The 56,454-nt window shown below is 57.7% G+C and carries 56 protein-coding genes (2 of these 56 running past the window's edge); 18 read left to right on the top strand and 38 right to left on the bottom strand.

Going from position 1 to position 56,454, the window contains the following annotated elements:
* From AC3B6F_RS07810 to AC3B6F_RS07800, 3 genes are all read right to left on the bottom strand, one after another.
* Nucleotides 1–97 carry the 5' end (the start) of a NifU family protein gene (locus tag AC3B6F_RS07810; protein ID WP_026017565.1) on the bottom strand. 467 nt of this gene lie to the left of the window's left edge, so only the first 97 of its 564 coding nucleotides appear in the window; its start codon is at nt 95–97; its stop codon lies off the left edge, out of view.
* A gap of 96 nt (nt 98–193) precedes the next feature.
* Nucleotides 194–1,546, bottom strand: a complete 1,353-nt coding sequence (locus AC3B6F_RS07805; RefSeq protein ID WP_489824009.1) for an ATP-binding protein — start codon at nt 1,544–1,546, stop codon at nt 194–196.
* A 20-nt stretch (nt 1,547–1,566) separates the two neighbouring features.
* On the bottom strand, nt 1,567–2,334 hold the full coding sequence (locus AC3B6F_RS07800; protein WP_023943939.1) for a response regulator: 768 nt from the start codon (nt 2,332–2,334) through the stop codon (nt 1,567–1,569).
* A 163-nt stretch (nt 2,335–2,497) separates the two neighbouring features.
* Here AC3B6F_RS07800 and fbaA point away from each other — a divergent pair, with 163 nt between their 5' ends.
* Nucleotides 2,498–3,571, top strand: a complete 1,074-nt coding sequence (gene fbaA / locus AC3B6F_RS07795; protein ID WP_062017820.1) for a class II fructose-bisphosphate aldolase — start codon at nt 2,498–2,500, stop codon at nt 3,569–3,571.
* Between the two features lie 42 nt (nt 3,572–3,613).
* On the opposite strand, the gene AC3B6F_RS07790 is transcribed toward fbaA, so the two are convergent.
* Entirely contained in the window at nt 3,614–5,191 is a 1,578-nt protein-coding gene (locus AC3B6F_RS07790) for an efflux transporter outer membrane subunit (RefSeq protein ID WP_489823910.1), read from the bottom strand.
* Nucleotides 5,192–5,289: 98 nt separating this feature from the next.
* Here AC3B6F_RS07790 and AC3B6F_RS07785 point away from each other — a divergent pair, with 98 nt between their 5' ends.
* On the top strand, nt 5,290–5,958 hold the full coding sequence (locus tag AC3B6F_RS07785) for a TetR/AcrR family transcriptional regulator C-terminal domain-containing protein (protein ID WP_489823909.1): 669 nt from the start codon (nt 5,290–5,292) through the stop codon (nt 5,956–5,958).
* Here the strand turns inward: AC3B6F_RS07785 and AC3B6F_RS07780 are convergent.
* The 4 genes from AC3B6F_RS07780 to AC3B6F_RS07765 form a co-directional block, all read right to left on the bottom strand.
* Nucleotides 5,952–7,526: a DHA2 family efflux MFS transporter permease subunit gene (locus tag AC3B6F_RS07780; protein WP_023943943.1), complete on the bottom strand. Its 1,575-nt coding sequence runs from the start codon at nt 7,524–7,526 to the stop codon at nt 5,952–5,954. The genes AC3B6F_RS07785 and AC3B6F_RS07780 overlap by 7 nt on opposite strands.
* Complete coding sequence (locus tag AC3B6F_RS07775; protein WP_062017814.1) at nt 7,523–8,620, bottom strand: HlyD family secretion protein; 1,098 nt, start codon at nt 8,618–8,620, stop codon at nt 7,523–7,525. The genes AC3B6F_RS07780 and AC3B6F_RS07775 overlap by 4 nt, the downstream gene beginning before the upstream one ends.
* 244 nt (nt 8,621–8,864) lie before the next feature.
* Nucleotides 8,865–10,307 carry a UdgX family uracil-DNA binding protein gene (locus tag AC3B6F_RS07770; protein ID WP_489823908.1) on the bottom strand — a complete coding sequence of 481 codons (1,443 nt, stop codon included), beginning with the start codon at nt 10,305–10,307 and terminating at the stop codon, nt 8,865–8,867.
* Nucleotides 10,307–11,539, bottom strand: a complete 1,233-nt coding sequence (locus AC3B6F_RS07765; protein ID WP_489823907.1) for a putative DNA modification/repair radical SAM protein — start codon at nt 11,537–11,539, stop codon at nt 10,307–10,309. Before AC3B6F_RS07765 ends, AC3B6F_RS07770 begins: the two co-directional genes overlap by 1 nt.
* A 177-nt stretch (nt 11,540–11,716) precedes the next feature.
* Between AC3B6F_RS07765 and AC3B6F_RS07760 the strand changes: the two genes are divergently transcribed.
* Nucleotides 11,717–13,192 (top strand): flagellin family protein, encoded by a 1,476-nt coding sequence (locus AC3B6F_RS07760; protein ID WP_023943947.1) that lies wholly within the window; start codon nt 11,717–11,719, stop codon nt 13,190–13,192.
* A 123-nt stretch (nt 13,193–13,315) separates the two neighbouring features.
* Nucleotides 13,316–13,729 (top strand): flagellar biosynthesis regulator FlaF, encoded by a 414-nt coding sequence (locus AC3B6F_RS07755; RefSeq protein ID WP_023943948.1) that lies wholly within the window; start codon nt 13,316–13,318, stop codon nt 13,727–13,729.
* Nucleotides 13,730–13,833: 104 nt separating this feature from the next.
* Here AC3B6F_RS07755 and AC3B6F_RS07750 read toward each other — a convergent pair whose 3' ends face one another.
* Genes AC3B6F_RS07750 through folD form a run of 3 tightly spaced genes read right to left on the bottom strand, consistent with a single transcriptional unit; the run spans nt 13,834 to nt 17,483 of the window.
* Nucleotides 13,834–15,795, bottom strand: a complete 1,962-nt coding sequence (locus AC3B6F_RS07750; RefSeq protein ID WP_023943949.1) for a M1 family metallopeptidase — start codon at nt 15,793–15,795, stop codon at nt 13,834–13,836.
* Between the two features lie 30 nt (nt 15,796–15,825).
* Nucleotides 15,826–16,575, bottom strand: a complete 750-nt coding sequence (locus AC3B6F_RS07745) for a 5,10-methylenetetrahydrofolate reductase (RefSeq protein WP_023943951.1) — start codon at nt 16,573–16,575, stop codon at nt 15,826–15,828.
* On the bottom strand, nt 16,575–17,483 hold the full coding sequence (folD, locus tag AC3B6F_RS07740) for a bifunctional methylenetetrahydrofolate dehydrogenase/methenyltetrahydrofolate cyclohydrolase FolD (protein WP_023943953.1): 909 nt from the start codon (nt 17,481–17,483) through the stop codon (nt 16,575–16,577). Before folD ends, AC3B6F_RS07745 begins: the two co-directional genes overlap by 1 nt.
* Here folD and AC3B6F_RS07735 point away from each other — a divergent pair.
* Nucleotides 17,482–18,630: a threonine aldolase family protein gene (locus AC3B6F_RS07735; RefSeq protein WP_489823906.1), complete on the top strand. Its 1,149-nt coding sequence runs from the start codon at nt 17,482–17,484 to the stop codon at nt 18,628–18,630. The two genes, folD and AC3B6F_RS07735, sit on opposite strands and share 2 nt — an antisense overlap.
* Nucleotides 18,631–18,672: 42 nt before the next feature.
* Here the strand turns inward: AC3B6F_RS07735 and AC3B6F_RS07730 are convergent, their stop codons facing one another.
* Nucleotides 18,673–19,698 carry an MYG1 family protein gene (locus AC3B6F_RS07730; protein ID WP_489823905.1) on the bottom strand — a complete coding sequence of 342 codons (1,026 nt, stop codon included), beginning with the start codon at nt 19,696–19,698 and terminating at the stop codon, nt 18,673–18,675.
* 200 nt (nt 19,699–19,898) lie between these two features.
* On the opposite strand from AC3B6F_RS07730, the gene hflX reads away from it, so the two are divergent.
* Entirely contained in the window at nt 19,899–21,260 is a 1,362-nt protein-coding gene (gene hflX / locus AC3B6F_RS07725) for a GTPase HflX (RefSeq protein ID WP_211568085.1), read from the top strand.
* 77 nt (nt 21,261–21,337) lie between these two features.
* Here the strand turns inward: hflX and pgm are convergent, their stop codons facing one another.
* From pgm to AC3B6F_RS07710, 3 genes are all read right to left on the bottom strand, one after another.
* Nucleotides 21,338–22,984, bottom strand: a complete 1,647-nt coding sequence (gene pgm / locus AC3B6F_RS07720) for a phosphoglucomutase (alpha-D-glucose-1,6-bisphosphate-dependent) (RefSeq protein WP_023943960.1) — start codon at nt 22,982–22,984, stop codon at nt 21,338–21,340.
* 193 nt (nt 22,985–23,177) lie between these two features.
* The gene (locus AC3B6F_RS07715) at nt 23,178–24,698 is read right to left on the bottom strand and encodes a Do family serine endopeptidase (protein WP_489823904.1); all 1,521 of its coding nucleotides are present in this window, start codon (nt 24,696–24,698) and stop codon (nt 23,178–23,180) included.
* Between the two features lie 112 nt (nt 24,699–24,810).
* Nucleotides 24,811–25,275 carry a nucleoside deaminase gene (locus AC3B6F_RS07710; protein ID WP_489823903.1) on the bottom strand — a complete coding sequence of 155 codons (465 nt, stop codon included), beginning with the start codon at nt 25,273–25,275 and terminating at the stop codon, nt 24,811–24,813.
* Nucleotides 25,276–25,281: 6 nt separating this feature from the next.
* Between AC3B6F_RS07710 and AC3B6F_RS07705 the strand changes: the two genes are divergently transcribed.
* The 5 genes from AC3B6F_RS07705 (at nt 25,282) to AC3B6F_RS07685 (ending at nt 30,948) form a co-directional block, all read left to right on the top strand.
* Nucleotides 25,282–26,022, top strand: coding sequence for a gamma-glutamyl-gamma-aminobutyrate hydrolase family protein (locus tag AC3B6F_RS07705; protein WP_489823902.1), 741 nt, complete (start codon nt 25,282–25,284; stop codon nt 26,020–26,022).
* Nucleotides 26,019–26,807: a pseudouridine synthase gene (locus tag AC3B6F_RS07700; RefSeq protein ID WP_489823901.1), complete on the top strand. Its 789-nt coding sequence runs from the start codon at nt 26,019–26,021 to the stop codon at nt 26,805–26,807. Before AC3B6F_RS07705 ends, AC3B6F_RS07700 begins: the two co-directional genes overlap by 4 nt.
* Before the next feature lie 3 nt (nt 26,808–26,810).
* Entirely contained in the window at nt 26,811–27,410 is a 600-nt protein-coding gene (gene rsmD, locus AC3B6F_RS07695) for a 16S rRNA (guanine(966)-N(2))-methyltransferase RsmD (protein WP_010503515.1), read from the top strand.
* Between the two features lie 117 nt (nt 27,411–27,527).
* Nucleotides 27,528–30,227: an FtsK/SpoIIIE family DNA translocase gene (locus AC3B6F_RS07690; RefSeq protein ID WP_489824008.1), complete on the top strand. Its 2,700-nt coding sequence runs from the start codon at nt 27,528–27,530 to the stop codon at nt 30,225–30,227.
* Entirely contained in the window at nt 30,217–30,948 is a 732-nt protein-coding gene (locus tag AC3B6F_RS07685; RefSeq protein WP_489824007.1) for an RluA family pseudouridine synthase, read from the top strand. Before AC3B6F_RS07690 ends, AC3B6F_RS07685 begins: the two co-directional genes overlap by 11 nt.
* Here the strand turns inward: AC3B6F_RS07685 and AC3B6F_RS07680 are convergent.
* The 13 genes from AC3B6F_RS07680 to AC3B6F_RS07620 all read right to left on the bottom strand — a co-directional run bounded on the left by AC3B6F_RS07680 (nt 30,939) and on the right by AC3B6F_RS07620 (nt 40,117).
* Complete coding sequence (locus tag AC3B6F_RS07680) at nt 30,939–31,679, bottom strand: DUF4097 family beta strand repeat-containing protein (protein WP_489823900.1); 741 nt, start codon at nt 31,677–31,679, stop codon at nt 30,939–30,941. The two genes, AC3B6F_RS07685 and AC3B6F_RS07680, sit on opposite strands and share 10 nt — an antisense overlap.
* Nucleotides 31,680–31,699: 20 nt before the next feature.
* Nucleotides 31,700–32,110: a hypothetical protein gene (locus tag AC3B6F_RS07675; RefSeq protein WP_489823899.1), complete on the bottom strand. Its 411-nt coding sequence runs from the start codon at nt 32,108–32,110 to the stop codon at nt 31,700–31,702.
* A 129-nt stretch (nt 32,111–32,239) separates the two neighbouring features.
* Nucleotides 32,240–32,650 carry a hypothetical protein gene (locus tag AC3B6F_RS07670; protein WP_211568077.1) on the bottom strand — a complete coding sequence of 137 codons (411 nt, stop codon included), beginning with the start codon at nt 32,648–32,650 and terminating at the stop codon, nt 32,240–32,242.
* Between the two features lie 87 nt (nt 32,651–32,737).
* Nucleotides 32,738–34,162 (bottom strand): sugar porter family MFS transporter, encoded by a 1,425-nt coding sequence (locus AC3B6F_RS07665; protein WP_231875979.1) that lies wholly within the window; start codon nt 34,160–34,162, stop codon nt 32,738–32,740.
* Complete coding sequence (locus AC3B6F_RS07660) at nt 34,119–34,658, bottom strand: asparaginase (protein WP_489823898.1); 540 nt, start codon at nt 34,656–34,658, stop codon at nt 34,119–34,121. Before AC3B6F_RS07660 ends, AC3B6F_RS07665 begins: the two co-directional genes overlap by 44 nt.
* A complete protein-coding gene (locus AC3B6F_RS07655; RefSeq protein WP_489823897.1) occupies nt 34,582–34,788 on the bottom strand; it encodes an asparaginase in 207 nt (68 codons plus the stop codon). Before AC3B6F_RS07655 ends, AC3B6F_RS07660 begins: the two co-directional genes overlap by 77 nt.
* Before the next feature lie 64 nt (nt 34,789–34,852).
* On the bottom strand, nt 34,853–35,320 hold the full coding sequence (locus AC3B6F_RS07650) for a hypothetical protein (protein ID WP_489823896.1): 468 nt from the start codon (nt 35,318–35,320) through the stop codon (nt 34,853–34,855).
* A 5-nt stretch (nt 35,321–35,325) separates the two neighbouring features.
* Nucleotides 35,326–35,865, bottom strand: a complete 540-nt coding sequence (locus AC3B6F_RS07645) for a Fur family transcriptional regulator (RefSeq protein ID WP_010503497.1) — start codon at nt 35,863–35,865, stop codon at nt 35,326–35,328.
* Between the two features lie 61 nt (nt 35,866–35,926).
* Nucleotides 35,927–37,798 carry a phosphoenolpyruvate--protein phosphotransferase gene (ptsP, locus tag AC3B6F_RS07640; RefSeq protein ID WP_489823895.1) on the bottom strand — a complete coding sequence of 624 codons (1,872 nt, stop codon included), beginning with the start codon at nt 37,796–37,798 and terminating at the stop codon, nt 35,927–35,929.
* Nucleotides 37,791–38,075, bottom strand: a complete 285-nt coding sequence (locus tag AC3B6F_RS07635; RefSeq protein WP_489823894.1) for an HPr family phosphocarrier protein — start codon at nt 38,073–38,075, stop codon at nt 37,791–37,793. The genes ptsP and AC3B6F_RS07635 overlap by 8 nt, the downstream gene beginning before the upstream one ends.
* Nucleotides 38,075–38,515 (bottom strand): PTS sugar transporter subunit IIA, encoded by a 441-nt coding sequence (locus AC3B6F_RS07630; RefSeq protein WP_010503494.1) that lies wholly within the window; start codon nt 38,513–38,515, stop codon nt 38,075–38,077. Before AC3B6F_RS07630 ends, AC3B6F_RS07635 begins: the two co-directional genes overlap by 1 nt.
* Entirely contained in the window at nt 38,512–39,480 is a 969-nt protein-coding gene (gene rapZ / locus AC3B6F_RS07625) for an RNase adapter RapZ (RefSeq protein ID WP_489823893.1), read from the bottom strand. The genes AC3B6F_RS07630 and rapZ overlap by 4 nt, the downstream gene beginning before the upstream one ends.
* 49 nt (nt 39,481–39,529) lie before the next feature.
* Nucleotides 39,530–40,117 carry an HPr kinase/phosphorylase gene (locus AC3B6F_RS07620; RefSeq protein WP_489823892.1) on the bottom strand — a complete coding sequence of 196 codons (588 nt, stop codon included), beginning with the start codon at nt 40,115–40,117 and terminating at the stop codon, nt 39,530–39,532.
* Here AC3B6F_RS07620 and AC3B6F_RS07615 point away from each other — a divergent pair, their 5' ends adjacent.
* The gene (locus AC3B6F_RS07615; RefSeq protein ID WP_489823891.1) at nt 40,118–40,468 is read left to right on the top strand and encodes an endoribonuclease L-PSP; all 351 of its coding nucleotides are present in this window, start codon (nt 40,118–40,120) and stop codon (nt 40,466–40,468) included.
* A 170-nt stretch (nt 40,469–40,638) separates the two neighbouring features.
* Complete coding sequence (locus AC3B6F_RS07610; protein ID WP_023944003.1) at nt 40,639–41,022, top strand: UrcA family protein; 384 nt, start codon at nt 40,639–40,641, stop codon at nt 41,020–41,022.
* A 154-nt stretch (nt 41,023–41,176) separates the two neighbouring features.
* On the opposite strand, the gene AC3B6F_RS07605 is transcribed toward AC3B6F_RS07610, so the two are convergent.
* Together AC3B6F_RS07605 and AC3B6F_RS07600 are read right to left on the bottom strand one after the other, a co-directional pair.
* A complete protein-coding gene (locus tag AC3B6F_RS07605; RefSeq protein WP_061929692.1) occupies nt 41,177–42,991 on the bottom strand; it encodes a stimulus-sensing domain-containing protein in 1,815 nt (604 codons plus the stop codon).
* Nucleotides 42,992–43,025: 34 nt separating this feature from the next.
* A complete protein-coding gene (locus AC3B6F_RS07600) occupies nt 43,026–43,796 on the bottom strand; it encodes a response regulator transcription factor (protein WP_023944006.1) in 771 nt (256 codons plus the stop codon).
* Nucleotides 43,797–43,980: 184 nt separating this feature from the next.
* On the opposite strand from AC3B6F_RS07600, the gene AC3B6F_RS07595 reads away from it, so the two are divergent.
* From AC3B6F_RS07595 to infC, 5 genes are all read left to right on the top strand, one after another.
* A complete protein-coding gene (locus AC3B6F_RS07595) occupies nt 43,981–44,610 on the top strand; it encodes a nucleotide exchange factor GrpE (protein ID WP_062504464.1) in 630 nt (209 codons plus the stop codon).
* Between the two features lie 93 nt (nt 44,611–44,703).
* Nucleotides 44,704–45,612 carry a glycosyltransferase family 9 protein gene (locus tag AC3B6F_RS07590; protein ID WP_489823890.1) on the top strand — a complete coding sequence of 303 codons (909 nt, stop codon included), beginning with the start codon at nt 44,704–44,706 and terminating at the stop codon, nt 45,610–45,612.
* The gene (locus AC3B6F_RS07585) at nt 45,609–46,694 is read left to right on the top strand and encodes a glycosyltransferase family protein (RefSeq protein WP_489823889.1); all 1,086 of its coding nucleotides are present in this window, start codon (nt 45,609–45,611) and stop codon (nt 46,692–46,694) included. The genes AC3B6F_RS07590 and AC3B6F_RS07585 overlap by 4 nt, the downstream gene beginning before the upstream one ends.
* A gap of 111 nt (nt 46,695–46,805) precedes the next feature.
* A complete protein-coding gene (gene thrS, locus AC3B6F_RS07580; protein ID WP_489823888.1) occupies nt 46,806–48,749 on the top strand; it encodes a threonine--tRNA ligase in 1,944 nt (647 codons plus the stop codon).
* 154 nt (nt 48,750–48,903) lie between these two features.
* A complete protein-coding gene (gene infC, locus AC3B6F_RS07575) occupies nt 48,904–49,425 on the top strand; it encodes a translation initiation factor IF-3 (protein ID WP_010503474.1) in 522 nt (173 codons plus the stop codon).
* 68 nt (nt 49,426–49,493) lie between these two features.
* Here the strand turns inward: infC and AC3B6F_RS07570 are convergent, their stop codons facing one another.
* From AC3B6F_RS07570 to AC3B6F_RS07535, 8 genes are all read right to left on the bottom strand, one after another.
* Nucleotides 49,494–51,044 (bottom strand): tetratricopeptide repeat protein, encoded by a 1,551-nt coding sequence (locus AC3B6F_RS07570; protein ID WP_489823887.1) that lies wholly within the window; start codon nt 51,042–51,044, stop codon nt 49,494–49,496.
* Nucleotides 51,045–51,222: 178 nt separating this feature from the next.
* Nucleotides 51,223–52,128: a hypothetical protein gene (locus AC3B6F_RS07565; RefSeq protein WP_489823886.1), complete on the bottom strand. Its 906-nt coding sequence runs from the start codon at nt 52,126–52,128 to the stop codon at nt 51,223–51,225.
* An 81-nt stretch (nt 52,129–52,209) separates the two neighbouring features.
* Nucleotides 52,210–52,566, bottom strand: coding sequence for a thiol-disulfide oxidoreductase DCC family protein (locus tag AC3B6F_RS07560; protein WP_489823885.1), 357 nt, complete (start codon nt 52,564–52,566; stop codon nt 52,210–52,212).
* Between the two features lies 1 nt (nt 52,567).
* Entirely contained in the window at nt 52,568–53,266 is a 699-nt protein-coding gene (locus tag AC3B6F_RS07555) for an SIMPL domain-containing protein (protein ID WP_489823884.1), read from the bottom strand.
* Complete coding sequence (locus AC3B6F_RS07550) at nt 53,263–53,619, bottom strand: hypothetical protein (protein WP_061929716.1); 357 nt, start codon at nt 53,617–53,619, stop codon at nt 53,263–53,265. Before AC3B6F_RS07550 ends, AC3B6F_RS07555 begins: the two co-directional genes overlap by 4 nt.
* A 58-nt stretch (nt 53,620–53,677) precedes the next feature.
* Nucleotides 53,678–55,090, bottom strand: coding sequence for a sensor histidine kinase (locus AC3B6F_RS07545; protein WP_489823883.1), 1,413 nt, complete (start codon nt 55,088–55,090; stop codon nt 53,678–53,680).
* A gap of 3 nt (nt 55,091–55,093) precedes the next feature.
* Nucleotides 55,094–55,774: a winged helix-turn-helix domain-containing protein gene (locus AC3B6F_RS07540; protein ID WP_010503464.1), complete on the bottom strand. Its 681-nt coding sequence runs from the start codon at nt 55,772–55,774 to the stop codon at nt 55,094–55,096.
* A 91-nt stretch (nt 55,775–55,865) separates the two neighbouring features.
* Nucleotides 55,866–56,454, bottom strand: the 3' portion of a protein-coding gene (locus tag AC3B6F_RS07535) for a S1C family serine protease (RefSeq protein ID WP_489823882.1). It continues 659 nt past the right edge of the window; only the last 589 of its 1,248 coding nucleotides appear in the window; the start codon falls outside the window, past its right edge; its stop codon occupies nt 55,866–55,868.

Genomic DNA, 56,454 nt, shown 5'->3' with positions numbered 1-56,454 from the left:
CTCCAAAATCGACCGTACGCGAATCTCCGGTTACGGGGCGTCCCGGAAGAAACTTCAGCGTAGCGGGATTCGGGGTATCTTCGGTTTCAATGAACATCGTCGTCATGTCCTCAGTGTCCAGTCCGTCCCTGACATGTGCCACTTCAGCCCTCGGCGCAAGGGTCTGGACCAATCCAGTCCCACTTCACGCCCCTCAAACCTGCGGTCGTGCGCTACCCGTCGGCTTCCGCGGCGGCGGCAGAACAATCGTCGCGCAGAGCCCACCGTACCCTTTCTCGGCATCACCCCGACCAAGACGCAAATAGCCGCCTTCCCGGGCGATTTCACGGGTCACAATGGCCAGTCCCAGCCCGATCCCGCCCGTCTGACGAGAGCGGGACCCTTCCAGACGGTAGAACGGCGTCAGAACACGCTCATATTCACTTTCGGGAATACCCGGACCATTGTCCTGAATGGCAATTTCTATGGAGTCATCGTCCCGCACCGTCAGCGTGGCCAGAACATTTCCCCCGTAATTCAGGGCGTTCTCAATCAGGTTGGACAGAACACGCTTGATTGCCAGGGGCCGGACTCGAACCAGCGCCCGATCCGGGCCTTCGTAGCGGGCATCTTTACCATGATCGGCATGGTCATCGACGAGCGTCGTTAGCGTAGCGACAATATTGATGGTCTTTGGTTTTTCTGGATCATCCGCACCTGCGAGATACGCGAGAATGCCATTCACCATCCCCTCCATCTCATCCAGATCCGACTCGATGGCGGCCTGCGCCTCCCCATCATTCAGAAAACCGCATCGAAGCCGAAGCCGTGTCAGAGGTGTTCGCAAATCGTGAGAAACGGCCGCCAGAGCCTGAGTCCGGTCATTGATGAGGCTCTGAATACGGCGCTGCATGGCGTTGAGGGCGCGCGCAACACCCCGGACTTCCCTCGGACCACGCTCCGCAAGCGGCACCCAGGTTTCATTGGAACCAATCTTGTCCGCAACGGATGCCAGAGCTCGCAAGGGCATACTCAGGCCACGAATGAGCATGGTCGCCGCGATTGCCACGGCACAGGCTGCAATCGCGGCGGAGGCCAGACCACGTGTGAAATGATGTCGTCCCAGCAGCCCCGGAACCCGGAAATGGATGTAACTTCCATCCGGAAGGCGCTCGGTTCCCAGCACGTCGGGTGATCCGCTTCCCAGCGTATAGAGATCAAGCTGGGCCTGAGCGAGGATGGGGTCATCCTTGATCAGCCGCTTCGTCAGGTCCAGCAGGACCTGCGGTCGATGTCCCGGCAGCCGCGGCATGGATGTCGCGGGCTGCCAGGCGACGCTCAGTTCGCTTCCCGAAAGCATAACCGCCAGAAAGGAGCGCTGCGTAACAGGTGCAGCAGCCAGCACACGCAAGTTGGTGCTCAGCCCTTCTCCAAGCTGTGCAATCCGCACGTCATCAACAATGTAGGTTTCAGCCTCGCCATAAAAAACGGCATTGGCGAGGAACACCAGTGTGACCGCTACGGTCAGGACGACGCAGACACGCCCGACCAGCCCCAACGGCCACAGCAGGATCCGATTCTGAATATTCAGACCCGTTCGACCTCAGCCACGAAGATATAGCCCAGCCCCCTTACCGTCCGGATAAGCTGGTCCGCATCAGAACCTAGCTTACGGCGCAGACGGCTGACGAGAACGTCGATACTGCGATCCGAGACATCACCCAGACGGGTACGGGACAGTTCCAGCAGACGATCACGGGCAATGACGCGCTGGGGATTGTCGAGGAAGCTGGTCAAAAGATCGTGTTCAGCTCCGGAGATATCGACCGTCGCACCGCTTGGATCAGTCAGTTCACGGCGACGGAGATCGAGCGTCCAGCCCGCAAACTGTAATTTTTCGCGCCGAACCTTCTCCGGTGCTGTCGTGCCGGGAGTGCCTCGTCGCAGGACCGCACGGACACGAGCCAGCAGTTCACGCTGACCAAAAGGCTTGGGCACATAATCGTCTGCACCGGTCTCAAGCCCCATGACACGGTCACGCTCTTCACCACGGGCCGACACCATGATGATGGGAACCTGTGATGGCGGCGTCTCATCAGGATGACTTGCCCCTTGGCCACTACGCAGCGCACGGCACAACTCTATGCCGTTCGTACCAGGGAGCATGATGTCCAGAATAATGAGATCGACCGGAGCTACCTCAAGGGCGGCCCACATCTCGTCACCACTGGCGACACCACGGGCGCGGAAACCGCCGCCCTGCAATGCACGCAGAATGAGGGTACGCATACCTGCGTCGTCTTCAACGACGAGGATGCGAGCGGGAAGATCGGGGTCTGAAAGATTTGGCACCATACTTTTCCATAATCTCAGCGGGGCAAACACTACAAGCAACAAATCTGGGCTGGAACTGTTCCCTTATCTTGAGCGCTCATGACGGAAAGATTTTTCTGCCTTACAATACATGAAACGCAGGGCCAGCCTAATCAGGGTTCCTGCCATTCGACCGGAGTCTCTCATGACAAGCGTTTCTCCCGGCGTCGTAACAGGCGCCGATTATAAAACTCTTCTTCAGGCATGCAGGGATGGCGGATATGCCCTCCCCGCCATTAACGTCGTTGGAACCAACAGCGTCAATGCCGTTCTGGAAGCCGCCGCAGCCAACAGGTCCGATGTCGTCATTCAGGTCTCAAATGGCGGGGCCCGCTTCTTCGCCGGCGAAGGCTTGCCGGATGCCCATCGCGCCCGTGTTCTTGGCGCAGCCTCAATGGCGCATCACGTTCATCTTCTGGCGAAAGAATATGGTGTCGCCGTCATTCTTCATACCGATCACGCTGATCGCAAGCTTATTCCCTGGCTTGAGGACCTGATTACCCTCAGCGAAGCCGAGTTCAAGGCTCAGGGCCGCCCGCTGTTTTCATCCCATATGCTCGACCTGTCCGCCGAAACACTTGATGACAATCTGGCTCTCTCCCAAAAACTTCTGACGCGCCTTGCCCCCCTTGGCATGGGTCTGGAAATCGAACTGGGCGTCACGGGCGGCGAGGAAGATGGCGTCGGCCATGATCTGGAGGAAGGTGCGGACAATGCGCATCTCTATACCCAGCCGGAAGACGTGCTGAGAGCCTGGGAACTGCTCTCGCCTATTGGCATGGTCTCCATCGCCGCGTCTTTCGGCAACGTTCATGGCGTTTACAAGCCAGGTAACGTCAAACTCCGTCCGGAAATCCTGAAGAATTCACAGGATGCCGTACAGAAAGCTACAGGAAGCGGGCCGAAGCCCCTGCCGCTGGTCTTCCATGGCGGGTCCGGTTCCAGTCTGGAAGAAATCCGGGATGCCGTGGCTTACGGCACCTTCAAGATGAATCTGGATACAGATATCCAGTTCGCTTTCGCTCACGGCGTCGGCTCTTATGTCAGCGCGCATCCGGTTGCCTTCCAGCACCAGATCGACCCCGCGACAGACAAGCCTATGAAGTCCCTTTACGATCCTCGCAAATGGCTCCGCGCAGGCGAAAAATCCGTTACGGAGCGTATGGGCGAGGCTTTCGAAATCCTCGGCTCAAAGGGCAAATCCATCGCCCGAAGCTGAAACAGCCCCGGGAGATAACCCTCCAAACTCTGGCGCCGGGTCTCAGGGACCCGGTGTTGCGGAAGCAAGCTTCGTTCTGGTGACATCCTGCGCTGCCGGAACGACATCTTCCCAGCCGCCGCCAAGGGCGTTGTAAAGACGGGCCAGATTGGTCGCGACCGTTGCATCGCTCTCGGCAAGGCTCATCTGGGCGGACTGAAGCTGACCCTGCGCATTCAGCACATTCAGGTAGTTGGTCAGACCACTACGATACTGGCTTTGAGCCAACTGGAGCGCCTTGCGGTTATCGTTCACCGCACGCTCCAGACCCTGATGACGAAGCTGCTCGTCACGATAGGCAATCAGGGCATTATCAACGTCATGCCAGGCCTGAATGACCGTCTGCTGATAGGAAATCGCCGCAGCTTTCTGCGCATATTTCTTCAGCTCAAGCTGGCCGCGCAGACGTCCACCCTGGAAAATCGGCAGGGAAATGGACGGCCCGACATTCCATGCCCGGGCATTCCAGAACCCGAGATCCCGGAAGGACAGGGTCTGGAAACCGAAATCCGCATTGATGGTGATCTTCGGATAGAAGTCCGCTGTCGCCTCACCCACTTCTGCTACGGACGCGCGCAGTTTGGCTTCGGCTTCCCGGATATCGGGACGGCGATGAGCCAGTTCAGACGGAAGACCGACAGGCACCACCGGCGGCACAACCGGGATACCGGCGTTCTTCTCGAGTTCCGCGTTCAGGCTGCCCGGAGGCGCGCCGAGCAGGAGGGCCAGGGCATTCTCTTCCTGCGCGATACTCTGCTGAAGCTGGGCTGCCTGTGCTTCGGTATCGTGCTGACGGGCCTGCGCAGAATCCACATCCACTTCCGTCACCAGACCGCTGTGATAGCGGCTCTGGGAAATATCCACGATCTGCTTCAGCGTTGCGAGGTTATCCTGAAGCACTTGAAGGCGCTTCTGGTCTCCCCGCAGGCCCATGTAACCGCGCGCCATATCGGCCTGCTGGGCAATCAGGACTGACCGGCGTTCCTCATCCGTCGCCTGAAGATCTGCTTTCGCAGCATCATACTGATGCGCGACACGGCCCCACAGGTCGATTTCATAACTGGCATCAATGGAGGTTTTCCACTGATTGAGCAGCGGAATTGTGGCACCACTGGCGGCACCGCTCAAAATGCTGCTGCCCTGATCACCAAGAAGCCCATTATCGGATTTGGCAATACTGCCCCCTACCCGGCTGATGATCTCCTGCATCTGCTTTGTGCTGAACTGGCTGCGGGTATAGGAACCAGAAGCACTCAGCCCAGGAAAGCGTTCGGCACCCGCCATCAGAAGCTGTGCACGGCTCTGCGCCAGATTGGCCGTCGCAAGGCGGAAGGACAGGTTCTGCTGAACCAGGCGGTCTTCCAGAGATGCCAGTTCCGGATCGTTGAAGACCGTCCACCACTTGCTGGCGGCCTGGGCTTCACTTGTCACACTCTCAGGCGCGCCAGCTGTATGGTCGGCATAATGCGCGGGCGACCAGGGGTGTGGTTCATGATATTCCGGTCCAACCCGCAGGCAACCGGACAAAGCGACGAGGGCGCAGCCTGACAGCAGCGCGCGGGACAGAAAGGCTGCGCTCACAAAGAAACTCCTGATACGGAAATGATCTTGCGGTGACCGACCAGTTCGGTCAGCATAATGGAGACGGTAGAAGAACCACAAAAGGACCCTGTCCCCTCATGACCAGCACCCCTGTCCCCCGCACCCAGAACACGCCTGACGAAACCAGCGCGTCTGTGTGCCAGTTGCGCGCCAAGCGCGAGCAGATCCTGCAGGGGGCGGAAAAGGTTTTTCTGGCGAGTGGATACGAAGGCGCGTCCATGTCCCAGATTGCCAGAGAGGCTGGCGTTTCGAAAGGCACGCTTTACAATCATTTTGATGGCAAGGCGTCCCTGTTTTCTGCGTTTTTCGAAGAACGTAGCAAGACTAAACTTGCCGCCATCGAGGCCATCTCGCGTGAAGACGGGCAGGATGTTCACACTGTCCTGCGGCGCCTCACGGAAAGCGCCATCAAGATGATGCTCAACCCCACTTCCATGGATCTGTACCGCATCATTGTTGGCGAGGCAGGAAAATTCCCCAATCTGGCCGATGCGTTCTGGCGCTATGGTTTCGGGCGCACCCTGCACAATCTGGCGGACTGGCTCCGCCGTCGCAGCGATGCGGGAGAGCTTCACATCGAAGATCCTGAATTCGCGGCCGAGCAGCTCATGATCCTGTGTCAGGCCCGCATCGTTCATCGTCGTCGCCTCATGCTGCAGGTCGATGACAGCCCGGAAGCGATCAGCCTTCTGGCGAACAGGACAGCAGATTCGTTCATGAAAATGTACGGTCCCCGTCATCAGTGACCCCCAGCCGGTTCCGTTTTCTTCGTGCTGTTGGGTGACAGCAGGAAGCAAAGCGGAACCACGAACATCGCGATGATACCGATCCACCGGAATACTTCGTTGTAAGCCAGCATCGAGATCTGCGATGTGAACTCTGCAAACAGGCGGTGAATTGCAAACGTATGCGCAGCAGCAGGTGTGAGGCCATGCGCTTCCCCCACGGCCTGCGCCTGATTGATATAGTTCGTAAACTCCTGCCGTCCCGGGGTCATGTTGTCGGTCACATAGGTCTGGTGCCGCTGTCGGGTCTCGATAATCGCCGCCGTAGCCAGAGAAATGGCCATGGATCCCACATAGTTTCGCGCCATACTGAAGAGCGCCGATGCGTCCGAGTTCAGTTCTCGCGGCAGAGTAGAATAGGCGATCGTGGAGATCGGCACGAACAGGAACGCGAGTGAGGCCGTCTGGGTGATGCGGTAGAAGACCAGATGTCTGAAATCAATCCCGGCATACAGGTTGGCCGCCTGGAACATGGCCATGCCCATGAAGAAAAATCCAAATGCGATCAAATAACGCAACTGGATGAACTTCATCAGTCGTCCCACAAAGGGGATGAGAATGATGATCGCTACACCGCCCGGTGCAAGCAGAAGCCCTGACGTTGTCGCCGTGTAGCCGAGAACCTGCTGCGCAAACTGCGGAACAATGATCGCGGAGGAATAAAGCGTCGCACCGACCATCGAGATCAGGAACATGCCTGTCGCGAAGTTACGATCTTTCAGAACCGTCAGCTTCACTAGCGGATCCTTGGCATAGCACAGCCAGACAATCGCACCGAGAACGCCGATCACGCCCAGAACAGCCATGGTGATGATGAAGTTCGATCCGAACCAGTCATCATCCTCGCCACGGTCAACCATGACTTCCAGACAGCCCAGCCCCAGCGTAATGAGGCTGATACCAATCACGTCGATTTTCTCGCGCTTCTGCTTCTCCCATGGCGGATCTTCCACGAAAGCCGTAACCGCCATGACTGTCAGGATACCGAACGGAACGTTGACGAAGAAAATCCAACGCCAGGAGAAATTGTCCGTCAGATAGCCACCCAACATCGGACCGAGAACCGGACCAACGATGGTCGCAATAGCCGTCATGCCAAACGCTGCGCCGCGTTTTTCGGGCGGGAAGGTATCCAGAATGATGGACTGCTGGCTCGGCTGTAGCCCGCCACCAAAAAATCCCTGCATCAGACGGAAAACGACGAGCATGGGCAGCGATGTCGCCAATCCACACAGGAAGGACGACACCGTGAACATGGTGATACAGATGAGAAAGTATCGTTTCCGCCCGAACAGCCGCGAGAGCCAGCCGGAAATCGTCAGAACGATACCGTTTGCCACCAGATAGGACGTCAGCGCCCAAGTGGCATCGTCATAGGAACTGCCGAGCGATCCCGCGATGTGTGGCAGCGCCACGTTGACGATGGTGGTGTCCAGCACCTCCATGAAGGCCGCCAGCGTGACCGTAATGGCCACAAGCCACGGATTATGACTGGGTTTCCAGTCCTGATGCCCGGCAGTATCGCTCATTTTACGTAGACCGTGGGAACAACAGACATACCAAGAGCCAGCGGCAGATGAGGATCAAGACCACTGTCGATCAGGATCTTCACCGGAATACGCTGAACCGTCTTCACAAAGTTACCCGTCGCATTTTCCGGCGGGAACGTGCTGAAGGATTCACCCGAGCCAAGCTGAATGGAATCCACATGGCCCTGAAGCTTGAGCTGCGGATAGGCATCGACTTCGATATCCACCTTCTGGCCCGGACGCATATGCGTCAGCTGCGTTTCCTTGTAGTTGGCGACAACCCAAACTTCCGGCTCAACAATAGAGAACATCTGCTGTCCGGTCTGAACGAAGTTGCCACGCTCGACGCTACGCTGGGATACCCAGCCATCGTTCGGCGCGCGAACCTGCGTCCATTCCATATTCAGTTCCGCCTGCTCCAGAGAGGCCTTGGCAGAATCAAGATTGGCCTGCTCCTGAGTGACACGCGCATCAGCATTGGCAACATTCGCCTTGACCGGCTCAGCCTGCGTTAACTGGCCCTGCGCCTGAACAACACGGGCGCGGGCTTCTTCAAGCGCTGCACGAGCGTAGTCAATGTCCTGCTGCGATGTCGCGGCGCGAGCCACACTCCGCTGCCGCTTGTAGTCCGCCTCGGCCTTCGTCAACTGAGCCTGTGCTGCCGCAAGATTACCCTGCGCTGTAACGAGCTGACCAGGGTAGTTCTTATGGGCGACTTCAACCATCAGCTGATAAGCCTGCATGTTGGCTTCAGCCTGGTGAATAGCCGCCTGAGCCTTATGAAGGGATGCCGCGTAGTCGCGGTCATCGATGGTCAGAAGCAGATCGCCACGATGAACATACTGGTTGTCGTTCACCAGAAGCTGGGTGACGTAGCCGTTCACATGCGGGGCAATGGCAACCTTGCGGCCTGCCGTATAGGCGTCGTCCGTCTCAATATTATTACGGGTCAGGAAAAGGTAGAGACCAATTCCGACCAGAACCAAAACAACCACCAGAATCAGAATAATCCTGACAAGTGGATTGCGCTTTTTCTGCGGTTTTCCGGACGCTCCGGACTGCTGGTCGGCCTGCGCCTGGTCGCCTTGCGCCATTATCGTCTCTCTCGCTTTAACGGGTCTGTCCGAAGTGACCGGCTGGAAGAGTACCCTGTAACGGGCCCATTGACCGATCGGTTCGGTCATCCATGACATATCGTCTCTCAGCCTTCAAGCCGGAAAAAACTGATGCGTTTCCTTTCTGGAGGGAACGCTTTTTCTTTTTCGTCGCAGCCTCACAAAAAGAAATTTTTCGCTCTTCAAGAAAGGGTCAGCGCAATCCTCTGACCATGTGTCTTTTTCAGAGAACACCCTTGATCTTACTCAGCCCGGCAATCAGGGCCTGACGCTCCCGCTCCGCCTGGTCTGTCGGTCCGAGACGGAGAATCCACGAAGGGTGGGCCAGAGTGAGATGCGCCCACCCCTCGCCTGCATGCTCTCGCAGGGTGCCACGGACGTCTTTCAACCGATCTGAGGGACCACTCACCGCTCGCAGAGCCGTTGCCCCAAGTGAGACAATCAGTCTCGGCTTCACCAGGGCAATTTCCCGCTTGAGCCATGGCTGACAGGCAGAAATATGCTCGACACCCGGTGTCTGGTGGATGCGCCGTCGACTGTTGACCGTAAATCGGAAATGCTTGACGGCGTTCGTCAGATAAAGCGCCTCGCGTGCCACACCGGCTTCCTCCAGACATCTCATCAAAAGCTGCCCGGCTGGTCCCACGAACGGACGACCTGCCAGATCTTCCTGATCTCCAGGCTGCTCCCCTACAATCATCACCTTCGCCGTTTCCGGCCCTTCTCCCAACACTACCTGTGTAGCGTGACACTGCAAAGAACAGGCCCGGCAGGCCCGAATATCCTGTGCAAGCTCCGTCATACTCCCGGGAACATGGGCCTGAATGGTGATAGCACTTTGTCTGGCCTGAATGGCCTGATGAAATTTTGGCGCAGGCAACGCTTCTCTCGCAGCCATTTCCGCAACACGCTTTTCAGCTTCCGCCACGAGCTGAGGAATCAGGGCGGCTTCCGGCAGATTCTTCCAGTACCGGCGTGGCATCTCATTTCGCATGGCTTTTGTGCGAACACGGGCCGGATTGAAAGTCGAGGCATAATAGGTCTGCCACAACTGTTCGACATTATCCTCAAGAGCCTGCTTTGCACACGGTGTAAACGAACAGTTCAGCGTGGTGCCATCCCAGCTTATGGAACCTCTTGGTGTCAGGATAAGCCAGTCCATGTCTGCGAAACGCTTGGCAAAAAAGGACGAGACCTTCTCCAGCACATGATGGTCCGGCTCGAACCATGACAGGAATCGTCGTCGACCGTTTTCGGTTGGATCCTGCTCCCGGAAACGGACAAATGCAGTCATTTTATGCGCGGCCCGGCGAACCTGCTGCACCATGCGCCGGGCCTGACCCACGTCCGGGTCAGTGGGAATGGACAGAAGATCCGGATCCTCCTGCAAACGCCAGAGCAAGCGATACGCCAGCGCGAACCGCTCCGGGCTGGAATGGCACAGAACATCTTTCAGGACAGCCAGATTGGAGGCTTTCAACCTGACGTCCCGTTTGATTTTCCCTACGAAAGACGTCGTCTCCGCACGGGAGAAAAGATCTGCGTCCTTTCCCTGCAACCGCCAAACAATCTGCTCAGGAGGAACATCACGCTGGAGGGCGGCCCGCGCCGTCTGGCGCCAGGGTTCGAACGCGCTGGTGTCTGCCAGAGTAACAACAACAGACATCAGAGAAGGCTCATCTGCTGCGGCGCGGGCAGGAACAGAGTTCGCAAATCCTGTCGATCTGTCAGGCGGGCCGGACTCCATCCGATTGCTTTCACAAACGGGCGCACCTTTTTAATGGACACATTCAGGCGTCCCAGATCTTCCAGACGGATCGCCCTGTGCTTCCGCGCCATCAGAAGAGCCTGAACGGTTTTCACCCCCAGACCGGGCACCCGGAGCAGCATTTCCTTGGGCGCCCGGTTTAAATCCACCGGAAACTGCGCACGATTATCCAAAGCCCAGGCAAGCTTTGGGTCGATTTCCAGATCCAGCATTCCACCGGGCCGGGATGCCGTCAGTTCTCCAAACTCAAAACCATAGAACCGAAACAACCAGTCGGCCTGATAAAGCCGATGCTCGCGCTGAAGTGGCGGACTGCGAACCGGCAGAATAGCGGATGCGTCCGGAATAGGACTGAACGCCGAGTAATACACCCGGCGCAATCCGTAAGAGCCATAAAGACCGGAACTGCTGGCCAGAACGTCCCGATCCGTCGCAGCATCGGCTCCGATAATCATCTGGGTGCTCTGACCACCCGGTGAAAACCGTGCTGCGCGGCGACCTGTATGCGTTTTTTCCTTTGCCGCATCGATCTTGAGCCGCATGTCTCCCATGGCACGCCGGATGCCACCTGCGTCTTTTTCAGGCGCATAATTCTTGAGGCCCGTTTCTGTCGGCATCTCGACATTGATGGAAAGGCGATCTGCGTAAAGACCTGCTTCTTCCAAAAGCTTGGGAGACGCATCCGGAATGGTCTTGAGATGAATATATCCCCGAAATCCATGCTTCAATCGCAGATCACGCGCGACCTGAACAAGCTGTTCCATGGTGTGATCGGAGGACTGAATGATTCCCGAGGACAGGAACAGACCCTCGATACAATTGCGCCGATAGAACTCCAGCGTCAGCCAGATTACTTCGTCTGGAGTGAAGCGGGCACGCTCTACGTTTGAAGAAGACCGGTTGATGCAATAGGCGCAATCATACACGCAGAAGTTGGTCAGCAGGATTTTGAGAAGCGAAATGCAGCGGCCGTCTGGCGTATAAGCATGGCAGATTCCGTTACCGGTTGTGGACCCAAGACCACCCGTTTTGGCAGAGTCCCGGCGCGTGGAACCACTGGATGCACAGGACGCATCATACTTCGCGGCATCGGACAGAATCGCGAGACGTTCGGACAGAGATTTCTTCATGCCATGTTCTTATTTCGTTCTTACTCATGAAATGCAAGAACTGCATGAAATTTACCGGTTGTTTGCCATTTTTCCGTCAGACCTCGTCATCGTTTTTTAACGATGCAGATTCAGGTTCCCTTAACCATTCAAAGACTATCGTGAAGGGGCAAAACTGCACCGACGGAGAATATCTCGATGTCCATGTCCATCAATACAAATACAGCCGCCATGTCGGCTCTTCAGGTCCTGAACCAGACGACGGACCAGCTGAGCAAGACGCAGAATGCTGTCTCCACAGGCAAGAGCGTCAGCTCCGCTTCTGACAGCCCGGCCATCTACGCCATTTCCCAGACGATGAACTCCCAGATCTCGGCTCTGTCCGGCGTCTCCACGGGTCTTCAGTTCGCTGGTCAGGTGCTCAGCACCGCCACGAAACAGGCATCCTCTATCTCTGACGTCCTGAGCAGCATGTCCGAAACGGTCACGAATGCTGCCAACAACGGCGAGAACCAGGACACGCTAAACTCCCAGCTGAGCAGCTATCTGTCTCAGATCGACGTTGCCACGTCCAACTCAACCTTCCAGGGCGTGAACCTGCTGTCCGGTTCTACCAGCAACAGCGTCAAGTACACGCAGATTTCCGCAGCGCAGGACATCAACGGCAACCTGTTCACGCTGAACGGTGCTGACGCCACGTCGACGGGTCTGGGCCTTCAGGGCCTGAGCACGGACATGAAGGGCGTCACGATTTCCACGAGCGGCATCACGGCGCTGGCTGGCACAGGTGCGACCGCTACGACGCTGACTCTGAAGAACCAGTCTTCCGCCGACAGCGCAAATGCAACCGCTTCCAACCCTGCCATCACGACATCTTTCGTGCTTGATTCCAAGCCGGGTGATGCCACGAATGGCGCCGCAACATCCATTGGAACTGCCATCGCAGCAGGCCTCACAGATAACACGACCTCGGTAACCGTCGGCTCCAACGGAGCCCTGACAATTGCTGGCGCCACGTCCAAGACGGCTTCTGACGGCACGACAACTTATTCTCTGACCAATGGCGACAGCATTACAGCCAAGGCTGATGCCAGCGGCAACATGACCTACAACATCGCCAAGGTTGGTGATCTGGATGCCAACGGCAATGCCAAGACGCTGACGCAGGTTGTCGATGTTGACGTCTCCGGCGCATCTTCCACCACCACGAAGAACGATCAGCTCTCCACGCTGGTAACAGCTCTTGGTAACGCTGGTTATGGTGCCCAGATGGCCAACGATGGCACCCTGACGATTGCTGGTGGCAACCTCGACGCAGCAGATGCAACGGCAACCACGCCGTCTGTCAGCCTGACAAACGCCACGGGAACCTCCACTGTTGCCACAACCTCTGGTACGGATGTTGTTCAGCTGGCTGTAACCGGCGCTATCAACAAGATGAGCCGCATTTCTTCCAGCATCGGTGTGGCCTCCAACACCGTTACGCAGCTTCAGACGTCCAACAGTACCCTGTCAGACGCTTTGACGACCGGCGTTGGCGCTCTGACGGACGCTGATCTTGCAGCGGAAAGCGCCAAGCTGACTTCTCTGCAGACGAAGCAGCAGCTGGCCATCCAATCCCTGTCGATTGCGAACTCGCAGTCCTCCAACATCATGTCGCTCTTCCGCGGCTAATGATGGTGGGGCACCGGTTCTTCCGGTGCCCCTCTTCGGACTGCTTCAGACGTTTTCCGGACGCATTCAGTGCTTTCACCGGAAAACATCTGAAACCGTCCTTTTGAAAAGGAGCCTCTTTTCGTGACCTACGGCATGTCACAGTACCAGAACCAGTCCGGCACTTATCTGCCTCCCCGTGAAGTGGAAGCCATGGCGTTCAGACACGTCAACGATCTGCTTTCCAAAGCCAAGACTCACTCTGACCGGCAGTCTGCCCTCTCTACAAACCTCAAGCTTTGGGGAATTCTGTTGCAAGGCGTGCAGCGCGTTGATTGCCCTCTGGACGAGATCCTGCGCAAGGACCTGACAACCGTTGGCACCTGGTCTATGCGCTACGCCAACGTAGCTCTGAATTCGGACACGCCTCTCAAGGCATTGATCGACATTAACGAGGACATGATCGAAGGTCTCTCGGCACCGACGCCAGTAGCGGCCGCTCCTGACGGAGCCTCCGCCCCTACCGAAGGGCATATGGCCATTCAAATGGTTGGCTGAGCGGTCCAACCCCTTTTGTAAAGAAAACCCCCTTCGCCATTTGACGAAGGGGGTTTTCTTTATTGTGACCCTGATACGCTTTCCACATCAGCGCCTGTCAAATTTTACTTCCGGTTATCAGCCCGGTCGATGTCCGGAATAACGTGATCCGGGTCCAACGTTACGGCCTTCACCGCACCGTGCGGTTCAAACGTCACCTTGAGATCGCTGGTCTGGCGCCATGCTTCCGTCGGGATACGACGGTCCACCACTGTACCATCCTGATATTCAACACGCAGAACAACCGGAAGAGGCAAGGTTCCGTAGTTGAAAACCTGAACGGATACGGGATCATTTCCATGCTGTTCAACCGCCCCCACAGCATAATCCGGGGCCGCATTGGTGAAATACCATCCACGCCAGAACCAAGAGAGATCCTCGCCTGCTTCGCTGCTCATCAGGCGGAAGAAATCGGACGGTGACGGATGATGGTAAGCCCAGACAGCAATATATCGACGAAAAGCCGCATCGAAGCGTACCGGTCCCAAAATCTGCTCCCGCAACAGTTTCAGACCATATGCGCCTTTGAAATAGGTTACACTGTGGCGGTACTTCTCTGAAATCTCGTCAGCACCCGTCATCAGGTTGGGCGCCCCCGGATCTGTCAGGACAGGAACAATATCCTGCGCAGGGTTACCCGTTTTCGGTGCAAACTCGGGGTCACGCTTGGGCGCAAACTCACCATTATGAAAATGATCTGAGGCGTAAGCGTCAATGAAAGTATTGAAACCTTCATCCATGAACGGATTTCGGCGCTCATCAGACCCGACGATCATCGGGAACCAGTCATGACCCAGCTCGTGCGTCGTGATCCAAAAGAGCTGCGGGTCACGGTCGCTCATGCCATCGAACACGATGCCTGGATATTCCATACCTGCACCGTGACCACCAAGATTAATGGCATTCGGCCAAGGATATTCATACCATTGAGACGAAAAGTACTCGATGGCGTGTTTCACATACTCCGTCGAACGATCCCAGCCATGCGGACCAATACCTTCACGCGGATAGACGGACATCGCCAGACGCGGAACCGCATGATAATTCGCCCAAGGCACAACAGGCGGAAGGTTGATGCGGGCGGCATCCCACAGAAACGCGGGAGAGGCCGTGAAAGCCACATCGCGGCTGTTGCGCATGACGTAATGCCAGGTCACGTCACCAGACTGCTTCAGATGACTCTTCGGGTCCGTAACGTCATCAATCGTGCGGATCATGACGCGACTATCGCTTTGGGAAGCCTGAGCCAGACGAGAGCGTTCTGTAGCAGTCAGCGTCTGCTCAGGATTCAGCAGAGCGCCTGATCCGACCAGCGTGAAGTTCCATGGCACCGTGACCGAGTAATCGAAGTTCCCATATTCCAGATAAAACTCCTGCCCCAGATACGGCAGCGTGTTCCATCCCGCACGGTCATCATAAACGCTCAGGCGCGGATACCACTGGGCGATTTCATAGATTTCGCCTTCGCGGGACGGCGTGACAGCCGTGCGGCCACCCCATTCGCCCGGAATGGTGTAATGCCAGTCGATCTTGACGAACGCGACGCCGTGGGAGTCCAGCATCCGAGGCAGACGAAGCTGCATGCGGGTATCGGATACCAGCGGTGTCACGTCGACTTCGCGTCCACCTTGCACAATCGACACATGCTCGATTTCCATCCCGGACGAATGACCGCCAGACGGAAACTTACCCCAGAACGACGCACGAGAGTCTTGCCGGTAAATGTTCTGGTCAAGCTGAACCCACAGGACGTCCAGAGCTTCGGGACTATTGTTTGTGTAGGTGATGGTTTCTGAACCATGCAGGACATGCGCCTGCGTATCGATCCGGGAACGAATCGTATAATCCGTACGGTTCTGCCAGTACTGTGGACCCGGCTGCCCGGAGCCCGACCGATAGACATTCGGAGCGTCCGGCAGAGTTAACGGAGCAAAGACTGGCGCTGGATCGGAGAGGGTTTTAGCGGAAAGAGCGGCTGGAACCAGCACGCCTCCCAAAAGCGGCAAGAGGAAAAGGCGTGCGTGCATCCGGACTATGATCTCCGCTCTCGTTAGTTCTTACCCCGTTATAATATCACTCAGTCCACCCAGATAGGACGCAAGATCAACTTTCAGGGGCATCAGGTAGGTATTGTCATTTTTCTCGCGCACCAACGTCAGCATCTGGCGGGCGAGACGAATGTTGCCTTCCAGCGTGTCATCATAGTCTTTCGGGAACAGCACATGGTTAACGCGTTCCCAATATCGACGGGACCGTTCACCCAGAACGGGTGAAATTCCCCAGAACACCGTGTCATCGCGCAGCCAGTCCATGGACAACTGAAGCATATGCAGATCAAACAGGGGCTGCGTGAAGAACCCGCAAGCCCCTGCATCTTTCTTGCGCGCAACGTCTTCTAGCTCCTGCCACGGCGCACGTCGATAAGGATCGAAAACCGCATAGACATCCAGATGCGGCGCTTCGCGGCGATACCGCTCGATAATCTGTGCAGACGTGTTCGGATAAGCCACCCGATCACTTCCGGCAGGGAGCGGATCACCTGCGACAACGAGGACTGCTTTCAGTTCCGGTCGATCGGCGCCCGGTAGCGGCGCACCGGGGGCAATGTCGATCGCGCGGATATGCGGGATGACACTCAAGCCAGACGCCCGATTGACGCGCGCGGCAGCATCATCGCTGCGCAGATCAAACCGGATGAGGTCTGGAATATTCAGTAGATCAACTGATGGCAGCGCCTTGCGGACCACCGACACATCTTCAAGCAACGCCTCTTCCGAGCGTGGAACAAGTTCAACAGAAACACGCATCAGAGAAGATCGTCCTTCCCCAGCCCCTGCGTGGCGCGGGCCGCCTGAAGTGTGTTGTGGAGCAGGCAGGCAATGGTCATCGGGCCGACACCGCCCGGAACAGGCGTAATATGCCCTGCGATGGGAAGCGCCTCTTCAAATGCGACATCTCCCACAAGGCGTGTCTTGCCTTCAGGGGTCGGAATACGCGTGATGCCCACGTCGATTACGGTCGCACCCGGCTTGATCCAGTCCCCGCGGACAAGACCATGCTTGCCTGTCGCAACGACGAGAATGTCCGCTTCACGGGCCAGTTCGCGCGTATTGCGTGTATGGATATGGGCGATCGAAACCGTGCAGTTCTCTTTCAGAAGAAGCTGCGCCATGGGCTTACCCACCAGGCTGGACGCCCCGATGACGACTGCATTCATGCCCGTCATGCCTTTGTGCACGGACTGAAGCAGCATCAGGCAGCCAAGCGGTGTGCAGGGAACGATGCCCTCAATGCCTAGCGACAAACGACCTGCGTTCACTTCCCCCAGACCGTCCACATCCTTATGCGGGGCAATGGCATTCGTCACCACGACCGGATCGATCTGCGGCGGCAACGGAAGCTGCACGAGAATGCCATGGATCTGCGGGTTGGCATTCAGTTGCGCAATTAAATCCAGCAACTCCCCCTGCGACGTGCTCTGCGGAAGCATGTGCATGAAAGACCGCATTCCGGCGCGATGCGTCTGGATGGCCTTGTTCTTCACATAGACTTCCGAAGCCGGATCGTTTCCGACCAGCACGACGGCGAGGCCCGGCAGGGTGTTGCCCTGTTCGATGAAGCTGGACACTTCACGACCAACGCGATCTGTCAGGGACCGGGCAATACCTTTGCCATCAATGAGTTTGCCGGCCAGTTCAGGGGGAAACGTGCTCATGGGCTCTCCGGATGACAACAGGCTGCGGTTTCAGTTACGCTTTACGCGAGCCCGCGTTGTGCGCAGGAAAAAGGATGGTTTCGTGTCCGAGGAAATACGCAAGAACTTCGCCAGTGACAATGTCACACCTATCTGCCCTGAAGTCATGGCCGCCCTGATCGCGGCCAATGAAGGGAGTGTCGGGTCCTATGGAGAAGACGATCTGACCCGTTCCCTGAACGAACGGTTCGGGGAGGTTTTCGAAACCGAGGTCGCGGTTTTCCCGATCGCCACAGGAACAGCCGCAAACAGTGTGGCACTGTCAGCACTCGTTTCGCCTTATGGCGCCGTCCTGTGTGATGAGAGCGCGCATATCAATACCGATGAAGGTGGCGCGCCCGAATTCTACATGCACGGGGCCAAACTGATCTGCATTCCGTCTGCGGACGGAAAGGTTGACCCTGTGACGGTTCCGCCTGTTCTGAGAAACAATGCGGAAAGCGGCATTCTAAGCCCGGTTATTCAGGCGCTCTCCCTGACGCAGGCCAATGAATGGGGCACCGTTTACAACACGGACACTCTGGACGAGCTATCCCGTATCGCGCATGACCATGATCTCGCCGTGCATCTGGATGGGGCCCGTCTGGGCAATGCCCTCGCCTATCTGGGCTGCACCCCAGCGGAAGGGACCTGGAAAGCGGGTGTAGACGTTCTCAGCTTCGGGGGCACAAAAGCAGGTGCCATGGCCGCAGAAGCCGTGGTGTTCTTCCTCAATGATCGTACACGACCGTTGGTGAAGAACTTTCTGAGGCGCATCAAGCGCAGCGGAAATCTGTGGTCCAAACATCGCTTCCTGAGCGCCCAGCTTCTGGCCCTTCTGCAGAACGATGTTTGGCTGAAGAATGCCGCCCATGCCAACGCTATGGCGCAACGGCTTGTGGACGGGCTTCGCCGTCATGCCGCAGCCCAGATGCCTTATGAACGGCAGAGCAACGAAGTTTTCGTCATTCTTCCAGACCTTCTTTTGAAGGATCTGGAAGAGGCAGGATACGGTTTTTACCGCTGGCCGACGCCGGAAGGTGTTTCCGGCACACTGATCCGTCTGGTGACGAGCTATTACACACGTCCGGAGGATGTAGACGCGCTTCTGGCGGAAATCGCCGCCTGAGCGGGAGAGTTGATCCGGTCCCCACCGGATCAACCCTTTCAATCAGTTCCCAGCCTTGAGAGAGGCATCAATCTCCAGTGCCAGACGCGCCATCTTCAACGCCCCTTCCCGGCTCCCTGCCCCGCAGATGAAACGGGCCGGGTGAGCGAAAACTGCGTCAGGCACGCCGGAAATCTCGGCCAGTGCCTTCTTTTCCAGACCGCCCCAGGCTTCCGGCAGGGAAACGCGCTGACCGAAATCCCCGCGTACGGGCGGAATGGCCTTCACATTCCACTGTTCCGGGCCAGCGGGTGACACAACGTACACGACCGGAAGATCACGCTCGAAAATAACCTTTTCAGTTGGCATTCCTGTTTCCATGAGCAGGATGCGCTTGTCTTCCGCAGCTTCATAAGCCTGCACAACACGGTTGGCAGCTTTCAGGCTGGCGCGAACGCGGTCCACCATGTTGACCAGATGCGCCGCAACAGCCGTGGCAGCATTCGCAAAGCCCAGCGATTCCTGCTTTTTGGCTTCTTCCGCACCATAAAGTTCGGCTGTATCCCAAGGCGGGCTACAGGCTGACACGATATCGGCCAGAGACAGCTTGCCCATCTTGGCCACGCCATTGTCGTCCTGATCCACCGGGATGATCAGGGACTTGTCGAGGGACTGCCAGATGGCGGTCAGCGTCGCCTCATCCACCGGGGTTTTGACGATGTTGCGAACCGCAGCAAGGCCATAGTCCTTCCACAGCAGACCGGCAGCGCTATACGGTGTTCCGTCTTCACGCAGCGGCTTGTCCTTCATGTGGTGATCGTAGCGACCTTTGGTCGGGTCAAAAACGCCACCTACATCGAAGACGATATCCGCTCCAGCGATACGGTCTGGCGAGCGGGTGCGCACAAATGTCAGACGGTCCGTGCCCGCCTCTCCGAGAATACGTCCACGCAGATCGCCTTCTGGTGCCAGCGCATAATGCAGGATGGCGTAGCCCAGCGTTTCATCGGCATGGAAATTGCCGGAATGGGTGAGCGCTTTGACGGCTCGGGTCTCGTTTTCGAGCCCAATAGGAGTGTGTTCTGACATCTGGAAGACCTGCTGACAGCGAAGAGGAGTTTCGGAGTGTGCCCCCTCATGCCGCAGGGACTACGGCCAGACAACACGCTTCCTCAGGAAAATGCAGCCACTTTCTCTTTCTGCCGCCTCTTGATGATACCCATAAAGCCGCTTTCGAGGGATCACGCGCAGCCCTGCAGGATTAGCGCGTCACTGCCGGAATTCATGCTATGAGCTGCCGGATGGAAACCGCATCCCCTACCCCGCTCGCCGTCCTTGTCGGCATCCAGACCCCAGACGTCGATGACATTGCCCATGAGGCAAGCCTTGAAGAGCTGGGAAGGCTGGTCAAAACGCTTGGTTACGAGGTTGTCGGCTCTGTCTCGCAGAAACGAGAAGGCACAGGTGCGGCGTCCCTTCTGGGCGCTGGCAAGCTGGAAGAACTGGCCGACATCACGGGTGGTCGGGGGATCATCACGCCTATCGTCAAAACACCCATGACGAAAGCGCGGAAACGGTTTGAAGGCGCGGCAAGCTCTCATGAAGACGCTGAGGAAGAGACGGACGATCTCCGCCGTCCTGAGTTCGTCATCGTTGATCATGAACTGACTCCCAGCCAGATCCGAAATCTGGAACGGGCGACCGGCGCGCAGGTGCTGGATCGAACGGGCGTTATCGTTGAGATTTTCCATCGTCATGCCAACACACGGGAAGCAAAGCTTCAGGTCGAAATGGCGCGCCTGCGTTATGTCGCGCCACGCCTCCGGGAGTCATCGAATGGCGGCGGCAGGCAGCAGGGACCAGGCGCCGGTGAAAGCAACCTCTCCCTGGACCGCCGCAAGATTCGGGACCGGCTGGCCGAACTCAAAACCCAGCTTGAAGCCGTGCAACGGGACAGCGATCATCGGCGTTCTGCCAGAAAAGACCAGCTTCGCGTTGCGCTCGTCGGCTATACCAATGCAGGCAAATCTTCGCTGATGCGGGCCCTGACAGGCAGTCAGGTTCTCGTTCAGGACAAGCTGTTTGCGACCCTCGACACAACTGTCCGCACGCTCCAGCCGGAAACGCGGCCCCGTATTCTGGTGTCGGATACGGTGGGCTTCATCAAGCAACTCCCCCACGATCTGGTTGCATCCTTCCGCTCTACGCTGTCCGAAGCGCTGGAAGCATCCCTGCTGCTTTTCGTCGTGGATGCGTCGGACCCGACATACGAAGCGCAGCTTGAGGTCAGCCGCAGCGTTCTACACGAAATCGGCGCGGATGTTGTTCCGTCCCGGCTGGTTCTGAACAAGATGGATCGCGTTGATGATGCCAGACGGGCCGAGCTTCTGGAAAAGCACCCGGATGCCATTCCGCTGTCCGCACATCGCCCGGAAGATGTGAGTGCCCTGCGGGAAACGCTGATTGCGTTCTTCGAGGCCGACATGGTGGAAGACGTTTTGGTGTTGCCCTACGCAAAACAGGGCCTGATCGGCGAAATCTATGAAAGCGCTCGCGTCCTGTCAGAAGATCATGACGAAACGGGCAGGATTCTGACGGTTCGCGGTCTTCCCGGCGCACTTGCCCGCCTGAAACGCAGTCTGGCCGGTTAATAACGCCATAAAAAAGCCCGTCATTCCCACTCGGTGAATGACGGGCCAGACTACTTTTCAGTAGAAATGCTTCAGCGTTACGACGCAAAGACCTTCGAAATCGCGGCCTGCGCCTCGTCCTGAATGGCCTTCAGGTGTTCGGGGCTTTTGAAGCTCTCGGCATAGATTTTATAAACGTCTTCCGTGCCGGACGGACGGGCTGCGAACCAGCCGTTTTCCGTCACAACCTTCAAGCCGCCAATCGCCGCGCCATTGCCCGGTGCCTTCGTCAGCTTGGCAATGATCTTGTCCCCAGCGAGTTCTTCAAGCGGGAACTGCTCAGGCGCCAGCTTGCTGAGCTTGGCCTTCTGCTCCGGGTTCGCTGCCGCGTCGATCCGCGCATAGTACGGCGTTCCGAGACGGGCTATGATCTCATGGTAATGCTGGCTCGGGTTCTTGCCCGTCTTGGCGGTGATTTCCGCAGCAAGAAGGCCGAGAATGATCCCGTCCTTATCGGTCGTCCAAACAGAACCATCACGACGCAGGAACGTCGCACCTGCGCTTTCCTCACCGCCAAAGCCCAGCGAGCCATCCATCAGGCCCGGCACGAACCATTTCAGTCCGACTGGGACTTCAACGAGCTTACGGCCCATATCCGCAACAACACGGTCGATCAGACCGCTGCTCACCAGCGTCTTGCCGACACCAAGATCCGGCTTCCACTCTGGGCGGTTCTGGAACAGGTACGAAACCGCTACGGCCAGATAATGGTTCGGGTTCATCAGGCCATCTGGCATGGCAACAATGCCATGACGGTCTGCGTCCGTGTCATTGGCAAACGCGACGTCAAAGTCCTCGCCCATCTTGATGAGACGCGCCATGGCGTAGGGCGAGGAGCAGTCCATACGGATCTGTCCGTCCCAGTCTGCCGTCATGAACGCAAACTGCGGGTCTACAACGTCGCTGACGATCGTAGCGTTCAGGCCGTACTTCTCAACGATGGGCTTCCAGTAACCAACAGCAGCGCCGCCCAGCGGATCAATGCCAATCTTCACGCCCGCATCACGGATGGCCGCCATGTCGATGACGTTTTCCAGATCGGCCACATACGGCGTGACGTAATCATAACGCTTGATGGACGGTGCGTTTCTGGCTTCGTCGTAAGGCAGGCGCTTTACGTCCTTCAGGCCATCCGCCAGCAGCTCATTCGCCATGTCCTGAATGGCTTTCGTCACGGCTGTATCCGCCGGACCACCATTTGTCGGATTGTACTTGAAGCCACCATCCGTCGGCGGGTTATGGGACGGCGTGACAACCACACCATCGGCCAGACCGGTCGTGCGGCCTTTGTTGTAGGTCAGAATGGCGTGGGAAATGACAGGGGTGGGCGTGTAGCCGTCGTTCTGGTCGATGCGGACGTCAAGGCCATGCGCGGCGAAGACTTCAATGGCGGAGCGCTGTGCCGGAGCGGACAGAGCGTGCGAGTCAATGCCGATGAAGAGCGGGCCATCAATGCCTTCCGCCTTGCGATAGCGGCAGATGGCTTCGCAGATGGCGAGGATATGCCCTTCATTGAAGCTCGTATGGAACGAGGAGCCACGATGACCTGAAGTCCCGAACGAAACACGCTGAGTCGGGATGGAGACGTCCGGCTTGCGATCGTAATAGGCGGCTACCAGAGCCGGTATGTCCGTCAGTTGTGACTGATCGAGCGTTTTCCCGGCGAGTGGGCTGATATTGGCCATTGATCCAAAAATCCTTAGACAGATCCGCGTTTTAAGCGACCGTAACGCACGAACGCTTCAGCGGATCACAAAAACTCATCCGGACAGGACTGTCCAGTGACAGAACTCTGACTTCACTCCGCAAAACGGGCATGAAAAAGGCGGAGAGACTTTCATCTCCCCGCCTTCGCAGTTTCAGGCTGGACCAGTAACCTTACGGTGCATCATCCGAACCACTATCGTCGGAGCCGTCGGGCGAGACCGCTACGAAAAGCTGCTGACCATCACGCAGGATACGCAAGAGTGGCGGCTGCTTGCGACCCAGGGCTTCCTTCACCTGTGCGACAACAGCCTTGGGCGATGGTGTAATGTGATTACCAACGCCTACGATAATGTCACCCGGACGGATGCCAGACTGGTCTGCAGGCGAGCCCTGCACAACATCCGCAACAACCGCCCCCTGAACACTGTCATCAAGACCCAGTTCCTGACGGGCACGCGGCGTCAGGGATGCAAGAGACACACCCAGCTTGCCGGCACCAGCAGACTGGCTGCTATCCGCGCCACCCGCACCATGATCCTGATTGGCCAGATTACCCACCGTGAACTTCACGTCCATCGGCTTGCCATCACGCAGAAGGCTCACCGTCGCGTCCGTGCCCGGTGCGATGGACACGACCTTAACCGCCAGATCATGACCGTTCTTTACCGGATGGCCATTCAGCGTCAGGATCACGTCTCCGCTCTTGATGCCAGCCTTCTCGGCCGGGCTCCCCTTGGATACGGAGGCAACCAGCGTTCCATGCGGCGGAGCGCCCGGTTCGGGGGACTTCAGGTTCAGGGCCTGTGCCATCGTCGGGGAAATGTCCTGCCCTTCGATGCCGAAATAACCACGGGTCACATGACCGGTCTTCTCAAGCTGCTCGACAACAGACTTCACGGTGTTGGACGGAATGGCAAAGCCGATACCAATCGAACCGCCACCGTTCGGCGAGATGATCATGGAGTTGATGCCAACAACCTTACCGTCCTGTGTGAACAGCGGGCCGCCGGAATTGCCGTGATTGATCGGCGCATCAACCTGAATGAAGTCGTTATACGCACCAGAGTGCAGGTCACGCCCCAGAGCGGAGACGATACCTGCCGTGACGGTTCCGCCCAGACCATAGGGGTTACCCACTGCGATGACCCATTCACCCGGCTGGACGTCATCAGAATCGCCCAGATCAATGAACGGCAGCTTGCCCGTCGGCTTCACGCGAAGCAGTGCAACGTCCGTCTTCGGGTCACGGCCAATGATCTTGGCCTGAAGCGTTGTGCCATCGTCCAGCGTGACCGTAACCTTGGTGGCGCCATTCACAACATGGTTGTTGGTGACGACATAGCCATCAGCCGAGATGATGAAACCAGACCCGCGGGCTTCGACCGTGCGGTTCGGCTGCTGTTGCTGCGGCATCATCTGGAACGGGAAGGGGAACGGAAAGGGCGAACCCTGCATGCCGCCACCGTCGCCACCCGGGCCATTTTCTTCCTGCTCGGCAACGTCGGCCTTGATATGGGCCGTGATGGAAACAACGGCAGGCTTCACCTGCTTCACGAGCGTGACGAAATTCGGCAGCGCCTGAACGTTGGTCTGCGGCTTGATGGCCCCATTGTCCGCCATGGCGGCGGGAGCGGCAACCAGAAAGGTCGTCGCAGCGAGAGCAGCAAGGGAGGCGCGGAAACGTGTGGTCATGTCAGTCCCGATTGTTACAGAGGAACGGTTCGGTCGTTATACGTCAGACTATGAACTGTGTTCCCGTTCACCAAGCTGACCGGGACGTGAAACATCCGTAAGTCTTTGTTTGTCACGCTCTCCTGAGACGTCGGAAAAAAGCCCGGAGTTGCTCCGACGCCTCGCGCTCCCGTACGCCACCAATGATTTCCGGCCGATGCAGACAATTCGGGCGTTCAAAGAGGCGCGGGCCGTGATCCACGCCACCACCTTTCGGATCGTAAGCCCCGAACACCACACGCTCGCAGCGGAAATGTACGATCGCCCCTGCACACATCGGGCATGGCTCCAGTGTGACGACCAATGTGCATCCGGTCAGCCGAGGGGACCCAAGTTTCCGCGCGGCTTCGCGCATAGCCAGAAGTTCAGCATGCGCTGACCCGTCATGGAGTTCTTCCACACGATTACGGGCCACGGCGAGAATCTTTCCCTCCGCATCAAGCACGACGGCTCCCACGGGTACCTCCCCATGACGGGCAGCCTCATCCGCTGCATCAAGCGCCGTCTGCATGGCGCGGCTTGTATCGGCCTGAATCATGATGCGATGATGCGGTGCATGACCCTGCCCCGTCCATCCCGTTTCCAAAATTCCGCCCCGCTCATCGGCCTGACGCTGGATCATGAGCCCGGTGGCGATGGGAAATTCTCGCGTTACCCCTTTCACGCATTGCGAGAGAATTATCTGACTGCCCTGAGTGAGGCTGGCGGATTGCCCGTCTGTCTGGGCTACACGGCCGATGCCGAAGCCATGGTGGCGCGTCTGGATGCGCTGGTCATTACGGGTGGAGCTTTTGACGTCGATCCCGCGCTTTATAATGAAGATCCTCACCCCCTGACGAGCCCACGTCCCGCCAGAACGTCAGCGGAACTGGCGCTTCTGCAGGCCGCATTAAAGCGGGATATTCCCATCCTCGGAATCTGCGGCGGCATGCAGCTGATGGCCGTCAATGCCGGTGGCACGCTGATCCAGCATCTTCCTCCGGAACTGGAACACGAACAGCCCAATCCACGGCACGAACCGGGCCATGCGGTGTCGATCGTGCCAGACACCCGATTGGCGGAAATTGTCGGCGCGCCCACAATGATGGTAAACTCTTCCCACCATCAGGCCGTCCGTAGCGCCGGTGAGGCACGGATTTCGGCTCTCGCACCGGATGGTGTGATCGAAGCGATTGAACTGGACGGCCCGAAATTCGCCATTGGTGTGCAATGGCATCCCGAATTCACCCTCGACCCCGGCGACCGTCGCCTGTATGCGGCGCTGGTGGAGGCAGCAGCACGATGACCGAAGATTTTACCCCGACCCCTGAAGATACATCCGACGCACCAAGAGGCGAACGCATTGCCAAGTTCCTGGCCCGCGCTGGCGTAGCAAGTCGCCGGGATGTGGAACGCATGATTGAAGACAATCGCATCAAGCTGGGCGGCCACCCCGTCACCCATCCTGCGACCTTCGTTCAGCCGGGCGACATTGTGCTGGTGGATGGCAAACCCGTGGATAACCCCGAGCGCACCCGCCTGTGGCGTTATCACAAGCCGGACGGCCTCCTGACCACGCATCGGGACCCGCAGGAACGCAAGACGGTCTTTGATTCCCTTCCCGAAGGCATGCCCCGCGTCATCAGTGTTGGCCGACTGGATATCAACTCCGAAGGGCTTTTGCTTCTGACCAATGACGGCGAACTGGCACGTCGTCTGGAGCTGCCAGGCAATGCCTGGGTGCGCCGCTACCGTGTCCGCGTGTTTGGCGTGGTAGATGAGAAGCGCTTGGCATCGCTGGTAAACGGCTTTGAATATGAGGGCGTGAAATACGGCTCCATCGAAGCGGAACTGGATTCCAAAAAAGGCGATAACTCCTGGCTGACAGTCTCTCTGCGTGAAGGCAAGAACCGTGAGATCCGTCGCGTGATGCAGGGCCTGAACCTGCATGTGAGCCGTCTGATCCGTCTGTCTTACGGGCCGTTCCAGCTTGGTTCCCTGAAGGCACGTGAGCTTGAGGAAGTGAACGGTAAGACACTGCGTGAGCAGATCCCCGACCTGCCTGCCCCTACCCGTAAGCGGACCCGCTGATCCATGCGGATTGTTGGCGGAGAGAACAAAGGCCGCGCGCTTGTAGCCCCAACCGGCGAGCGGACGCGCCCAACCTCGGACCGGACGCGTCAGGCCATTTTCGACATGCTGGCCCATGCGCCGTGGTATGGGCAGGAAGAGCTGGAACAGGCCATCGTGCTGGATGGATATGCCGGAACAGGCGCACTCGGCCTGGAAGCTCTGTCCCGTGGAGCACAGCGTGCGGCCTTCATCGAGCGGGACCGCAACGCACTGAATGCCTTGCGCACCAATCTGGATATCTGCCGGGCCCGTGACCGCTCGCGCGTGCTGAGTTGCAGCGTTACGCATCCACCGAAAGCCGCCGAGCCTCACACGCTGATCTTTCTTGATCCGCCTTACGGGAAAACGCTGGTCGAATCGGGCCTGCGCGCATTGGCTAGAAACGGCTGGATTGCAGAAGGGGCCTTGATCGTTGCCGAGACAGGTGCGACCGAGGATTTTGCCCCGTTTGTGCCACCTTCCGAACACTTTTCCCCCACACTTCCGGCCGAACCGCTTTCAATACGGAAATTCGGTGCGGCGAAGGTGACGATCTGGCGACATTCCTCCACTGTTCCTTAATTTTCCTACTGTATTCAGTGGCCTGTCAGGTATAATTCAGACGTAATCTGAAAGCCGTAATTCAAAAAACCGACGGGGTGACGAGACTTGGCCGTGTTCAGCCGATCGACCAGCACAGTGCGCAACATTGTCCGTGAGGCACACGACCGTCACATGACACCCAAACTCCGGAGCGCGCTGAATGCGCGTCTGCTGGAGTTGCTGGGTCTCGGGTTCCTGATCGCAGCCGTGGCTATCGGCATCGCGCTGTGGAGCTTCAATCCGCACGATCCGTCCTTCAACACCTCGACAGGTACGGAACCCACAAACCTTCTTGGCCGTACGGGCGCAACCATTTCCGATGGTCTGGTGCAGTGGCTTGGCTTGGGTAGTGGTCTGCCGATTGTTGTTCTGCTGGCCTGGGCGTGGCGCATGGTCCGCCATCACGGCATGAGCGCGCCAATCCTCCGCATTGCTGCGGCTCTCCTGCTGCTTCCAGCGGGGGCGACCTTTATTGGTACGCTTCAGTTGCTCATTCCGGGACTTGAAGTCGCATGGCCAACGGCTGCTGGCCTTGGGGGAGAGATGGGCGTTTCCTTTGCTCACCGCCTTCTGGATGCAGCCCATGCCGAAGCCGGGTCCGCCGGAAGCGCACTGGCTGTGTTTCTGGTTCTGCTGTTGATGGGCATTCTGATGCCGCTGGCCATGGGGCTTCAGTGGCGCGAGTGGCGCGCCATGGGTCAGGGTGCAGCGCTTCTGGCCCGTCAGCCCGTGCGTCTGGCACGCCGCATGAATGGCCCGCAGACGTCTGATCGCCCGGCGCCTGATCCGCGCCAGTACGAATTCCAGCCTGGCAGTGCGGGAGGCGTACCGGCTCCTGATGCCGCTCCGCTTTCCTTCCTGCGTCGAAGCTTTGGCAAGAGCGATCCACGGACGCGCCCCTCTCCCTTCGTGCCGCAGAATACAGGCTGGATGCAGCCCCCTATGGAGACGACAGAAGACCCATACGAGCACCCTACGGCACTGCGTAAGGAACCACCCGCCCCTGCTCCACAGTTGGCGGAAGAAGAAGAGGCACCGTCCAACCCCTATGCAGAACGGCTAGCGCAGATTGCACGGCAGCGAAACGTTCAGACGATCCAGCGTTCGCATGTTGAAGACGATGCGGAGGATGACGTTCCACAGAGCAGCATCGAGCCCCCTGAGCCTGAACCCGAACAGCGCCGCAGTCTGTTCGGCATGCGTCGCCCGGAGCGTCCGGCACAGCCCCAGCCGGTGGCACGCCCCGTGCCAGCCCGTACTCCTGCTGCGACGGGTTGGGTATTGCCTCCCCTGTCTCTGCTAAACCCACCACCGGCCCACGCAACGACAGGTCCTTCACAGGAAACGCTGCAATCCAATGCGCGCCTGCTGGAGAGTGTGCTGGCGGATTATGGTGTTCAGGGCACAATCGGGGACATCCATGCGGGCCCGGTTGTCACGCTTTATGAACTAGAGCCCGCTCCGGGTATTCGCTCCTCCCGTGTGATCGGTCTTGCCGATGACGTAGCACGTTCCCTATCCGTGCTGAGCGTTCGTATTGCGACCGTACCGGGACGAAATGTCATTGGTATCGAAGTCCCAAACGCCAAGCGCGAAACCGTTTACTTCTCTGAACTCCTGCTGACGCCGGAATGGACCAACGGAACGGGCCGCCTCCAGATTGCACTGGGCAAGGATATTGCAGGTGTGCCGGTCTATACGGATCTGGCCAAGATGCCGCATCTTTTGGTGGCTGGTACGACAGGCTCCGGTAAGTCGGTCGGCGTGAACGCAATGATCCTGTCACTGCTCTACCGCCTCAGCCCGGAAGAGTGCCGCCTGATCATGATTGATCCGAAGATTCTGGAACTGTCGATCTATGACGGCATTCCACATCTTCTGACCCCGGTTGTGACGGAGCCAACCAAGGCCGTCAGCGCCCTTAAATGGACGGTACAGGAAATGGACCGCCGCTATCGTCTGATGGCGCAGCTTCAGGTCCGTAACATCAACGGCTACAACGAACGCGTCAGCCAGCTTCGCGCCTCCGGCGAGATGGTCACGCGTCGCGTGCAAACCGGCTTTGACCCTGAGACTGGTAAACCCGTCTTCGACGAGCAACAGGTCCCGCTGGAAAACCTGCCGTATATCGTCGTGGTCATCGACGAAATGGCCGACCTGATGATGGTTGCGGGCAAGGAAATTGAGACGGCCGTACAACGTCTGGCGCAGAAAGCGCGTGCCGCTGGTATTCACGTCATCATGGCAACACAGCGCCCGTCCGTTGACGTCATCACCGGTACCATCAAGGCAAACTTCCCGACCCGTATTTCCTTCCAGGTCATCAGCAAGTTCGACAGTCGCACCATTCTTCAGGAACAGGGCGCCGAACAGCTTCTGGGTCAAGGTGACATGCTGTTCATGCAGGGTGGCGGCCGCATCACGCGCGTCCACGGCCCGTTCGTGGCGGATGAGGAAGTTGAAGAAGTCGTGGCGGATCTGCGCTCCAAGGGCGACCCGATCTACAATGACGATGTGGTGTCCGGCGAAGACGAGGAAGGCGGCTCGTCGGGCGGAAACACGGGCGGTGGCGGAAGCGGTGGCGACGGAGAAGGCAGCCTGTTCGAGCAAGCTGTGGATATCGTCATGACCGAAGGCCGCGCCTCGACCAGCTTCATCCAGCGCCATTTGTCGATTGGGTATAACCGTGCCGCGAAGCTGATCGACCAGATGGAAAAGGAAGGCATCATCGGACCGGCCAACCATGTGGGCAAACGCGAAATTCTGGCCCGTCGCCCAGCTTCCCATGAAGACTGATCGACGGCGTCAGCGGCCTGTCAGGCAGAACGCGGCCCCCTCCCCTGCCCCAAGAGGTCTGTTTTATCTGGGGCAGGATCTTCCTGTCCTGCTGGAAACGCCACGCTTTCTGGTTCTGAACAAGCCGGCATGGCTGGCGGTTCATCCCGGTCCATCAACACAGGATTCCGTTGAAACACGTCTGGTCACGCATCCGCGCGGCGGTCCATGGCTGGCCCATCGACTGGACGCAGATACGTCTGGCTGCCTTCTGATCGCGCGACGCAAAACCGCGCTGCTCGAAGCACAGGCGGCCTTTCAGAACAGGCAGGTTCGAAAACTTTACTGGACTGTTGTTGAGGGCACACCAACGGACGATGAGGGCGAAATTTCCGCCCCCCTTTTGCGCCAGTCCGATCCATCAGGTTGGCGCATGATCGTGAGTCCGAAAGGGGATGCCGCTATAACCCGCTGGCGCGTTCTTGGTCGCGCAGAGGGACGGAGTTGGCTGGAACTGGAGCTTCTAACTGGCCGAACCCATCAGGCCCGAATTCATTGTGCATCTCTTGGCACACCGATCGTCGGTGATCGTGTGTATGGCAAAAGCGATGCAAACGGCCTGCACCTTCTTGCGCGCAGTCTGCATGTCGCTTTGCCGGAAGGTGACCTGGAAGCCGTTGCTCCACCGCCCCCGGCTATGGCGGAGGCGCTGAAACGTCTGGGGTGGCAGGATCAGTCCTGAAGAATTCGCACTTTCCCGGAAACACCGTGGATCGTGACATGATCCCGACCATTTCCGACAGTCCCGGTAGCTGTGATTGTCCTGCTTTCGCTGGACAGAAATCCTTGCTTCTCCCAAGGACCAAACTGTACCGTCAAACCGAGAGACTGCTCTAGTGGAACAGCACTTTGCTGACGGCTCTGACGAAGCGTAATATCGAACGTACCGCCAAAATCATGCGGAAGATGAAGCGTCACGTCGCCTGAGACGGTTTCAAGAATGATCTTCCGTGCGCTGCCGCTAGAAACCAGCGTGACGTCCTGATCCCCGCTGGTGCTTTTAACCGTCACATCACCTGCGGCCCCGCCCAGCTGCGTGTCACCACTGACTGTCATAAGGGCGGCTCCGCCTGCGGCATGGGCGACGGCAATGTCTCCGCTGACAGTCTTGATCTGCACAGCCCCCAGACTCTGATCAATCTGGGCATCTCCACTCACTGTTGTCAGAGAGGTTGGTCCCTCGTTTTTTGATATCTTGATGTCACCACTCACGCCGCGAACGGAGAGAGGGCCATTGGAGGTCTGGATCTGCACATCACCGCTCATGCTGGAGATAACGCCCCCTTCTGGCAGCGTGGTGTAAGACAGATCATCAGACGTGACGCTCTGGTTTAGCGGCGCAGCGAACGCTCCTGAAGAAGACAGGCAGCTTGCGACCAGAAGGACGGGAAGGATCATACGAAAAGAGGACATCGGTGGAGCTTTCTCTGGCATCAGAACGATGAGGAGGACACAACGGAACGATTCATGAACGCGGCATGGATGCCTCGGACAATCGCCCAGGCTGTCAAAATCCCCCACGTCAGAGTCAGCCCCCAGGGAATGACCATGAAGACCAGCCCCAGACCACCCGTGATCGCGCCCAACCCGGCTACCATGAGATGGATCATCCCAATTGCAGCCAGCGCCAGAAAGCCATACCAGAACAGCCTGATCTGCCAGTCCAACTGGGCCCGCTTAAGACCCGTAGCGGAACGGCGACTCATGTGAGCAAGCGTCACACCGACGAAAGCGGTAATGCCGGTGAAAAACCCGGCCAGATACAACGCATAGATCAGCAGAACGTAATTCCGTCCTGTATCCTGATAAACCCGGCCATAACCGGGCATGGCTGTAGTGTACATGACTGAACTCCTCTGGAGGAAGACCCTCGACAAAGGAGTTCATGCAGAAATCGTGCCATTTTACGTTTTCAGGATAAATCCGGAAAAACAGGATCGTCAGAAAACGATCAAATGGCGGATTTCACCAGTTTATTCGCCCAACGTACGAAAACGGTCGGGAAGTGGTCCTTTGCCCTGCGTCAGGGAGCGCACGCCGTACAGCAACGAGACGAGAAGGGCGATGTTCCAGAGCGCAAAAATGCCGATCGGAATAAGGAACAGAAGCTGCCCCGGCCCTGAACTGCCCGGTGGTTCCGTGATGAAACACGCTCCGAACAGAACCGCACACCCAATGATAAAGGCGACGTCATACCAGAACAGGCGAATGAGCCAGCTCAGATGAGACCGCACCAGCCCGGCGCTGGCACCTTTAAGGATATAGGCCAGAATTACCCCGGCCAGCAGGGAAATCCCTGTGAAAAAACGGGCAATATACAGGCCGTAGACCAGAAAAACCCCGCCGCGGCTTGGCCCTTCGGACGAAAGAGAAAAATTGCTCATGACAGCCTCCTTAAGCTGACAGTGTATAACAACAACGCCCAGCCCAAGGGGCTGGACGCTTTGTCAGACAAAATTCATTCAGATGGGTTAGCGACCGAGTTTACGCAGCTTCACACCCTGCATCAGACGCTTTTCAATCACATGCAGAGACATGCCCTTTGTCTCGGGAACAAACAGGATGGTGAGCAGCAGAAAGAGTGCATTCAATCCTGCGAAGAGCCAGAATGTGCCGCCTGTCCCGATGGTGTTCATCAAAGAGAGGAAGCTCACACCCACCAGAAGATTGGTTATCCAGTTGGTGAAAGTGGACATGGCGATCCCGAAATCCCGACCACCGAGAGGCTGGATTTCAGCACACAAGACCCACATCAGCGGCCCGGCGGACATCGCAAACCCTGCACAGAAGATCATGAGCAGGAAAACAGCCGCAATCTGCGAAGACTGCGTTGTCATGCCCCCCTGAAGCAGAATGGCAAGAATGCCCATTCCAAGTGCCATAACCGTAAACCCTGCGTAGAGGATGGGTTTACGGCCCCAGCGATCCACAAGCCCGACAGCCACGAATGTCGCGAGCATGTTCACGAGGCCAATGATGGCCGTACACCACATCTGGGCATGGGCATCGAAATGAGCAGCAGCCAGAATATTGGGCGCGTAATACATAACAATGTTGATGCCAGCGAGCTGCTGCATCGCCTGAAGCATGATGCCCAGCGCAACCGAACGGCGGAAATTGCTGTTCGTGCGGAAGAGTTTGAAGCCCTCCTGCTTGGTTTCAAGCTGCTCGCGGATCGCGCGGATTTCCTTGGCGGCTTCCAGCGGGTCGTTGCGCAGGTCTACAAGGATTTCACGAGCTTCCTTGTGCCGCCCCTGCATGATCAGCCAGCGTGGGCTGTATGGCAGGAACAACACTCCGATCAGGAACAGGACTGCAGGGATACCTGCGACACCAAACATCCAGCGCCAGTTTTCGCTATAGGAAAAATAGGTGTCCGACAGGAAAGCCACGAAAATACCGACTGTCACCATAAGCTGGTAAGTCGAGACCATTGCGCCACGAGACTCTTCGCTGGCGATCTCGGACAGATAAAGCGGCGCGGTAAATGCCGAAATACCAACCGCGATTCCCATAATGATCCGGAAGACAATGATGGATGGAATAGACCACCCCATTGCACAGCCCAGCGTCCCGACGACGAACACCGCCGCACCGAGGATCAGGGACCGCTTGCGCCCCAGGTGATGGGACAGCCAACCCGCGCCCAGAGCGCCAGCCGCCGCACCAGCCATCATGGAACTGACAACCCATTCAAGGGCCAGCGTGGACGCATGATATTCCTTGCCGATCAGGTCCAGCGCTCCAGCCACAACACCAATATCCAGACCGGACATCAATCCCGCGAGGGCCGCGATCACACCGATGGCAATAATCTTGAAGCGTGTTGCGTCAAAAACGGACGTCGCACTGTCATCTGTCTGAGGGGGTTCTACGGTCCTGCCCTGATCTGTCATGCTGGTGCACACTCCTTTCCAAAAAAATGACACCCACCTGTCTGATGGATGTCAGAACTGTAATCTTTATAACACGATCGCACTCAGATCGTGAGGGCGCCCGGATTTCGCCCACCTTCACGCCCTGCCAGTTCCGCAGCGTCTGACGCGCCGTATCCGTCAGGACGGCACGATCCTGAGGCGTCCGGAAGAGTGCGTCGCCACCAAAATGGTGAAGCAGAGCAGACATCGAGACTTCCGCAGCCCTGTTAGCACCGTCATCCGTCCTGATAGCGAAACCCAAGCCCTGCTCCGGCAAGGCCGCGATCATAACGCCTTCGGCGCCCATTTTAATGAACGCACGAGTTTCGAAATTGTTCATGACCGTTGTGTCATATCGTCCCGTCCCCGCGACCATGAACGGATTGGCGGCTACAGCTTCACGCAAACGCTTTGCAGCGCCAGCGCGGCCCGCGGACCCATGCGCCAGAGCCTTGAGAGAAGCCCACCCGATCAACAGCACCGCTTTCCACAAGTTCAATGGCCAGAAGGGACTTGGCCGTAAAGCGTGGGAAAAAGGGCGTTTCCACGTCACCACCGGACCAGACGACGATACCATCCGCATCCACAACAACAGCACGACCCACTCGTTCAGCCGCTACGAAACAAACAAAATCCCATCTGTGATGTCATTCACTTCGCTATTTTCTGTCAGCCCGATGAAAGCTGTTTCGCGGCCAGCACATAATATGCTTTCCCGCCGTCGCGATGTATCTCCAGCCAGGCCTGGATCAACCTGCGGCGTACGCGGAGGATGCCGATTTCCTGTTCTGGCGGCAGTTCCGCAAGCTCGTTGACGGCGTCCCTGCCTTCGAGAAAGACCAACTGATCTTCAAGAGGCAAACCCTGTTCCATCAGGGTCTGTGCGTAAGAGAGGTCCAGAAGGGCATAGAGAAACGCTTCCCCCGAAGCCGGACGAAACCCCACAGCCTCCAGAATGTGAGCATCAGTTTCCTGAGCGGACAGATGCGTTTGCGGTGGTTGCCAATCGAGCAGATCCGGCTGAACGCTTTCAGGAGAAAGTGTACGATTTCGGCGAGAAGAAAGCGATTTGGCAGCACGCTGCTGCGGAAGATCAGTGAACGGAAGGGCGGGCGGAGGAAAACGTCGCACGCCCATTGCCGTTAGTGCCCGCCGCTAAGAGCAGCTTTCTGGCACCCGGCGCAAACACCTTCAATTTCGACCGTGGCAGCTTCAGCACGGAAGCCAACAGCTTTCGCCGCAAGCATCAGGGCAGGCACAATGGTCTCCTGCTCCAACTCCCAAGCCCGCCCACATGACTTGCAAATCAGGAACTGCGCGCGGTGAACACCCCATTCCCCATGATCACAGCCATGATGGCAATCTGTCGCGTGTGAACAGGCAACGAAAGCGCTCAGTCGCTCCAGACGGTGAATCAAACCCTGTTCAAGAAGAAAATCTATCGCACGATAAACCGTAGGCGGAGCAGCGTTCGGATGCGCCGGTCGCAGACGGGCCAGCAGATCGTAGGCCCCGGAAGGCTTTTCTGAAGAGAGGATCAGACCCAGAACCTGACGTCGCGTTTCCGTCAGGCGTTGCCCACGGTGGCGACACCAGTCCCCAGCCCGTTCAAGACGGGCTGTAATGGATGGGGAAAAAGACAGGCTCTCCGCGGGGGAGGTCTCATAAGGCGAATCCGGCATGATCTCTCTTATATGGCATCGAGCGGCAATTTTTTCGAGAGAGACCGTCCAGAACGACTGATCAGAGCGCGAAATCCCGGATCAGGGACTGAATGGTTGCAGGATCTGTTTCCACCATGATCTGTCGTCGCAAATGATCGCAGTCTTCCATCTTAAGAGTGCGGATCAGGCGTTTTACGCGCGGCAGAGACGCCGAGTTCATGGAAAAAGACCGAAGGCCAAAACCGATCAGAAGTGCAACCACTCTGGGGTCAGACGCCATTTCTCCACAGACGGAGATGGGTCGATGAGTGCGCAAAGCCGCTTCAGCCGTAGCTTCGATGAGTTGAAGAACCGCCGGGTGAAGAGGACTGTATCGATCGGCCACCATCGAATCCGCCCGATCTACAGCCAGCGTGTACATCGTCAGATCATTGGTGCCGAGCGCCATGAAATCAGCGTGTTGCGCCATCGTGCTTGCCGTCAGAGCGGCTGCCGGTGTTTCCACCATGATCCCGAGCGGGGGAAGCACATCAGGCAGCGGAACCTGTTTGCGCTTGAGGCGGCGCGCCACCTTCTCGTAAATTTCCCGCGCCTCCAGCACTTCATCCGGAGACGTCACCATCGGAAGAAGAATACGGACCGGGCCAATGGCCGTATTGCCCTTTTCAGGCGCAGCAGCCCTTAAAATCGCAGCGAACTGGGTCTCCAGAACATCGGGAACGCGGAGGAGAAGACGAATACCCCGCAGGCCAAGCGCAGGGTTATCGCCATCCGCCACCTGTTCCGCCAGACCGAGACGGCGCATACACGCACGGCCTTTCTCGCCCCCCCAGTCCAGAACACGGATCGTGACCTGCCGTCCGTCCATGCCTTCGATAATGGAGCGATACGTGGCAGTCTGGCCGTCCTCATCAGGCAGATCATCCCGTTCGCCAAACAGGAACTCGCTTCGCAGCAGGCCAATCCCCCTAGCGCCATTGCGAAGCAACATGGGGAGTTCGGCGGGAAGCTCCAGATTGGCCAGAAGTTCAATCGGCTCGCCGCCCTGCAACTGGGCCGGGAGCTTTTTCAGACGGCCAAAAGCGCGCTTTTCCTTGGCTTCCTTCTGGGCAGCCTCACGGGCCAGACGCAGTTCGGTCTCGTTCGGGGAAAGCGTAATCGTGCCAAGATGCCCGTCCACGACGAGCATATCGCCCTCATTCACTTGTGCCATCAGATTGGGCACAGCCAGAATCGCAGGAATATCAAGCGCGCGTAATAGAATAGCGGTGTGATCTGCACCGCCACCGCCCTCGGTTACGACAGCCGCAATCCGCGCGGGGTCAATCATTGCAACATCAGCAGGCCGCAACTGTTCAGCAACAAGAACCGAGCCTGGAGGCAGGCTGGAGAATGCCCTGTAAGACACGCCTGTAAGGTTACGGATCAACCGGCGGCCGATTTCCTCAAACTCTCCGGCAAGCCTGAAATTGGCATCCTGTTCCTGTGCGCCATGGTCACCCGCCATGGCTTCGGCAGTCCTAAGGACCTGAAGGGCCAGCGCCTCACTGACGTCTGACACGGCTGCTTCGGCACAGAGTCCGTCTTCGTTGATCCGCGCCCGAACCTGACGCGTCAGGCGGGACGGGCCGAGCATGCGCTCGTAAACCGTAAGCAGGGTTGCGATTTCTTCGCGCCCTTCTTCCGGCAAACCCACCAGACGGTCCCGCATTTTCTCGATCTGGCGAAGCGCCCGCGTAATGGCCGCATCCAGCCGGACAAGTTCAGCTTCTGGGCCGATCTTGCTATATCGCTCCGTAATGTCTGGAAGAGGCAGTTCCTCAACACGCCCAGCAGGTCCCAGCCCGATAGACTGGGTGATGGCCTTACCGTGCAGGGTCGTGGAACTGGGAGGCGTCTTGCGTGAACGGGACGCTCTGGGCCGACTGGAACGGGAAGGCTGCTCAGTCACGCTCACCAAATCCGTCCGCAATCAGAGCTTCCACAGCGTCGAGCGCCTCAACAGCCTGTGGGCCGTGTGAATGCAGGGTCACCGTCTCCCCTTCCCCAGCACCCAGCATCATAAGCCCCATAATCGAAAGGGCAGAAACGACGTTTCCCCCCCGCTCTACCGTCGTTTCTGCATCAAAGCGCTCTGCTGTCGTGACCAGCTTGGCTGCGGCACGAGCATGGAGGCCCAGCCGATTGACGATGGTCAGGGTGCGGGGGGCAAGGGCTGTTTCGCTCATCAGGGGACCGGTATGACACAGGGGCGCGGCCCCCCGTGAAGACAGGGATCAGGAAGCTGGGACGCAACCGCGATATATTTGCGCCCGGCCATTGTTGCTTTTTCAATGCAGCCTTCAAGATCCAGCCCCGCGCGCGTTTTCGCGAGCTTGACCAGCATAGGTACATTCACGCCAGAAACGATTTCGACGTGTCCCGGTTTCCGAAGAGACAAAGCCAGATTTGACGGTGAACTTCCGAAAATATCCGTCAGAACAAGGACACCATCTCCCGTGTCCAGCTGATGCAACAACCTGTCAGCTTCAGGATGCAGAAGAGCCGGGTCGTCATCGTCGCCGACACCCACGATTCCGATCTGGGCTTGTGGCCCCACGACATGCACCATTGTTTCAAGCAGAACTTCGCCGAGCCTGCCATGCGTGACCAGCATCAGTCCGATCATGCAGATTTATCCTGCCCGGACAGGTTGTGTGGCGGAACAGCCCAGCGCCATGAGGAAAGGCCTTTCCGGGCCAACTCACGGTGCAGCACCATCATCGGGCCGACAGGCGCCGTTTTTGGAAGCAGGCGCGCCAGTTCCTCAATGATGGTAACGGAACGATGACGTCCACCGCTGCATCCCACAGCGATGGTAGCGTATTTCTTACCTTCTTCGACAAAGCGCGGAAGCACGAGATCGAGAAGACCATGCACATGATTAAAGAAGGCCGGATACGCTGGGTCCTGCTTGACGTGCTGCACGACAGCCTGATCAAGGCCAGTCATGGGCTGCAGGGTTGGATCGTAATGAGGGTTCCGCAGGAAGCGTGCATCGAACACCATGTCCGCTTCCCTAGGCAGACCTGATGGATAAGCGAAAGACATCAAGGCAACCGTCAACCCATCTTCTGCGCCACTGCCAAAGCGCGTCTCGATCAATTGCCGCAGTTCAGGCGCTGGCAAGTCAGACGTATCGATAACGAAATCCGCATGACCCCGCAGAGGGGCCAGAAGTCGGGTTTCCTGCTCAATTCCGGGCAAGATCGTACCACTGGTCACAAGGGGATGGCGGCGGCGTGTCGCTGTAAAGCGGCGAAGAAGGATTTCCGGCTCTGCCGTGGCATAGAGAAGCTGGACCTGACTGCCAGGCAAAGCTTTCAGCCGGTCCATTTCCTCCAGCACCCGGGACGCTTCGAACCCGCGACTGCGAACATCAATTCCAATCGCAAGACGTGACCCACCCCGTGCGGCCAGAGCTTCGAGAAGATGCAAAGGCGGATTGTCCACGACTTCGTGGCCGAGATCTTCAAGCACTCGTAGAATGGATGATTTTCCGGCACCGGAAAGCCCTGTAACAATCAGGATCTGTCTGGAACCAGGACCATATCCTGCCGAAAGTTCGGACTCGGGAATATTCGCCGGTGTCATGTGCCCTACTCTAGCCCTTTTTCAGATCATAAGGAACTATTTCGCCACTTCAGAGTCCCGACATTTCCTCACCTGCTCCAACATGCCATTCATACTCACCGCAGCAGGCTTTGAAGGCGGCAATAATTCGGCAGGAATCCCCCGGAAAACTCCCATTCAGACGCAGGACAACCACACCTGTCCGGGTCTCTCGTTCCGGTACCGGCAAACGGACTCCCTCCTCCCCCAGAAAGACCTTCAGGATCACTCGCGCATTCGTGACAAAAGATGTCCTGAGAATTCCCACTCCCCGTACCTCCAACAATCCCGCCAACTGAGGCGGAGGACTGGCATAGATGCCTCTCATTATGACGCGATCATCTGCCACAAGAGAGAAACCTGCCTCAATCAACTGCAGAGCCAGAATCGATTTACCTGTCCCGGACACCCCACAAAGCAGAATGGCTTTTCCGTTTCGGGCAACACAGGACGCGTAAATATTTTCGCCATCAGGAAACCGTTGCCGAGATGACACGGATTGCGACCCTCCCAAGTCCGGTTTAGAAGACTGGAGAACGGACTGCGCTGCATCGCCGCCAGCACCTTTGTCCGGAGAGGAATTTGGAACCTCTGACGACAGATCGGGAATACGGATCATATGGGCGAACTTTCCAGACACGAGACTGTCACTGTCTATGGTGACGAAGTGACATGCACGGATTTTAATGGCCTCGGGCCAGCAGGCGAGCGTCCTCAACGTCTTTCGGAAGAATGCCAGGCCGCGCTAGACGCTATTTCCGAAGAACTGGCCAAGCATAATCTGACACTGGATCAGACACGGCACATCGCCGCCATGCTTCGGGAAGGTGATGGTTTCAGTCAATGTCAAAGCACACTTGGCGATGCTCTTGCTGGAGCCCGCCCCACGCTCACGCTACGGATTGTGCAAGGTTTTCCAGACGCCAACCAGCGCATCGCGTTAAGCCTGATTGCCAGCCCCTCCCCATAACGATAATTTTCACCACAAACTGGTAAAATTGACCACTTTTACAGCTTTGATCTCGAATTAAGGTTTTTTGCCGGAAAAAATTTCCAGAAAACTAAGTTTGGCACGCCTTCTGCATACAGATGTGCAGGCGACATGATCGCCGCATCTTTCTGCATCGAAAGGCCTCCACCATGCTTCGCACGTCTTTTCCCGTTCGCATCCTTTTCCTGGCCGCACTCACGCTTGCACCAGTATCCCAAAGCGTTGCAGCTCCCCTGCTACTTACAGGTATTCCCCTGACCTCAAGTCAGCAGGTTGATGTGAAGAACATTGATCTGACGAATGAAGAGGGCTGGAGGCAAGCGCAGAGTCGCATTGAAGATGCAGCTCAGACGGTCTGTTCCGTCACCAACCCCATGGACATGACAACGCTGGATGATATTTCGAACTGCGTTCAGTCCGCCAAAGACAACGCTCTAGCAGATCTGCGCGACATTCGGGCCAGTCAGCGTCGGGATCATCGGGTCGGTCATGTCCTGCTTGCAGCACGACCTGTTGCGTCTCCTCATGGTTAAGGATTGCCTCTCGCCCCTCTGCATTCTGACGCTGGCCATGCCCTTTGCCTCTACGCTTCTGTTTCAGGACGTCGGAAGCAAACAGGAAGCCAGCATAACAGTCAGTGGATTTGAAACTCGACACAGACTGTCGCAGAGCCGTTCACTGACCCCGTCAGGATGCGCGGGGAAGCCGAACGACAAAACAGGCGCCGGAGACTGCACCCGAAGCATCGAGAATGTTTTCAGCGAACAGACTCCCGCGCAGCGCGTGAATAATCTGACGGCTGATAGCCAGACCCAACCCGGAATGCTGCCCGAAATGCTCAGTCTGCGGCCGCTCTGAGTAGAAACGGTCGAAGATGCTTTCGAGCTTTCCGGGTGGAATTCCGGGCCCTTGATCACTGATGGTGATTTCCACCACACTCCCTGTCCCAGGGCCATTCCCCGCAATATCCCGGGCACTGGCATGCAGAGCGATTACGCCATGTGGCGGGGAAAACGACACCGCATTCCCAATCAGATTCCGCAGAACCTGAACCAGCCGGTCTTCCACGGCAAAAGCGCGCAGCGGCGGTTCCTGATCGCGCACATCCAGACGCAGGATCGGCGCATCTTCCTTGCGGGTCGTCTGATGCATTTCCGCCAGAATGGACAGAAGCGCCACAACAGACACAGGTTCAGGCCGGACGCGCGACAGTTCAGCATCAATACGACTGGCATCCGAAATATCGGTAATCAGTCGGTCAAGCCGCTTCACGTCACTGTTGATGATTCCCAGTAGCCGGTCACGTCGTTCAGGGATGGCGATTCTTGGAAGCGTTTCAATAGCAGACCGGATCGACGACAGCGGATTCTTGATCTCATGACTCACATCGGCCGCGAACCGCTCGATATCATCCATACGCGCCCAAAGCGCGAGCGCACTTCCACGCAGGGAACGTGCCAGAACACCAATTTCGTCCCGCCGCGCCAGAAGACGCTCCGGGACCAGATCCTTACGCCCGTCTGATTCCCGCATTTCATGCGAAGCGCGGGCAAGTGTCAGCAATGGTCGCGCGATCGTCAGGGACAGATACCAGGACAGTAGAATGGTAACGACAAGCGCAGCCAGCACCAGTGACAGAATGGAAGAGCGCACCGCGAACAGCGAACGGTCCACTTCCGGAGCATGACGGGTAAGCTGGATTTCCCCGACCGTCAGACCTTCATGCACCACAGGCTCAACAACCGTGACCACAAGCTGATGATCTTTGGTGCGGCGGATAAAGGGCGGAAGCTCCGACTGAGCCCGCAAAGGCTGTGCATCATGGGGGCCATCGGTTGCTGAATCCGGCGTATCCAGCGTGACGATCCCTTCGCTGGACGTCAGCGGCAGCAGGGACAGAAGCCAGTCGTAAAATGTTTCCAGTGCATTGTTGCGGGGAGGTTCCCAGGGAACCCCATCCGTTGCCGCATCCGGAGCAATGGCTTTCGGCGGGTGCCGAGGCTCCGTCCGGCTATCCGCCACCAGCTTTCCATCCGGATCGAACAGCAGCGCATGCGCATTCGGGCTGGGCTCGGTCAGCCGCGCCAGCAACGGACGGGCCTGCGAGGGGTCCAGTACGAACTCTCCGCCCGGAGCGGGCTTTCCAGCAACTTTTGGCGCGGGAATGACGGCGGACTGTCCCACGGCGGCGGCGTAGATATGCGCCTGCTCACGCAGGGCGTTAACGTCCGTCTCCAGCAGGCTGTTCTGAAACTGGTCAAGAAACAGAAGCGTCACCGCCAGAAGCGCCAGCGGCAGGATATTCAGCAGAAGGATTCGCCCCAGCAGCGGAGAAGCAAGCTTCCGCCGTGGATCAGACGGCCCTTTCCGGCTGATCAGTCTACGCAGGGAGAACAGAATCCCACGCCGTGCCGCAGCGGCATGACGGCGATCACGCCCCTGTTCAAGACGATCCGAATCAAGATCATAAGCCAGTACGGAAGACGGATCGGCCTTAGGCACGCAGCTTTTCTTTCCGGAAAGGGGTCACGCTGCGTCACTCATCCCGGTAACGGTATCCGATACCATACAGCGTTTCGATCTGATTGAAGCTGTCATCGACCTGACGGAACTTCTTGCGGACACGCTTGATGTGGCTGTCGATCGTCCGGTCATCGACGTAGATATTATCCCCATAAGCCGCATCAATAAGCTGATCGCGGGATTTCACCATTCCGGGCCGCATGGCCAGAGCCTTGACCAGAAGAAACTCCGTGACCGTCAGGGCAATATCCTGCCCCCCCCAGAGGCACTGGTGCCGGGTTTCATCAAGCGAAAGCTGCCCACGCACGATGGCCGACCCCGTTGCCGTCACTCCGGAAGCTTCAGCGCGGCTTGCATCCTGACGGCGCAGCAGGGCGCGAATACGCTCGATGAGCAGCCGCTGGGAGAACGGTTTGGTGATATAATCATCCGCGCCAAGGCGCAGACCCATGAGTTGGTCCAGCTCTTCGTCTTTCGACGTCAGGAAGATGACGGGCAGGTTGGACCGGGCACGCAGGCGCTGGAGAAGTTCCATGCCATCCATGCGGGGCATCTTCACATCCAGCACAGCCAGACTGACCGGGCGGCTGATAATTCCCTGCAGGGCGCTTTCGCCATCGGTATAGGTGTGAACGGTGAAGCCTTCGGATTCGAGGGTCATCTGAACGGAAGCAAGAATGTTCCGGTCATCATCCACCAGCGCAATAATCGGTGTCGTAGCAACGCCAGATGGCGGTTGGCTACTGGCCGGCTGGGGCGCGTAAGGCGTGTGTGGCGTCTCCATAGGGGGTCCGTCTGCTGAAATCTGATGACAGGATTATCTATAACGCATGGCGCACCATGGCAGAAAATAGGCATTTCAATGACATCGTACCACGTTGCAACCCTTGTCTTTGAGACAATCCGCGTTATCTCCTGAAAGAGAACGGGGCCAAAGGATGGCCCGTCCCACAAGATAAGGTCGTGACATGCCAGACCAGAAGACTACGCCGGAAACCGTGAACGACGCGCCTGAGCAGGGCGTCGAGACACCCGGCATGAATGAAACCGGCGGCGAAACGCTGGAAGACACCACCCCGGAAGCTCGTATCGAGGCCCTCGAAGCGGAAGTGGCGGAATACAAGGACCGCTGGGTCCGCTCCGAAGCGGAAAACCAGAACATCCGTGCCCGCGCCAAGCGGGACGTGGAAGACGCACGTCAGTACGCGATCCAGAAATTTGCGAAGGATGTGGTGGAAGCAGCTGAAAATCTTCAGCGCGGCCTCGCCTCTCTTCCTGCAAAGACCGAAGGCGAAGAGACGCTCATCACCAAACTGCGTGAGGGTATTGAAGGCACCGAACGTTCCTTCCTGAACATTCTGGAACGCCACGGCATCACCTGCGAAGATCCGACAGGCAAGCCGTTCGATGCCAATCTGCATCAGGCGATGGCTGAGCAGCCGTCCGACCAGCACAGCCCGGGCCATGTCATGCAGTCCTGGACGCCGGCATGGCTTCTCAAAGGCCGCCTGCTGAAGCCGGCCATGGTCGTGGTCGCCAAGGGTACGCCTGAAGCCGATGCGGCCAAGGCCTCTCCAGGGCTCGACACCACGGCCTGATAGGCAGATCCAATCCTGAACAAACAGGATTTCTTTTGCGGAACGTCGGCTCTGGGAGTTGGCGTTCCGTCAGACCCTGCTAGAAATCAGGGTATGAGTCGTATTCTCGTCATCAAGCTCGGCGCTCTGGGCGATTTCGTTCAGGCTTTTGGAGCCTTCTCTGCCATTCGGACTGCGTTCCCGGATGATCACATCACGTTGCTGACCACACCGCCTTTTGTGGATTTTGCCACAGCAGCGCCATGGTTCGACGATGTGACGACAGACCAGCGCCCTTCCCTAAAACACCCGATCGCGTTGTTCCGGCTCTCCCGGACGCTGCGGGGATTTGATCGTATTTTCGATCTTCAGACATCTGGCCGCTCAAAAACCTATTTCCGGCTGGCAGGTCGCCCAAGAAACTGGTCCGGGATTTCCAGTGGCTGTTGCCACCCCCATGCCAATCCGTCCCGCAACGACATGCACACGCTCGCCCGTCTGGATGATCAGATTCGTGCCGCTGGTGTGCCGCCGCTCCCGCGTATCGTCCCAGAATGGCTGCAAGGTCACGGACCGAAGTTTCAGGGGCGGTATGTTGTTCTGGTGCCTGGCGCGGCCCCGCATCGTCCTCAGAAACGCTGGCCTGTCACACGGTTCGCCGAAGTAGCCCAAGCCCTGTTTCAGCGCGGGATCACACCCATTATTGCGGGAAGCGCGGCCGAGACACCTCTGGCCGAGCAGATCCGAACCGTTTGCCCACAGGCCATAGATCTGACGGGAAAAACCAGTCTGATCGAGTTAGCTGGCGTGCTGGATCGCGCCGAACAGGTCATTGGCAACGACACCGGCCCGATGCATCTGGCCGCCGCCATGGACCGGCCGGTCATCGCCCTGTTCTCGCAGGATAGCGACCCCCGCCTGACAGCCCCACTGACCCTGACCCCAGGGCGCACAACCATTCTGGACGTTCCGGATCTGGCGTTGTTGCCCGCTTTCAGGATAGAGGCCCTCCTCCCGGCATGACCGTCATCCGTTGCATCACGATGCAGAAGAACGAGGCCACGCTTCTTGAGCCGTGGATTCTCTGGCATGGGGCCATTTTCGGCCTTTCCAATCTGACCGTGATCGACAACGGCTCGACGGACCCGCACGTCAAGGCCGTGCAGAAGCGCTACGAAGCGCAGGGCGTTCAGATTATCCGCAAGTACCGGTCTCACAGGGATTTCCTGCGGAAAGGAGATATCTTCGCGGACGTTATCCGTGGATGGGATGCAGACAATGCCTGCGATTTCGTCCTTCCTATGGATTGCGACGAGTTTCTCGCATTCTTTCTGGATCGGCTATCCGTCGATCCAGCAGAAATCCGAGCACAGTTCGAACTTCTGAAAGACGAGCAGGCCACGCTGATTACAGACCGGCTGCTCCTGAATGTGCCGGACGCACCTGGCTATTACCGCCCGCAATCCGTACCGCGCGCCCTGTTCAGAGCCCATACGATTGTCGGGCTGGACCGCGGACTTCATGCGCCGCAAACCATTTATCCTGAACGCTGCGTCCGCACGCCCTTTGTGCATATTCATCTGCACAACCGACCGGATTATGAAGAGATCCGCCGCTTCGCACGACAAAAACTCTCCCATATCGCTGGCGCCATTCCTGGCGAGAAACCAAAAGCAGGCCAGATCACGCCACAAAACCCGCAGGAAGGGTATCATCTCCGGTATTATTTTCAGGCAAGTCGGGAAGATTTTCTCCGGAGCTATCTGCACACACCCGATATCTACGCACCTGCCATCGCACAGCATTTCCGTGATCTGGGCATAGATCCTGCTCCCCTTCTGGGCGACGCTCCGGCTCCACAGATTCCGGTCCATATTCCACAGAATTTTTTAGCACATCGTCGGATTGAAGGTGGATCACAGCACGAGTACGTCCTGTTCGATCCGTTGTTCTACGCGCATGAGAACATAGATGTTGTGAAGGATGCGTTTTACGGCATCTGGCCCTTGATCCATTATATGGATGCCGGATGGCGCGAGGGGCGCCTCCCGAACGGGGCTGGATTGGCGCCTTTTACCCTTCAGACAGCCACAACCGACCGATAAATCCGACTTCCCGCCGGTGCAGGGCTTGCAGCCCATACCGGATTGGGGCCATTTACGCGTGTCTTTTTCCCGGCAGAGGGCTGCCGGGAGCCATCGCAGAGGAGCGATCCCATGCCCGCCATCACACTCCCCGACGGAAGCGTCCGCACGTTCGACGGGACCGTGACGGGCACGACTATCGCCGCCTCCATCGGTCCGGGGCTGGCAAAAGCCGCCCTGGCCATGGAGGTGAACGGCAAACTCGTCGATCTCGCAACCGAGATTGCAGACGATGCGGCCGTCAAGTTCGTCACAAAAAAGGACGACGCCTCCCTTGAAATGATCCGCCATGACGCGGCCCATGTCCTGGCAGAAGCCGTACAATCGCTCTGGCCGGAAACGCAGGTCACGATCGGTCCGAGCATCAAGGACGGCTTTTATTACGATTTCTCTCGTGAGAAGCCGTTCACGCCGGATGACTTCGAGGCCATCGAAGCCAAGATGCGCGAGATCGTTGCTGCCAACGCTCCCTTCACCCGTGAAGTGTGGGATCGTGACGAAGCCATCCGCTTTTTTGGAGAGAAGGGTGAGGACTTCAAGGCCGAACTGATCCGCGATCTGCCGGAAGACGAGCAGATTTCGATCTACCGTCAGGGCGAATGGCTCGATCTCTGCCGCGGCCCGCATCTGCGCGGCACGGCAGACGTCGGAACCGCGTTCAAGCTCATGCGTGTGGCCGGTGCCTACTGGCGCGGTGACCATCGCAACCCCATGCTGACTCGTATTTACGGCACAGCCTGGCGCGACAAGAAGGAGCTGGACGCCCATTTGACGCGTCTGGAAGAAGCCGAGAAGCGCGATCATCGCCGCATTGGCCGTGAGATGGACCTCTTCCACATTCAGGAAGAAGCTGTTGGGCAGATTTTCTGGCACCACAAGGGCTGGCGTCTGTACACGGTCCTTCAAGACTACATGCGCCGGGCGCAGTCCCGGAACGGGTATGAAGAAGTCCGCACCCCGCAGCTTGTGGACCGTGCCCTCTGGGAAGCCTCCGGTCACTGGGACAAATACCGCGAGAACATGTTCATCGCGCAGGTTGAGGATGAAGACAAAACCCTCGCCCTGAAGCCGATGAACTGCCCGTGCCATGTGCAGATTTTCCGTCATGGCCTGCGGTCCTACCGTGAACTGCCGCTACGGATGGCAGAGTTCGGCGCGTGCCATCGTTATGAGCCGTCCGGCTCACTGCATGGCATCATGCGCGTTCGTGGCTTCACGCAGGATGATGCCCATATCTTCTGCACGGACGACCAGATTGCGGATGAAACTGCAAAATTCGTGAAGATGCTGGCCGAGGTTTACACGGATTTGGGTTTCGAGAGCTTCCGCGTGAAGTTCTCAGACCGTCCGGAGACGCGTGCTGGCTCTGACGACGTCTGGGATCGGGCTGAAGGATCGCTCAAGAAAGCCTGCGAAATTGCTGGCGTTGAGTACGAATACAATCCAGGTGAAGGCGCCTTCTACGGCCCGAAACTGGAGTTCGTCCTGACGGATGCGATCGGTCGTGACTGGCAGTGCGGTACGCTTCAGGTGGACTATGTTCTGCCGGAACGTCTGGATGCGTCCTATATTGGCGAGGACAGCCAGCGTCATCGCCCGGTCATGCTGCACCGTGCGATCCTGGGCAGCTTCGAGCGCTTCATCGGCATTCTGATTGAGCAGTATGCAGGCAAGTTCCCGCTTTGGCTGGCACCGACGCAGGTTGTCGTGGCCTCTATCGTGTCCGACGCGGCGGATTATGCCACGGAAGTTGCCGCGAAGCTGAAGGCCGCTGGTCTTCAGGTTGAGACTGACGTTCGCAACGACAAGATCAACGCCAAGATCCGCGAACACAGCCTTGCCCGTGTCCCGGTCATTCTGGTCGTCGGACGCCGCGAGGCGGAAGAGCGCAAGGTTGCCATGCGTCGCCTCGGCGGAGCGCAGCAGGAAATCCTTGGACTCGACGAAGCCGTCAAAGCCCTCTCAACTGAAGCAACTCCGCCGGATATTGCGCGCTTTTCTGAGGATTGTGCTTAATCCTCTTGCACCCGGAAGGGCGCGGGACTATGTGCAGAAGGAACGGGATCGGTAAAGACCGCATCCCGCCCTTTTTCGTGAAGGGCGGGGCGTAAGGTCAGTGCTGATTCTTGTATGAGAATTACGACAGGAGCTGACCATAGCTAGACCGCCGATGCAGGCCGCGCCCACACGTGAAGGACCGCGCGTCAACGAGGAAATCCGTGTTCCGCAGGTTCGTCTGATTGACGAAGAAGGCGAAATGCAGGGTGTTATGTCGACCCGCGATGCCCTGATGCGTGCTTTCTCGGTTGGCCTTGACCTGCTGGAAATCAGCCCGACGGCTGTTCCGCCTGTTGTGAAGATTCTGGACTACGGCAAGTTCAAATACGAACAGCAGAAGAAGAAGAACGAAGCTCGCAAGAAGCAGAAGGTCATTGAGATCAAGGAAGTGAAGGTTCGTCCGGGTACGGGTGAGCATGACTTCCAGACGAAACTCAAGGCCATCAATTCGTTCCTTGATGACGGCGACAAGGTGAAGGTTTCCCTGCGCTTCAAGGGCCGTGAAATGGCTCACCAGGAGCTTGGCGCCAAGATGATGGAGCGTATCCGCGCAGAAGTCGAAGAAAAGGCCAAGGTTGAGCAGATGCCACGCATGGAAAACCGTCAGATGCTGATGGTCATTGCACCGCGCTAAAGCTGTTCTCCGCTCTGAATTACGGAAAAGCAGTCACCTTTGGGTGGCTGCTTTTTTGTATCTGACCTTCAGATGATTGACGGTTTTTCCTGACAGGAACGATAAACGCTCATCAGGCGCTCAAGAGTTCCGCGCACGTCTTCTACGACACTTCCCCATTCACCTGATTCTGGCTGGCGGAAAATTCGCATTGTTGGATACCAGCCAGTCTGGCTACTGCTTTCTCCCCATCGCCAGCACGCATCCGCACGGGATAGCATCCACACGGGCAACCCAAGTCCGCCCGCAAGATGGGCGATGGATGTGTCAACCGTAATCAACAGATCCACACCGTACAGCCGCGCTCCAGTATCCTGAAAATCCAGAATACCGTCCGTCCCCTCCACCAGAGGCAGTCCTGAAGCTTCAATCTGATGCCTTAGCAGCCCCATCTGGAAACTGACAAAGCGTATGCCCTGAACCGAGAAAAGAGGCGCCAGATTTTCCAGCCGGATGCTTCGGCGGCGATCCGTTTGTGTCGCTCGCAGATCGTGAGAACGGGGATCTCCTCCCCAGACAAGCCCGACAATGAAATCTGGCTGTTCTGGATTTCCCTGCGCCAAACTCCGCAGAAGATTTCCCTGTCGTACACTCTCGTCGGCCGGCACGGAAAGATAGGGCACCGGTCCGACACAATCAGACTCCAGCCTGAGGCGGGCCGGAAGACTCATCAGCGGGCAGTGATAGTCAAAACGCTCTTCAGGTGGGATCACAGAAAAAACCCGGTCCACACCCTCAACGCGTTCCATGAGACGGACAAGTGGAACTGGTACCTGCATCACAACACAGGCGCCTGCGGCTGCCAGCAGGGAAACAAGACGCACAAAATGTAACGTGTCCCCATAGCCCTGCTCATGGTGCACAAGGATCGTCTTACCCTGGAGGTCTTCCCCTTCCCAGACGGGAGCCTTGATGTCTGTCCTCACTGTGCGGGAAGACTGCCAGCGCCATTCGTATTCCTGCCACCCTTCCCGAAAGAAGCCTGCTTTCAATAGCGCTGCCGCACGTCCAAAACGGATAACAGGATGAGACGGAGCCTGCAGAAGCGCGGTATCATAAAAGGCTATCGCTTCCGCAGACCGGTTGAGACATTGCAGGACATGGCCTGCATTATTAAGCGCATGGATATCGTCTGGCCGGAGGGTCAAGGCCAAACGCACCAGACAAAGCGCCTCCTCGAATCGTCCCATTCTGGAGAGCACCATACTCAGATCCGTGGCATAGTCAGGAACTTCCGGGGCCTGAGACACCGCATGCTCCAAAGCATCCAGCGCTTCCGGCAAATCTCCCGCATGAAGACGCACGATGCCAAGCCTGTGCCATACGCGCGACGCTTCTGGCCTGGACTGAAGGGCTTTCTCATAAAACGCTGCGGCTTTTCCCCAATACTGGAACCGCTCATACAGTCCACCCAGAAGGAAAGCGCTTTCCGAACGATCTGGTAACAGGCCCTCAGCCTCTTGCAAGGACTCCAGAGCATCCCCTCTGCGTCCGGCCTCATCCAGACTGACGGCAGCACACAGAGAGGCCGTAAAATTATGAATATCAGGAGAAAACGGGTCGGGGGCAAAGAGGGTCATGCGGGCTCCTACCGCACCACCTCTAGGGACTCTCCCTTAAAAACTTCCTAAAAAACCTTAGATTGGCCTTTTGTTATGCGCGGCCTTGTTCTCAACCATGATGAGCCAGACCGAAGCTAAATCCTCCCCCCAAGCATGGAAACATTGCCCCGGATATGCGGCCATGGCTCCACTTCCATCAGGGATGCAAACTGGCTGTGACATCAGAGGTAATTTTCTGAGTCTCTTCCCGACCGTCTTCTGCCCGGTCATTCGTATAGAATTCGCGAACCACAGCATCATCCAGATCCGTCATGGCAAAATCGCCTGACTGTGGTTTCCTGTGCTTCACGAAACTGCCGAGTATCGTCTCGGACGTGTCGTAATCCTTGAGCTGCGGATTGGTCAGCGCCACCATGGAGACATATTCGAACAAGGATGGCCAGGAAACACCTTCCATTTTGGAGAGGTCCACGGTGATGGCCATGTACTTGATATCTTCATGCCGGATCGACCCGAGAAACGACGTCATCGGAATTTCGCCGATATACAGAGCCGTTGCTCTTCCTCCCCCAAAACGCGCGGGTAAATTCCCGTTCAGAAGGTGTGTGCCTGTCTGTCCGTTGTATTCAATCCCAACATCAGAAAACCAGCGCACAGGATAATTCTGCCGGATCGCCTGCCGGACATCCGAGGGAGGAAGACGGAAATTATCCGCAAACGCAGCAGAAACGTCGATCCCCTGCATCAGATAGGGATCGCGCTCCAGAATATGATCGATAAGATCGTCTTCATGAACCGTGGCCAGAATGAAAAGCTGCGGGATTGGACAGTGCGCTTTGACCGGAATCCCGTATCTCGCAAACCGGTCTTCCAGATGGGCCTCGAACTGCTTTTCCACATCCGCAGGAAAGCCGACAAATTGCGGGCAAACCATCTGGTTCCAGCGGGCAATCTGGCGATCGGTCCTTGGTTGGACGATCTCCTCAACCGCATGACTGGTCTGGTCTGAGGAATATCCTTTAACGACCAGATGCTCCTGCGCATAAGCGCCAGAGCTTGCGAGGCATAAAAGAACGACAACAGCAGAAAGCCAGACCCGCATGACACATCCCTTTCCGGTTAATCATGTCAAAATATGTCTGTAAATTTCTGCCGGCAAACCGTTTCTGAGAGAAAATGGAGTCTAATGCCCGATTTTTCGCATAATCTTTTGAAGGACGGGCCGCACCCTCAGGAAGTGGCCATACAGATACTCAAGTCCCTGAAGCATAAGCGGAAACCGCGCGATTTCGCCCAGTGGCCTCAGGGGTGGAATGGCACGCCACATGGCTGCAAAAGCCGCGGCACCGTCATACATCTGCTCCCCTTCTCTCGCATGGAAGCGCTCCAGAAGCTCATGCCGGCTTAAAGGACAGTCTGCTGTCTCGCTGGTCGCATCAATGAACTGGATATTTCCGCGCCGGTCCAGCCGACGCATCAAAGCAATTTCTTTCTGGCACAAGGGACAGTTGCCATCGTGCCAGACAGTGACCTGCGGCACGTCAGGGAGCCAGTTCAGCCTGAACACTCACGGTTACGCGCAAGGTCTGCTCCTGGGGTGTGCCCTGCGGAGGCGTAAAAGAATCCGCTGATGCACGCGCAGCCATAAGCATAACCGGGCGAGGTCCAGGTTCCATGGAAGAAACGCGCACCTGCTTCAGGCGAACAACATGCAGCCCGAGCGTTCTGGCGCTCTCCTCCGCTTCCTTACGGACTTTTTGAAGAGCCTGCGTGCGGGCCTGCGTAAGGAGTGTCTCACGGGTTTCGGAATCCAGAGACCACTCCAGACCATCCATCATCAAGCCATGGCTCTGCAGCTTGCCCGACAGGTCCAGAAGCGCCACGGCTTCCTTGCCGCTCAGACTCAGGTCCTGACGCGCCGTCCAGCGCGTCGGACCACGCTCGGGTGTCTGATCAGACAGGGAATAGCTGCCCGCCTGAGCCTCAATCCCCGCTTGACCGGACGCCATCTTCATCGCATCGGCCATATGCGCATTCAGAGTCTTCTGAGCTTCAATCGCAGACGTGCTGTCAGCCCGCCCGAAGAGGCGCACGGTCAGAAGCGTAGGAGCCGCATGGGCTTCTCCCGTCACCGTGAAATCAAGCTGGGTTCCGTTGGGACTGTCCTCGGCGCGGGCCTGACAGAAGGCGGCCAGAGACAAAACGGCCAAGGGCGTGACCAGACGGAATAAGCGTTTCATGAATGCTCCTGACTATGTTCCAGCAGAACCAACGCACGACGCAGCCTTGCGATCCCAGCGCGAAGATGGCGATGCTTGCAGAGCGTATCTCCTTCCGCTCGCAGCCGCTTTGCATCATCCATTGCACCAACTGGAATCCCATGCGGCATGGCCAGAAGCTGATCCACATTCCGAGTAAGCTGCGTACAGTACTCAGCACTGTCCGATGTCACGGAAATTGCGCCATCCTCTTTCCCGACAGCAGGGCGCGAAACCAGTGACTGAGACGGTCCATGCCCGGCGGGAGCAGCCGCAAGGCTTCCCATCAGGCCAAGACCCAAAAGACAGACAGTAGTGGGGGACAGAAGGCGCATCTCGCCTTCTTTAAGCCTTGTCACCTAAGCCACGTGTGAGGGAGGAATGAAACTTCCGTCATGCTGGCGATGTGCTTTTTTTCTGAGCAACAGGCAGGCGCAGCATCACCCGTAACCCCGGATGGCCATTCGCCAGTTCCATAGTGCCGCCATGCAAGTGCACAACAGCCTGAACCAAAGACAGGCCCAAGCCTGCTCCCGGTGTATTACGAGCAGCCTCAGCCCGAAAAAAGCGCTCCGAGGCCCGCATCATATCCTGCTCCTCCATTCCTGGTCCCTGATCGGCCACCGAAATCGCAACGCTGCCATTCTGCATGGCGGCAGACAGGGTAATGGTTGAGTTGGCCGGAGCAAACTTGATCGCATTATCCAGTAAGTTGGCGACCGCCTGCTGTAAAAGATGCGGATCGCCGTTTACGGGACCAATCTGGCCCAGCTTCAGGTCCAGCGTCAGACCAGCCTCCTCCATGGAGGCCTCATAAAGCTCGGTCAGGCCTTCGAGGAGAGGGCCGATGTCCAACACCGTGAAGGCAGCGCGCCGCGCGCCCGCCTCAAGCTGGGCAATGCGGAGCAATGCCTCAAAAATGGAGGTTACGCGATCCAGATCCAGCACAGCGCGGTCAATCGCCGCGCGGAGTTCGTCTTTAGACGTCGCGGTCAGGCTCGCATCTTCCAGCCGGGCACGGGCACGGGCAATGGGGGTGCGCAGATCATGCGCAATGGCATTCGACACCTGTCGCACACCGTCCATAAGACGATTGATACGCTCCAGCATGGTGTTGACCGTCTGCGCCACAAGATCGGTTTCATTCCCCGTCAGGGGAATGCGACGGCTCAGATCACCCTGCGCCACGGCGGACGTTGTGCGGGCAATCGAATGGACCACCTGTCGAAAAATCCGACGGATGGCCAACGTTCCGCCTGCCGCCAGAAGAGACACCATGACCCACGCCCAGATGAGCGTATCGGTCAGAACATGCCGGACAACCTGACGTCCCCGGACGTCCCGGCCAACAATCAGGCGGAACCCTTCTGAAAGCGGGTAAGCATGCATTTTGGCCTGTGTTCGAAATCCGTCCCGCCGGATGGAGAGTTCATAAAACTCGTCCATCTGTGTGATGACGACCGGCCATCCGGGGAGGTTACCGGCATATTTCCGGCCGTCCGGGCCGACCAGAAGATAGAGTTCGTCATCCTCGACGTTCTGATCTAGGCGATCCTGAATGGCGAGGGCCAGAGCAGCAGGGCCACCATGAACCCAGCGTTGGGCCAGATCATGCGCGTCAACCTGAACGGCGGCCTCTACCTGACGATCAAGCTGCCCGGTGGTGTTCCACCAGATGAAGGACAGGAACACGCCCGCTGAAATGATGAACACCAGCCCGTAAGCGAGCGCAAAGTTCAGCCCAGCGGACCGGATCGGCCAGCGTAAACGCTTTCCCAGCCGCTTAAGCCCACGCCAGATGTTCACGGATCAGTCCGCGCGCAGGATGTAGCCGGCGTTCCGGATCGTATGGATGAGGGGAGTCGCAAACGGCTTGTCCACCTTCTGGCGAAGGCGGGACACATGCACGTCGATCACATTCGTCTGTGGGTCGAAGTGATAATCCCACACGCGCTCCAGCAGCATGGTGCGGGTTACGACCTGTCCGGCGTGGCGGATCAAAAATTCCAGCAGACGAAATTCGCGAGGCTGAAGATCAATCTTTTCATTGCCACGCTTCACCGTCCGGGACAGCAGATCCATTTCCAGATCCCCGACCGTCAGACGCGTCTGGGGAGCAGATTCCGGGCGGCCACGACGGCCAAGAGCTTCCACGCGAGCCAGCAGTTCGGAGAACGCAAACGGCTTCGTCATGTAATCGTCGCCGCCAGCCTTCAGACCGGCAACACGTTCATCGACATCCGCCAGTGCGGAAAGGAGCAGAACGGGTGTGGCGTTCTGCTGGCCGCGCAGCGTTTCCAGAATACGCAGACCATCAATGCCGCCCGGCAACATGCGATCCAGAATGACAACGTCGTAATTCTCGCTAACCGCCAGAAACAGACCGTCCTTGCCATTATCCGCTTCATCAACGACATGCCCGGCCTCGCGCAGCCCTTTGAGAACAAAGGCGCGGACTGTGGAATCGTCCTCGACAAGCAGGATACGCATGAATGTTACTCTCTATCTTTTCAGACAACTGAACGCGGCGTCAGACCTACAGAATACCGGCTTGTTTGCGTGGGTCAAAGTGAAGCGTTGTTCAGTTATCCGCATTCTTCGGGCGCGGGCCGATATGAACAGGAAGTGTCAGGTCCTTGTCTCCACGACGGACCCCAAAATTCAGCACCATGCCCGGCTTGGCAGCCGCTATGCTGCGCAGCAGCATTCGGGCGCTGATCACGGGCGTTCCATCCACCTGACGAACGATATCGCCACGACGCAGGCCACTTTTCTGGGCCGGACCACCGTTATCGACACCCGCGATGCCGACATCAGTGTCACTGTCATCCAGCGTGATCCCAAGCCAGCCATGTTCGGCGTGACCCGTGGCTTCGATTTCCGCAACAATGGGCGCCACGATTTCGGACGGGATGCCGAAACCAATCCCCACCGAGCCACCCGCAGGCGTCACGATCGCCGCATTCACAGCCACAACCTGTCCACGCATATTGAAAGCTGGACCACCGGAATTGCCCGGATTGATCGGCGCATCGAGCTGGATGAAATCATCCAGCGAACCAATCCCGAGATCACGCCCGACGGCTGAAACGATACCAGCCGTAACGGAAGATCCGAAACCGAACGGATTACCCGCTACGAGAATCCAGTCTCCGATATCCGTCTGTCGG

This window comes from Gluconobacter sp. ESL1110 (assembly GCF_058107395.1).
Note: the sequence above shows the minus strand (reverse complement) of the source record. Positions and strands in the feature narration are given on the sequence as shown.

What these genes read in the sequence shown, in the direction of transcription:
- AC3B6F_RS07650 (WP_489823896.1), bottom strand. Translation starts at nt 35,320, where the DNA reads ATGGGCGTGCGACGTTTTCCTCCGCCCGCCCTTCCGTTCACTGATCTT.
- AC3B6F_RS07590 (WP_489823890.1), top strand. Translation starts at nt 44,704, where the DNA reads ATGAGTCGTATTCTCGTCATCAAGCTCGGCGCTCTGGGCGATTTCGTT.
- fbaA (WP_062017820.1), top strand. Translation starts at nt 2,498, where the DNA reads ATGACAAGCGTTTCTCCCGGCGTCGTAACAGGCGCCGATTATAAAACT.
- AC3B6F_RS07630 (WP_010503494.1), bottom strand. Translation starts at nt 38,515, where the DNA reads ATGATCGGACTGATGCTGGTCACGCATGGCAGGCTCGGCGAAGTTCTG.
- AC3B6F_RS07680 (WP_489823900.1), bottom strand. Translation starts at nt 31,679, where the DNA reads ATGTCCTCTTTTCGTATGATCCTTCCCGTCCTTCTGGTCGCAAGCTGC.
- hflX (WP_211568085.1), top strand. Translation starts at nt 19,899, where the DNA reads ATGAGCTGCCGGATGGAAACCGCATCCCCTACCCCGCTCGCCGTCCTT.
- AC3B6F_RS07760 (WP_023943947.1), top strand. Translation starts at nt 11,717, where the DNA reads ATGTCCATGTCCATCAATACAAATACAGCCGCCATGTCGGCTCTTCAG.
- rsmD (WP_010503515.1), top strand. Translation starts at nt 26,811, where the DNA reads ATGCGGATTGTTGGCGGAGAGAACAAAGGCCGCGCGCTTGTAGCCCCA.
- AC3B6F_RS07780 (WP_023943943.1), bottom strand. Translation starts at nt 7,526, where the DNA reads ATGAGCGATACTGCCGGGCATCAGGACTGGAAACCCAGTCATAATCCG.
- AC3B6F_RS07705 (WP_489823902.1), top strand. Translation starts at nt 25,282, where the DNA reads ATGATGCGGTGCATGACCCTGCCCCGTCCATCCCGTTTCCAAAATTCC.
- AC3B6F_RS07645 (WP_010503497.1), bottom strand. Translation starts at nt 35,865, where the DNA reads ATGCCGGATTCGCCTTATGAGACCTCCCCCGCGGAGAGCCTGTCTTTT.
- AC3B6F_RS07635 (WP_489823894.1), bottom strand. Translation starts at nt 38,075, where the DNA reads ATGAGCGAAACAGCCCTTGCCCCCCGCACCCTGACCATCGTCAATCGG.
- AC3B6F_RS07570 (WP_489823887.1), bottom strand. Translation starts at nt 51,044, where the DNA reads ATGACCCTCTTTGCCCCCGACCCGTTTTCTCCTGATATTCATAATTTT.
- AC3B6F_RS07700 (WP_489823901.1), top strand. Translation starts at nt 26,019, where the DNA reads ATGACCGAAGATTTTACCCCGACCCCTGAAGATACATCCGACGCACCA.
- AC3B6F_RS07665 (WP_231875979.1), bottom strand. Translation starts at nt 34,162, where the DNA reads ATGACAGATCAGGGCAGGACCGTAGAACCCCCTCAGACAGATGACAGT.
- infC (WP_010503474.1), top strand. Translation starts at nt 48,904, where the DNA reads ATGCAGGCCGCGCCCACACGTGAAGGACCGCGCGTCAACGAGGAAATC.
- AC3B6F_RS07595 (WP_062504464.1), top strand. Translation starts at nt 43,981, where the DNA reads ATGCCAGACCAGAAGACTACGCCGGAAACCGTGAACGACGCGCCTGAG.
- AC3B6F_RS07540 (WP_010503464.1), bottom strand. Translation starts at nt 55,774, where the DNA reads ATGCGTATCCTGCTTGTCGAGGACGATTCCACAGTCCGCGCCTTTGTT.
- AC3B6F_RS07565 (WP_489823886.1), bottom strand. Translation starts at nt 52,128, where the DNA reads ATGCGGGTCTGGCTTTCTGCTGTTGTCGTTCTTTTATGCCTCGCAAGC.
- AC3B6F_RS07555 (WP_489823884.1), bottom strand. Translation starts at nt 53,266, where the DNA reads ATGAAACGCTTATTCCGTCTGGTCACGCCCTTGGCCGTTTTGTCTCTG.
- AC3B6F_RS07765 (WP_489823907.1), bottom strand. Translation starts at nt 11,539, where the DNA reads ATGAAGAAATCTCTGTCCGAACGTCTCGCGATTCTGTCCGATGCCGCG.
- AC3B6F_RS07615 (WP_489823891.1), top strand. Translation starts at nt 40,118, where the DNA reads ATGGGCGAACTTTCCAGACACGAGACTGTCACTGTCTATGGTGACGAA.
- pgm (WP_023943960.1), bottom strand. Translation starts at nt 22,984, where the DNA reads ATGGCCAATATCAGCCCACTCGCCGGGAAAACGCTCGATCAGTCACAA.
- AC3B6F_RS07750 (WP_023943949.1), bottom strand. Translation starts at nt 15,795, where the DNA reads ATGCACGCACGCCTTTTCCTCTTGCCGCTTTTGGGAGGCGTGCTGGTT.
- rapZ (WP_489823893.1), bottom strand. Translation starts at nt 39,480, where the DNA reads ATGACACCGGCGAATATTCCCGAGTCCGAACTTTCGGCAGGATATGGT.
- AC3B6F_RS07730 (WP_489823905.1), bottom strand. Translation starts at nt 19,698, where the DNA reads ATGTCAGAACACACTCCTATTGGGCTCGAAAACGAGACCCGAGCCGTC.
- AC3B6F_RS07770 (WP_489823908.1), bottom strand. Translation starts at nt 10,307, where the DNA reads ATGTCTGTTGTTGTTACTCTGGCAGACACCAGCGCGTTCGAACCCTGG.
- AC3B6F_RS07610 (WP_023944003.1), top strand. Translation starts at nt 40,639, where the DNA reads ATGCTTCGCACGTCTTTTCCCGTTCGCATCCTTTTCCTGGCCGCACTC.
- AC3B6F_RS07715 (WP_489823904.1), bottom strand. Translation starts at nt 24,698, where the DNA reads ATGACCACACGTTTCCGCGCCTCCCTTGCTGCTCTCGCTGCGACGACC.
- AC3B6F_RS07600 (WP_023944006.1), bottom strand. Translation starts at nt 43,796, where the DNA reads ATGGAGACGCCACACACGCCTTACGCGCCCCAGCCGGCCAGTAGCCAA.
- AC3B6F_RS07675 (WP_489823899.1), bottom strand. Translation starts at nt 32,110, where the DNA reads ATGTACACTACAGCCATGCCCGGTTATGGCCGGGTTTATCAGGATACA.
- AC3B6F_RS07620 (WP_489823892.1), bottom strand. Translation starts at nt 40,117, where the DNA reads ATGATCCGTATTCCCGATCTGTCGTCAGAGGTTCCAAATTCCTCTCCG.
- AC3B6F_RS07785 (WP_489823909.1), top strand. Translation starts at nt 5,290, where the DNA reads ATGACCAGCACCCCTGTCCCCCGCACCCAGAACACGCCTGACGAAACC.
- thrS (WP_489823888.1), top strand. Translation starts at nt 46,806, where the DNA reads ATGCCCGCCATCACACTCCCCGACGGAAGCGTCCGCACGTTCGACGGG.
- AC3B6F_RS07745 (WP_023943951.1), bottom strand. Translation starts at nt 16,575, where the DNA reads ATGCGTGTTTCTGTTGAACTTGTTCCACGCTCGGAAGAGGCGTTGCTT.
- AC3B6F_RS07775 (WP_062017814.1), bottom strand. Translation starts at nt 8,620, where the DNA reads ATGGCGCAAGGCGACCAGGCGCAGGCCGACCAGCAGTCCGGAGCGTCC.
- AC3B6F_RS07800 (WP_023943939.1), bottom strand. Translation starts at nt 2,334, where the DNA reads ATGGTGCCAAATCTTTCAGACCCCGATCTTCCCGCTCGCATCCTCGTC.
- AC3B6F_RS07735 (WP_489823906.1), top strand. Translation starts at nt 17,482, where the DNA reads ATGGGCTCTCCGGATGACAACAGGCTGCGGTTTCAGTTACGCTTTACG.
- AC3B6F_RS07585 (WP_489823889.1), top strand. Translation starts at nt 45,609, where the DNA reads ATGACCGTCATCCGTTGCATCACGATGCAGAAGAACGAGGCCACGCTT.
- AC3B6F_RS07685 (WP_489824007.1), top strand. Translation starts at nt 30,217, where the DNA reads ATGAAGACTGATCGACGGCGTCAGCGGCCTGTCAGGCAGAACGCGGCC.
- folD (WP_023943953.1), bottom strand. Translation starts at nt 17,483, where the DNA reads ATGAGCACGTTTCCCCCTGAACTGGCCGGCAAACTCATTGATGGCAAA.
- AC3B6F_RS07670 (WP_211568077.1), bottom strand. Translation starts at nt 32,650, where the DNA reads ATGAGCAATTTTTCTCTTTCGTCCGAAGGGCCAAGCCGCGGCGGGGTT.
- AC3B6F_RS07550 (WP_061929716.1), bottom strand. Translation starts at nt 53,619, where the DNA reads ATGCGCCTTCTGTCCCCCACTACTGTCTGTCTTTTGGGTCTTGGCCTG.
- AC3B6F_RS07710 (WP_489823903.1), bottom strand. Translation starts at nt 25,275, where the DNA reads ATGATTCAGGCCGATACAAGCCGCGCCATGCAGACGGCGCTTGATGCA.